The following is a 57,671-nucleotide window of genomic DNA, read 5'->3' on the forward strand; positions in this document are numbered from 1 at the left end:
TCTCAAATAGCTTATATGACTGGCTTCAGCGATCCGAAGTATTTCAGCAGATGCTTCAAAAAACACATGGGAGTTACTCCAAGTGAGTATAAAAACTCCATTAATAACAAGGAGGATAATCCGGATCAGTAAAAGATAAAGCTCTTTATAGCAAGTCCCTGGCTTTGTCCACGGAACAGGAAGTAAATTTGGGACTTATCTTTTACTGTTTCACTGACCTCAAAGGTTTGTTTCTCCCACTCTCCCGGGGTCTGGTTCTGATTTACCGGACAAACGGCTATCAGCTTTCCATCGATACTTCCCTCCCTTATCTCGATCACTGTTCCGGGAGTCTCCGCCTGAAGTTCGATAGTTACTTTTTGAGGGTTCCGCTTAAAGCACATATTATTGAATACGAGCCAGTTTCCATCTCGTACCCCGGAAATAAACTGCATAGGTCGTTTTGCTACCGGACGTACTAATTTCATACCTTCACGATCATCATACTGAGAAAAGTCTATCCCGGTAAATGCATCATAGTGATTTCCCCTGCGATTACTTTCTAATTCAAAATAGTCAAAATCGGCATAGCCGCCAATAGCTCCTTTATCCAGATTATAGCAGCATAAAGCATGACGGATACCTAGAAATCCCCAGAAATTGGAAACTCCTTCCGGACCCAAACGGTTATATTCAAGATTATCCAGACTATAATAAAACAGCAAAGATCCCTGCTTTGTCACTTCAGTGCGCAAGTATATCTTATCAGTTTTGACAGGAAGACTATCGACAACTACCTCTCCTTCTCTTCCTCCCTGCCTCATTTCAAGCCAAAGTCCATCCGCCTTCTTCCGTACTCCCAGTTGGTACATGACCCTCCCCATAATGCCATTTCCGGCAAAATCACCCTCACGGAGTCCGGACAGATCCAACGAAACAGTTCCCGAACTATAAGGTCCGGAGACTTTCTGTGTCAGAGAATTGCGTGCCCATTCAAATCCCTTTGCATACTGCGCATATATCCTAAAATAACCGGGACGATCCGTCAGGCTCCATTTATCTTTCCGGGGTACATGATTGAATTCCCAAGCATGAGCCAGTTCCGAAGAACTGAAATCATCCGAATGTTGGGGAAATGTAATCTCCTGCTCAGCCTTGACTGCCGGTTTTCTATAAGTTACCACTCCTTTTCCCGGTTTGCCTTCCGGACCTACCACCGGCCAGTCCTCTTCCCATTTCATCGGATACAGCATCACACACCTACCCATATAATCCCTGTCCTGGAAAGTATAGGCCCACGACTCGCCTTCAAGTGTCTCTACATATCCGCCCTGATGTACACCAGCACCGGCATAGTTGATATCATCATCAATCAGTACCTTAGTTTCATATGGACCGTAAAGATTACGGGAACGACTGATCATCTGTACCCCATTGTATCCCAATGCCGGATTGAATATATAATACCAGCCATTCCTTTTATAAGTGTGACATCCTTCAAAAAGATATTCATATCCTTTGGGAGCTGTCATAATCAAGGTATCCTCATCATCAGGATCCAATACCCCGGTTCCATCATCTTTCAAACGTGTCAGGTATATTTTCGTCTTTCCATGTGTGACATATTTCTTCCCATCATCATCAATGAAAAATCCCGGATCATACAAACGCCTGTCAAACTTATGCATTGAATACGGTCCTTCCGGTTTATTACTCTTAAACATTACAAAACCATCATCGGCAATATTAACTCCTATATAATAGGTACCGTCATGATATTTAATGGAAGGAGCCCAACACAAACGACTATACGCTGTCTGTTCATTCTCCATTCTATATTGAGGGCGGAAAGTGATGCTGTCGTAGGCATGCCCTATGATACGCCAATTTATAAGGTCCCTGGAATGGCAGATAGGAATACCCGGCATAGCAACGAATGATGAACTGACCATATAAAAGTCTTCACCTACCCGTATAATGTCAGGATCGGGATAATCGGCATTAATCACCGGATTGGTATAAGTACCGTCTCCATTGTCAGACGACAAAGAAGCTGTAGTTTGTACGGTAACAATGCATGACTGTACCATTAGTATGTAACAAAGCATTAACAATGCGGAAATGCCGTCCGCTATTTTTCCTGTAGTAATAGATAAGTTATACATCTTACACAAGTTAATATAAAGTGATGATGCAAATATATGCGGTACAGGACAGCCAGGAGGGGACAAACCGGTAATATACGTGTACTTTTTAGGCACATGGATATATAAAAAGCTCCCGATTAAAAGTTCTGGCTTTTAACCGGGAGTTTTTCATTTTCAGTAAATAGGTATATCTTTATTCTTCGTACATTCTATCTATCACCTCCTTGTAGTTCTTTGCAACCACAGGACGCTTCAACTTCAAGGTATTAGTCAGTTCACCACGTTCCATGCTGAACGGTTCCGGCAAAAGAGTAAAACGTTTCACTTGTTCGTAGTGTGCGAACTGTTGCTGCAAGGTGTCTATGCGGGCACGGAACAATCCCATAATCTTGGGATGTTGCAGAAGCTCGTTCATATCCTTATATCCGATGCCTTTTTCCTTGGCATAATCCTTCACAAAACCGTAGACCGGTACAATAAGGGCAGACACAAATTTACGCTGGTCGGCAATAATGGCAATCTGATCGATGTAACGGTCAATAGCCAGTTTCGTTTCTAAAGCTTGCGGGCTGATATACTTACCATTGGAAGTCTTGAATAAGTCCTTGATACGCTCAGTCAGATAAAGCTGGCCATCCTTCAGATAACCGGCATCACCGGTATGGAACCAACCGTCCTTATCAATGGCTGCAGCAGTAGCTTCAGCTTTCTTATAATATCCTTTCGTGATAGTCTTTCCACGCAGAAGTATTTCATTCTCGTCACCAATCTTCACTTCTACATCAGGCATCACGGTGCCCACGGAACCAATTTCGTAACCTTGGTTAAGGAAGCAAGAAACAGTAGCCGTCGATTCAGTCAGACCATAGCCAACCAACATATTGATACCTACCGAATGGACAAATTCACAGATTTCATCAGGCACGGCAGCTCCGGCGGTAGGGAAGAAGTTACCGTTTTCAATACCGATAGTTTTCTTCAGCAAAGCATAAACCGTCTTCTCGTAGAATTTATACTTCAGATGAAGCATCAACGGCGGAGTCTTGCCCTTACGGAGATAATCAATATTATGTATTTTGCCAACTTTAATGGCATCCAGCATCATAGCCTTCTTCAAGCCTGTTTCCTGGGCAATCTTCTCCTGCACACCGGCATACACTTTTTCCCAGAAACGGGGAACGCTGCACATCAATGTCGGACGAATTTCTTTAATAGTAGTCTGAATATCCACCGGACGCAGATTGATACAAATCTGCACACCTTTATGGATACAAAGATATGTCCATGCTTTCTCAAAGACATGCGTCAGAGGGAGGAAATTCATGGAAATATCCCGGTCGGTCATATCTACCAGACGGATATCATGGATACGGAAAGCTTCCATATAGTTAGAATGATGCAACATTACCCCCTTCGGTTCGCCAGTTGTACCGGATGTATAAAGAATGTTGGCAAGGTCATCATCCGATGCACGGGAAGTACGTTCTTCCACCATATCGTTGTTCGGCAAACCTTTTCCTGTTTCCAGGAACTCGTCGAAATAAATGGAAGTCATGTCACGAGGGTCGCGTACTACAGCACGGTCGAAAATGATCAATTGCTGCAACGATTGGCAAAAGCCAAAGACACTGAAAGCCGCATCATACTGGAATTGCTCGCCTACAAATATATAACGTATCTGAGCATCATTGATAATGTACTGCGCCTGTGCCGGTGAACTGGTAGCATACAGAGGTATGGTCACCGCACGGTTAGCAAATGCCCCGAAATCCACATAAAGGCATTCGGGCTTGTTCTGAGAAAAGATTCCTATGTTTTCTTCCTCCTGCACTCCTAACTCTACGAGTGCATTCGCAACTTGTCGGACTGTTTGTGAGAATTGATTCCAAGTGATGGGGATCCACTGCGACGTTTCGTAATCCCTGTATTTCAGAGCCACCTTGTCGCCATACTTCTCTGCCCGCCGATGTACGAGGACAGATAAATGATGATAAGTCATATTATTCATATATTGGTAAATTCGGCACAAAGGTAGTGGTTTCATTTGAAACTATTTCTATATTGAGAATTAAATATTTAGTATATACTTCCGCAATATTAGTACTATCCGGCTCTAGAAAAGAGTGGTTGCCCTACATTTCTGTTCGTTTTTCCAAAGAAATACAAATATATGTATATATTTGCACCCGATAGTTTTTTAAATATCAACGCAATTACTTAACTAACATGAAAAAGATTTTAGCATTAATCGCCATACTGGCGATAGGTTTTGGGAGTGTCAACGCACAAGAGAACCTCAGATGGGGTGTCACGGCAGGTATGAATGTAAGCAATATCAAAGTTAGCGGCTTTGATAGCCGGGTAGGTTTCCACGCCGGCGTTAAGGCAGAGCTTGGATTACCACAAGTAACAGAAGGAGCTTATATGGATTTCGGCGCATTACTTTCTTTAAAAGGAGCTAAAGTAGATGGCGGTGCTTTCGGCAGTATCAAACTGAACCCTTGTTATTTAGAGATTCCTGTCCATGTCGGTTACAAGTATGCTGTAAGTGATAATTTCACTTTATTTGCTAATGCAGGTCCTTATATTGGAATCGGATTATTCGGGAAGTTAAAAACAACAGGCGAAATTAAGAATGAACTTGAATCCAGTGTTGGTACTTCATCTGAAAATATTTTCGGTGATGACGGTTTCAAACGTTTTGACCTTGGTCTGGGGTTAAAAGCCGGTATGGAGTTCAGCCAAAAATACCAGATTTCCATTGGTTACGATTTCGGTTTAACAGAAACTTCAGATGCAGGAACTAAGAATCGAAACCTGATGATTTCTTTAGGATTTATGTTCTAAACAACATAGAATGATTGAGAAAGGGCACTTATGGTGCCCTTTTCTGTATATTTTTCAATGGGTTTACCACAGCATTACTCTTGAAGTTCCAGTAGCAGTTGATGCAACGACACTTCTTTCTTCACCACCCGCTTCTCTCCATCAAGTAAATACATCATCGGCATATCAGGTAATAAATAGCGTTCTTCCTGGCGTATACAACCCATATCGAAACCTGTAAACCACTGGGTGGACAGATCTTTCAAGGAACTTTTCCATAAGTCCCGATCTTCTCCTACGCAGATGGCAAGCACGGTAAGTTGCCCGCTATCTATCTGTTGTTGCAGGCGGGAAGCGGTGCGCAGAGCATTTATGGTTTCCCGGCAGTGCAAACAATCGGGATCGTAGAATAGTAGCAATAACCTACAGGTAACAGGGACGGTGTATAAGGTTTGCAGTTCACCGTTAGGTGTGAGATAAGTAAAGTCGGTTGCCATTGTGCCGGGACGGTTCTTCAAGGCAGCGGAAAGCAGAAAACGAAAACGCGACTTTTCTGTTTCGTCCAGTAGGGAGGTATCTACAATTTCTTCCAAAAAGGGAATGAAGTGTTCTTCGTTCTGCATGGGCGAACTGTTGGTATAGAGATATTTTTCCGCCAGTTCGGCCAGCAGCAGATAAAGGGTTTTATCAGATTCGGCACGTTGCATCAGGACTTTTACAGCTCCGGTGCGGGCTTCGGCCTGAGCATGGGGGAAGAGGGATAGAAAATTGACAAGGTTCTGCTCCATAAAGGCAGGATGCCGGCTGCGCAGGGTATCCGCAAAATCCATACTGTCCCAAAAGTGTGTCAAAAGGTAGGCGGCACGTTCGTGGGGAGTGCGCAAGGCAGACGGAATGGCAGGTAAGGGCAAATCTAAAGCAACTGTGTCGGTGACAATGCTTGCTACCATGGATGACTGCTGCTTCAACCAAGATAATCGCTGTGCGCTCATGCTGCCGCTGACAACGGCAAACATGAGGCATGGCAACAGAAATATCTTACTACTTATTTTCATCAAAAAAGAGAAATCAAGGCTCCTCTACACAACGGATGAAGCAGGCGTCACTGTGATTCTCCTTAGTCACAGCACCAGGTTCATCCGATTCACCTTCCTGTTTTTTAAATACATTTGCGGCAGGCATGTAATTAAAATCCAATGTAAAATAGTTAAAATCCCATGCTATAATATTTTCAGTACCGTCCCGAGTTGAATTTTCCTTTCTTTCAAGCCAATAAATTGCACCTGGACGCCGGTAAAGATCATAAAGCAAAGGTCTATTTCGGGCTTCATTATCATCCATTTTTTCCATTCGTCCTGCAGAGTATCTTAATACTGCAGATTGCCACTTACCAGGTAAATCCCGATGTTTACGATGTCCATAGCCAGTCACTCCTATAGGAAAAAATAGATTACGACCACCATATTCATCTTCTGATGCATTATACACAAAAGTTCCGCGCATACCATAACCAGCTCCTGTATCACTTGCAGATTTGTGATTATCATACCTATATCCATATACTTCATCGATTGCCGAAAGTGTCTCTTTGGCATCATTTCCATAAAGTACTCCATAACCTTGCTCTATATCCCCACTCTGCCACAAATCTTCATAATCTTTATAAGAGGCTACGTAAACCTGTTTTCCATTCACTGTAGTAGATGCAAAATTTCCCGAATACGTAGATGACGTTATATTCTCCCATTTCTTCGTAACCGAACTTCCCGCAATAAGAAAATCAGTCATTTTTTCGCTCTGAAAGTTTTTAAACACATTACTTTTCGCATCAAGCGGTTCGTTCCAATTACCGAATTTAAACATCGACCCTTCATCCAACGGACATTGTCCCTCTTCCGTTATAGTTCTCATATTACAAGCATGCCATTTTCTTCCGCCTTCAATTAAAGCCATAGGAGCTTTACCTTGGCGGATAAATATCAGATGAACACAACTGTAATTATGGTATTCCACCCGAACAATAGCGCAACGCGACTCTGTCTCCGGAATTGTACCTTGGAATCCAATTGTAAAATCAATAGGACTACCCGTATTTCCCCTTATTGTGTCACTACTTCCATTAAGAGTAACGAAATTCTCAGGTCCTCTCACCACATAAGCTTTCCACGCCCCTTCTGAAGTAAAGGTTTCAAAGGAGTTGCTGGATTCCTTAGGAAGACGTTTTAAGACAACATAAAAAGGCGTAGTTGAATTATGTTCGCGCCATACACCTTTAGGATTTACTACACGGCGCACCTGTATGACTGTGGATCTACCCACTACTGTTTCTGTTGTACCAGGATCATCCATTTTCTCCATTACTGCTGTAAATTTAATCACGGCCTTACGCTGGTAAGCCACATACGGATTATTCCCGGTATATCCGGTACTAGGTAGCATCTGCTTGGCACGTGTATATATGGGCAAATTGAAAATATACTCATTTTTATCCGGGTCATATTTCATTGTATATGTACCATCGCTGTCAATATTATCCTCTTTATTCAGCTCTCCATTATTATAATAAGTCCTGTTACCACGTTTATGTTCTTTATAATAAGTTTCATTAGTCCACGTTTTGCCATTCTCATCTTTCTCTTTTATCACAGTCGCTTTAGTCTTCCGTAAAGAAAGAAAGCCATTCCACTGATTCAAAGGAATACCAGGAGTCGCATCCGGATCCATTTGCTTAAAATACTCCAAACCCGGATCCGGTTTATAAGGCGCCCAGGCATTCGAGTCAATCTCCGCCTCAAATGATTTCAACCGGTACCCCTCCCGCACATTAACCTTTACAGGCATTGTTGCCGAATGATTATAAAGATATGAAATATAGTAAGGCACAGGCGCTTGAATACTAGGCACCTCTTCTTTGTACTCAATATGCCAATCAGCATCATTGGCAAAACGGTTGAACACCAACGTCAATTTGTAGTGATGATTTCGTTCGGCATTATAGTCGGTAGTGACATTTTTGCCAAGCATGAAACGATATTTGATTTTTCCACTTCCGGGTCTCTCCGGATGAATAGAGTGGTAGTAGCCTTCCACCTCGATATAGGTACCATAGGGCTTGCCATCTTTCAAACAATACTTTTCGTCGCCTTCAAAACCGGGAGCATCAAGCACTCCGTCCCCCTCCTTGTCCTGCTGTTTATCTTTCCCCTTACCTTGCATGTTTTCGTAAAAGAAAAGCGACGTTAAATCTTCAGCATGGGCGGCTTTTTTACCACCTTTTTCCCTGTACTCGTCTTCGGTCAAAGCAGCATCACAACCGGAATAATAATAGGGCCTGCCTTTGGTGATACGGGCCTTCCAGAGTTCATTATACTCTGTCACACCTTCTTCCGAATAATCAATAAACTCTCCTTCCCCCAAAAGATCTTCTTTTCTTTCTATCTTGTTTTCAGTTCCTAACAGACAGACTGATGGAATATCTCTAATCGTTACGGATTTAAGGTAGACGAATATCCCTTCCTCAAGTTTTGATCCATCGTACGCAATCGTTATCTTTGATGCCGCCCGCCGTATCCAAGCATGCAATGATGTTGTTCCTTTGTTGATGGTCAGTAAGGGTGCGTCGGCCTCCGTAGAAGCTTCGCTAAAGAATCCGAACATTTGGTTATTGGCAGCGATATCCCCTGCATTCCATGTAAGGGAAATATTTTTCAATCCCTCTTTTGTCTGTATAGCCTCCTCATGCCCGGAGAGGTCGTCCATGTTTGCCACCGCATAGACATAATAATACCCGAAAGGAACGGTCAGCTTGAATTCAGCATGGGGAGTCTCGGATTCGGCGGGGGGAAGATTCTTGTCTTCATCACCGATTGACTCGGTTTTGTGTTCTGTGCGATCTTCTTCCGAAAGCACGTATTCCCCCTCATTGGGAGTTCCGGTACTTGCCCGTTTTAACGGATATTTCTTCACCAACTTTCCTTCCACATCATACAACAGCACACAAAGGCTGTCAATACTCTTTATCGCATTTCCGGGTGTACGCGTGGTTCCGTTCAGCGCAGGCGTAAGAGGCTTGAACTTCACGGTTCCGCTGATGACGCTTTCCCCCTCACCTATGATTCCGCCGCCATACAGCAAGTCGTCCTTGCAGGAAGCGGCGCCCAAAAGCAATATGCATAAAAATATGTATGTCAAAAAGTTGCGTTTCATATCTTCTGTCTTTTTTCGAGTATGTTTCTATACTAAAGGAACGGTTGATTCTTCAGCATTTTCTTATTCCGCCGGATTAACCGGTTCGTTCGTGGAGGGCGTCTCGTCCAGTCCGAATACGGGATCCAGCTCCACTTCCCAATAAGGTTCCACATCCACTTCCCAGCCAAACGTGTAATCTTTGAAAACGATATTCACCTTCACGTGCGTGTTGCGAAAAAGGGAGGCAAGATGCTCCAGGCGGGCGGTATATTCTCTTTCCACCTTTCTCCACGTGGTGCCGTCTTCCGGCCATTCATCCCAGAAATTCTCTTCGGTATATACGGTCAGTTCATATTCCTGCAATTTCAAACCGGAGCCGACCGCACCGCTTCCCGCCGCGCCGCCCTCTTCGGTGCCGGTAGTTTTCAGCGTTCGGCTTTCGGGCAGATAAGCGGATTCCGACAGAACAGGTTTAGGTCCGGCATCCGATAGGGCACGAAGTATCACCGATTTTTTAAAATCTACCCTGACACGGGAGCTTTCTCCGGATCCTCCTTCCGAAGCGTCCGGTATATCATAGTCGGTCAGCCATTGATATTGGTCTATATTGTCGCCTTTTCCGGTTTTCTTCGCTTCCGCTGCCATCCAGCTTATCCAGTCCCATTCCGTCACCTTATGGCCCGCCGGTGCATCGGTTTCAGGCAAAGATATGACGCCATTACGTTCCGAATTCACTACCCAATACCTGCCGTCCTTATTCTTGTTTACATGCGGCATCAGGTACATCCGGTCACCAACGGCTTTGGTGAGGGAAAATCCGGTCACCGTGATCTCTCGCCTTGAAGAACGGTTGGTGAATTCGAAAGAAAACTTAGTGGCTGCGCGTATCACATAAAGAGAAGTCGGAAGAGAAAATTCATCCTTCCCGATGTCCTTTCTATCGGGTATCTCAATCTCGTACATGGCCGTCATGGGAATGCCCGAGACGGGATCGTATCGGTAGACATCGCCTACGCTGAACACAAAGTCATCTATCGGGGCTTTACCGGTTTCCTTGGCGGAAGTGCCAGAAGAAGTTTCCGGAATAAAAGAACTGTTGCTAAAGTTGATTTTTTCTCCCCGGCTGTCCTTCAGCTCGGCGCAATTTGCCAACAAGTAGATTCTTTTCCGGCAACCGGCCCGCACTTTGAAAGTATATTCGTCAGTCAACGGCAACCCGATGCTGGAAGCACCTTTTACCAAGCGGCTGTGCTCCACCACCCATCTCTTGCCTGCATCGTTGGTATTGCCGGCTTCCCCTTCCGAGGCATCTCCTCCTTCCGGAGTGTTTTCCTCTTCCGGGACATCATTTTCCGAGACAATCACCACAAGCAGTTGGTTGATACGGGCATCATCGGGTATTTCGTCCGCACGGGTAGAAACCCCTGCCACGGCAGTGTGGAAAGTGAGGTATATGCTGTTCTCTTCCTCCTCTTCATGGGGCAGGTCGAAAGATTCGTTGGCGCACGAAGCGAACCCCAGCAAAAAAACGCACAAGAGGCAAAGTCCGATGATATGTCGATGCTGCAATTTCATTTGAAACGCTTTTTTCCTGATTGAAAAACTTGTTTTTAGCTTCCGTTCTCTTACTCTTTGTTCTTATTCTCTTCTTTACATTTCGATGTCGTTGATCCTCACCACCCAGTCGTTCACTACGATACGCGTCTGCAACCAAATGCCCGCTTGCAGGAAGAAGTAGAGCGTCCAGCGGCTTTCACGGTCCAGATACTCCTGGTCGCCCATCTTGCTGTAACGGTCACTTCGCATCAGCAACAAGTAGTTGTTGAGCGGGAAGTCAATCACTGTTTCTCCGTCTTCGTGCCGCTTCACCAGCAGACGCGGAGAATTCTTGGTCATCAACCGCGAGGTGCTGAGCTCGGCATAAGCCACTTCGACAGGCTGGGGCACTACCTGGTCGGGACCTACGATGGAGACACCTGTCTGCGCTTGTCCTTTAGCCCAGGGAATGTAGGTGACGTCGCCGTTGGGCAATAGGTCGTTGTCATAGTTGAAGAGCGTGTTGTCATCGATGATTTCGAAGTCGAAGTCATCGGCTTTGACCGGTGTTCCGTCCACATGCTGCAACACGATGCGTATGCTGTTGGTATTCTTCATCATCTTCACTGTTCCTTCACTGTAGAGGTCGGCAGTGGCGAGGGTGAGTTGTCCCCAAAACATATCATGCAGGTTGCGGCGCTCGGGCACGGTGAGGCAGTCGGCATCCATGGCGGCGCGCAAGTCTGTCCGTTTGCTGCCCGCCGCAGGTGCTTGTAGCAGCGAGAAAGAGCTTTTGTCGCAGGCCAATCCGCCGTATGCCACGAAATGATAATTTCCCTTTTCAAGATCCAGTGTCATCCGGTAATCTTCGTCCTGCAATTCCGCCCCTGTCACTATCTTTGTATCTACGTAATTGTCCTTGTCATCGTAGATGTAAAGCGTCAGGCAGTCCACTTGCCTGGGGAACGCGTTGGCGAACTCCATGTTGTAGTCATAGACGAAACGCAACGATACACCGTGCGGACATGGATCGAGGTCTTCGAATATCCGCTCGCACGAGGACAAGGCAACAGTAGCCAGCATGGCGCCAAGCACCACGCTGACAAACTGTGAAATTATATTCCGCTTTCTGCTTTGCATGTCGGTCGGTTTTCTTAGAATTCGATATTGTTTACGCGTACGGTCCAGGGGAGCACTTCAACAGAAAGGGTAATGTAAATGTCACTACTTTCATCCGGATCATCGGGATCTTTGGGATCCGGATCATTTTCCGGTATGCGCGGGTGACCGAGTTGTTTGATATTCGTTACGGCTAATTTATAAACGTTGTTACGTACTACGGCAAATTCCATCGGTCCCATCACGCTAAGATCCTGGTTATCGTTATGACGGTTCCAGTAATAATAGTAGCAATAATAACCTGCATCCTCACCATCTATGCTGGATTGATAAAGGGTGAACAGAGCACCTGTCGCTTTTTTCTTAAAGGCTAAAAGAAGTGATTTAACTGTTTCAGGATTAGTTTCTTTTGTATTGTGCCATGCATTCCAAGCGTAATCAGGGCTATTTGTGTCATCGCTATAAACGGCCTCCACAGCAGGTGTATCACCTTTTGCCTCTTGCGCTGCAACAGGTGTTTTTGTAAAATTAGTGCCGAACACAGTTTCGTAGAAAACTTTATCAGCCTCTTTATTGGCAATAGCATACGCACGTACTTCAGTCCATGAAACAAACAAGTTGCTGCCATATGCGTATAAAATAGGATCTTTATCAGAATCACCTGTTGCATTCTTTATTGCATCAATCAATGTTTGATGTTTTTCTGATATTGTATTCTCCGGTACTACTATTTTACCTTTAAATACAATACCCGTAGAAACCCCATTCTTCTGATAAATCTGTCCATCACCAGCTGCAGGAATCGTATTTTCAGTTACATAACGCCAAATATGATATTTATTCTTTTCTGGATTTTCCCAGTCATCTTCATCACCTTCGACAACGTCTGACATCAAACTATTATACCAGCCGTTACGTGCATCAGCGCTAATAGTCCAATCCTTACCTACTCCGGAACCAAGACAGAAATTAAAATAGTCTCCAAATTGAAAATTATCCAAATTAGCAGCAGACTTTTCATTCGCATCAGTATCTACTACATAATTCTCATTTGTTTCTGTGCCACCAACAAATGAACCGTCATTCTTCCCATCATTGGATACACGACGCAAGTAATAGAAGTGTTTACTCATGTTGACCAATCCCATGCGTTTCAATTGAATCTGGATAATAGGCTTTTTACCACCTTCAGCTTCAGTTTCCTCTATCAAAGTATAAGTAAAATTACCCACAGGACTTCCATCTCTGAAGTCAAAACGAGCCACAGAACGTTCTACTTTAATCGACCCGGAATTGTTTATTTCGTTTTCAGTATTAGCATTGTTGGGACCTGACAAATTGAATGCTTTATCAGCAGATTGGTACACATCCCAATCTTTGATATTTCCAGGGATATCCTTTTCAGTCGCCCCTGCATTGGACATCAAGAAGCCATTCTTATGATCACTTCCCCCCCCAAATGGCGGCACCATCTGCTCCTGTGATGCCAGACTGATTTTGCTCATTATATGTTTCGTGTATCTCTGCAGTTGCATTTATCCATGTTCCGTCTACATCATCAGCAACTATTTTTTCCAGAGTTGTTGTAGGATTACAAAAAACATACACCTTCACCGTCCTTTCCGACAATGTTCCATTTGTGCCATTATCCTCATAATATTTGGCCAATACCGTTTTATTGATTTTATGAATTGATCCGATAATAGAAGATTCAGACTTACCATCTTCAATATTGTTGGCACCATAACAAACGATCTTATTATTATCCTTATTGGCCATTACCAACAAAACCCGTTTTACCTTGTTCTCATCTGGCTTTCCGACTTCAGTTCCATCAGAACTTCCGCCCTCCGGTTTAGTATTACTGCGTGTTCCTGCCCCTGCCACCGGCAACTGCACCTGCACGTTCATATACACAGCATCCTCCAAATCAGGATTCGGGGTATTTCCGCCCTCTTCCCATTCATCGCTGCTACATCCGGCAATGAGTCCCATTGCCAAGATTCCCATGAAAAAATTGCTCCAAAATTTCTTTTTCATAGCGTAATCAAATTAAATGTTTTATAATTAAGTTTATTCTATATCGATTGATTCTTCTGTTTTCTTACCTTATTCCAAACTCTTTCTTACCTCTTCCAAGCGTTTCAGCATCTCTTTGGCTTTCTCCTGTCCTTTCCGGTCGGCCTCTTTCAGCAATGTCTCGGCCGCCTCGTAATTGCCGGAAAGAGCGGCGTGGATTCCCCGGGCATAAACCGCCTCGGACGTATCACCGGCTTTTTCCAAATATTTTTCTGCCAAAGGCAAGTTGCCTAAGCGCATGGCGGTATTGGCAGCATTCAGGTTTGCAGTGGCATCTCCGGGGAACATGCGTACGGCTATCTCGAAAGTTTCGTTATACTCTTCGCTGCCCGGCTCCATGTCTTGTGCCACGAGGTACATTTCCTGCAAACTCAACTTCTGCGGTTGCGTCCGCAGCAGACGCTTTATTTCTTCCGGATCAGTGTAGGCACGCACTTCATAACGCACCATGTAGTCGGAGTGGCGCAATCCGGGATAGACTTCGCGCAGCAGATAGGCGTAATCGTTGCGATAAGTCACCTTAATCTTACGGTCTTTGGCATCCGGCTCCATGTCACTGTCTATCAGGCGCAGAATCTCGTCACGATAAGTCAGGCCCGAACCTTCCACAAAGCGCCTCAGGCCTTCCCAGTCTTCCGGTTCGTAGCTGGTAGTGAACAGCGAGTCGGGGAAGTGGTATTGTCCGCGCACGTATTCTTTCAGCGTTGCCGTACGCCCCTTGGCCAAGCGCACATTGTTGGTGTATGAGCCTTCGGGCGAAGCGTATCCCTTGATGCTGATACCGAGGATGCGGGTATCGGCATCTTCTCTCACGGCATCTATTGTGGCGAGTATCTTCTTCAGCTCTTGCGGGTTACGGCGGTATTCGGGATACAGTTCCGTGCGGTTTACAGGGAAATCTATATAGGCCGATCCTTCTATCTGGTTGATTTTCTGTTCAGCCTTCGGGCGTATGTAGACGTATTCGGGGAAGAAAGCCATCGCGTCCTTTTCTGGAAGTACGTTCTCCAACAGAGCAACATCGTTCAGGATGGGAGTACCGCAACATCCGTTGGTGGTATTGGAAACGTTCAGGGCAGCTTTAGTCATCCATCTCTCATAAGGCACTACCAAACGATATTCTATCACATCCTGTTCACCGCTACGGTAGAGTCTGTCGAGGCTCACGGCAGACTTATTGCGCAGATGATGATAGTAGCGATTCCTTCCCGCCACCATCACTGCCGGCAATTCTATCAAGTGCTCGCCTTTGCTGAGTGTGGGGGCAAACACCACTTCGCGGTTGGTGCCAACCTTGAGTGCCGAAACGTCAAGATCCAGAGAGACAAACAATTTATCTTCTTGTCTGGACACTGCCAGGTTTCGCACTTCCATCTGCCCGTCCATCAATGACTGGGCTTTCAGCACCGGTGCTACACACAAGGGCAGCAGGGCGCAAATCAGTATCTTAGCAATTCTGTATCTTGCATCCATAACCGTAAAATTTAAAATGTATATACCAGGTTGATTGCCGCCTTTGTGGGGCCTACATAGTTGTGTGATTTGTCTTCGGCTACTTTTGTCCCGCAATGGGCACAAGGATAGACATCGTAGCGGGTATAAACCCACCCGAAACCCAGCAAAGCCTCTAAATTCCAATGTTTATTAAGTATCCACGAATGGCCATATACCAATCCGAGCCCTCCGAACCAACCCTGATAGCGGTTGTCGGAGATTCCGGAGAAGTCGGTTCCGAGAAAAGAAAGGTTATTATCCAGATTTCCCACATTGTATTGTCCACCAAGGGCATGCGCACCCACAAAATGACCTGCCCACCGGTCGCAGAACCAGTAGCGTGCCTCGGGTTGCAGAAGCCAGTGTTTCCACTTCCGGTCGTGAGAGAAGGTCCAGCCATTATAATTGGCAGACACGTCCAACGTCCATCTGTCCGCAAGACCTACCTCCACCCCCGCGTTCAACGTGGCGAAAGCATCATATAGCAAATTACTTTTCAGAGCCACTTCCTGACATCTGGCTCCCATGCTGAAAAGACCTAAAAACAAAATCACATAAAGTTTTAAAGTCATCTTTCCCATATAATAAGATTTATTAATATCAAATATATATTTCTCCGGCACATTGTGGAGAAAGATTTATCAATCTACCAATAAAATCTCTTAAAAGAGATCAAACCAAATTACTGTATGTCCGGCCTATATACCGCCGGTAGTGAACAATGATAAGTACTCAGAATAAATATAGATATTACTGAAATCACTACTCATTGTTATTAATATAATCGCAATTCCCAATAGCGTTCAATCGTTCTACATTTTTAACAGCTAAACTCTTCAAACTGCCGTTTTAGGGTACATCTCTTCCTAAGAGATGGATTTGGGTTGCAAAGTTATGATTTGCAACAATAATATCCAAGCATTCACTTTATTTTTTCATCAATCCATATCATTGTATATTGATTTGTATATTGATTTGTATATTGAAATATAGCTTTGTCTATGCCTCTTTTCCTTATTTCTCCTAACCAATCATCCTACTATCCATCTCTTAGGAAGAGAGGAATCGCAATAAAAATCCATCTCTTAGGAAGAGACGGCTCAAAGAAACATCCCCTATATAGACTTTAAAATCAACCTATTAGCTCTATCCACTATTGCGGTATCAAGTGAAGTCAGGTAAATCAATGTTGTATTCTCAGAATCATGCCCCATTCCCTCACTAATGACAGAAAGAGGAATATTCTTACTTTTAGCTACGCTTGCCCATGAGTGGCGGGCAACATACATGGTCAAGGGAATGGATATCTCCAACATTTCCCCAATAAATTTCAACTTTCTATTAACAAGATGAAGCGCATTATTGTATTGTGTCCTCTCCTTTATCCCCGCCTGGCGGATTATAGGGAGCAGATACGGAGAGTCTTGTATTACAGGATACTTATCGAGTATATCCTGCATATTTTTCTCCCATCTTATCCAAAGACGCTGTCCCGTTTTTTTACGCAAATAAGTAAGAGCCCCATTCTTCAGGTCGCTCTTCTTTAAGTAAGCCATATCAATAAATGACATCCCACGGGTATAGAAACTAAAGAGAAACATGTCACGGGCATAATCCAATAGAGGAAATGCCGACAGTTCCATGTATTTAATGCTACGGATCACTTTTAAGGGAAGCCCCCGTCTGACAGTCTTCCCGATTCCCGTATACACATATTTAAAGGGATACCTTTGTGTAGTAAATCCTCTCTCTACCGCCCTGTTGTATACGGCACGCAAAATCCGGTTATAGAAGGAAATGGTGTTCATATCCACTCCGGTGGATTTAAGGTAAGCTTCATAAGAGATCAGCAAATCTGCATCAAACTCTTCCCAAAGGATGTCTCTGTCTTGACGAAAACGCATAAAACTATTAAGTGTACTGGTGTAAGTCTCTCCGGTACGTTCTTTGCCCAATACATACATACGATGGATGATCTCTTGCATGAACGGTTGTAAAAAAGCGCCCGGTGATACACTGCCTTTTACTCGCTTACTCTCTGTAGAAGAGGATCTGAATTTTGTTTTAGATGCCATGAATAATAATTTTAAATGGATAATAAAAAATATTCTAATCGTTAGATACGATCTTCATCAAGATACGGATTTATGTAACAACCTACACTAAAGAGCATTGTTTAATTAAACGTTTATTATTAATACAAATCAGAAGGGGAAACAGATTCATAACAGTGTAGAAAGGGAACTATGCTTCTCAATGCCAGCAGCATAGGGACATGACACTTGAAACTTATTACCTTGAGAGCCGGAACTCCCTTTGCTTTACTGCTCAAGATGCCATCTTGTACAGTACAACATGCCATCTTGAATAACGCAAGATGCCATCTTGAGCAGTAAAGGTAGTCATGCTTCAGTAGATATGCAAGCTTTTTACGGGGGAAAAGTAAAGAAGGTCTTTCCGACAAACCCATAACGGCGGAGCAAATAAAGGAAAACATGAGAAGAAAAGCCGGAAAGATTTGTGGAAACGCCGGAAAGCACTGTTTCCGACGTACAAGAAAAACTACGGCAAGTTGCAAACTTGCCAAACGTAAATTAAGCATATATCAGGATTTATCCATAAATTTGCATTTTGATAACTTATTTGAGAAAGATATGACTTACGATATACCTACAATGGTTTCCGAAGCAACCGGAGTCCTCAAGTCTCTGATTGCGATCCCTTCTCTTAGCCGCGATGAAGAAAAAGCGGCAGACTACCTGCAGAATTATATTGAGCTACAGGGCATGGCAACCGGCCGCAAGGGTAATAATGTCTGGTGCCTCAGTCCGATGTTCGACCTGAACAAGCCAACCCTACTGTTGAACTCACACATTGATACCGTAAAGGCTGTAAACGGCTGGCGAAAAGCCCCGTTCACCCCTACAATAGAAAGTAACGGCAAACTATACGGATTGGGCAGCAACGATGCAGGCGCAAGTGTAGTCAGCCTGTTGCAGGTATTTCTGCAACTCTGCCGTACGACGCAAAAGTATAATTTGATTTATCTGGCTTCCTGCGAAGAAGAAGTTTCCGGGAAAGGTGGTATCGAGTGTGTATTGCCTGAACTACCTCCTATCAGCTTTGCTATTGTCGGGGAACCGACCGAGATGCAGCCCGCTATTGCTGAAAAAGGATTAATGGTACTGGACGTGACCGCTTACGGTAAAGCCGGACATGCCGCACGAAATGAAGGAGACAATGCTATATATAAGGTATTGGAGGATATCGCCTGGTTCCGCGACTACAAATTTGAAAAAGTATCCCCGCTACTGGGTCCTGTAAAGATGAGTGTAACGCAGATCAATGCAGGCACGCAACACAATGTCATTCCCGACCGCTGCGCTTTTGTGGTAGATATCCGCAGTAACGAGTGTTATAGCAATCAGGAACTGTTTACTGAAATACAAAAACATATTTCTTGCGAAGCTAAAGCACGTTCTTTCCGTTTGAGTTCTTCTCACGTGGAAGAACAGCACCCGATAGTGCAACGTGCCGTTGTCATGGGACGTGTACCTTTCGGCTCCCCCACTCTTTCAGACCAGGCCCTGATGTCATTTCCTTCCCTCAAAATGGGACCGGGAAAGAGCAGCCGCTCCCATACGGCAGATGAATTCATTTTCATTCAGGAGATAGAAGAAGCGATCAGATTGTATATTGAGCTGCTGGACGGAGCAAGCATTGAACAAAACCATACCTGATATGCTACCTATTCAGCCACGGCTCCGGATTCAGTTTCTCCTTCTCCTTCCTCAACTGGAAGTGCAGCACTGTGCGCCCATTGTCCGCACCATCGGAGAATACTTGTCCGAGGGTCTGCCGGGTAGTTACAGTATCTCCCGTCTTCACTGAAGCGGAAGCCAGGTTACAATAAACGGAAATATAGTTTCCATGGCGGATAAGAATGTTGAAAAGTCCGTTCAGTTGGAAAACAGCAGCTACCTTTCCATCAAAGATAGCACGCGCCTGTGCACCGGGCTTACCTTGAATGTCTATCCCTTTATTATCCAGTTTCACATTACGAAGCCCCTCTACAGAATACTGACCGTAGCGGCTGGTAATGATATACGGCCCGGTAATAGGCATTGGCAACTTACCACGGTTGCCCACAAAACTACCGGATAATTCCCGGTCTGCCTTATCCATTGTATAGGTTTCGAGAGGTGCCGCTTTCTTGGCGGTGGCTGCTTCGGAAGAAGAAGTTGCAGCCGGTTTCGTTTCTTTTGCAGCAGCCTTCTTGCGGGCAGCAGCTTCCTTACGGGCCTCTTCTGCAGCACGTTTACGGGCTTTCTCTATTTCTTCGGCTATCAGACGATCGATACGGGCATTCAGTTGATTGGCTTCCTTGCGTTTCTTGTTCAGTTCATTTTGCAGACCACGCTGTTTCTTTTGCAGGTTGGCAACCAATGTTTTCTTCTCCTTTTCCTGAGTTTCCAACTTTTCCTTCTCTACTTCGCGCTCTTTCAGCAAATTGACTTTCGCTTTCTTCACCTGTTGGAGTTCCGTCTTCTTCTGGTTGACCTGTTCCTGCTTCTTCAGAATTTCTTCACCCTGAAGACGTTGATAATCGGCATACTCGCGCACATAGCGCAGACGACGATAAGTCTGCGAGAAGGTCTTGGCTGAAAGGATAAACAGAAGTTTGTCCTGAACGGAACGGTTCTTATACAGATACTGAACAGAAGACTCATATTTCTTCTTCTTATCTTTCAGGTCATTTTCGAGGCGGACTAACTGGCGTTCCAGTTTGGAGAGTTCGCGGTCGATAGTCTCCATATCATTATTGATGGCAAGAATATACCGTTTCCGTTCTTCGATTTGTCCGGTAAGGGCAGCAAGCCCGTTCAACTGGCTTCCCACATCTTTCTTTGTAGTGTTCAAGAGTGTTTCCGACTCGGCAATCTGCTTTTGCAAAGCACCCCGCTTACTCTCCAACTCCTTAATCATCTTGTTGGATTGGGCGCAAAGCGGCATAGCCAGACAGAAACAACCTATGAAGATACAAAGAAAATGTTTCATAACTTCGCCAGCATCTCTAAAAGTTCAGTCCATTCTACTTTCGCATAGCGGGAAGACACTTGAGTGGGCGTCAGCGATATCTCTTTGTTGGAAAAGTCCGAAAGAACGATTTTTCCTTTTTCTAAAGAAGGGATACCCAGTTCTTTACCTGTCAAAGAAGTTTTCCCTCCGGGTTTGGAGGCATCAAAAAGCATCTTCTCCAAGTGGGCAAAGTCCGCTTTCTTGGGCAGGATGTCTTTCAGTTCCTTGCGTGAGGCCTGCACGTAACGTTTCCCCATGCGGTCTATCACCAATACATCATCGGGAGTGATTTCCAGACGGGCTATTTCGCTACGGATAATCGGCATAAGAAAGGAAAGCTGCATCCGTTCACCACTGACGAGCTTCATAGTGCCGTTCACCGTAATAGAGCCACCCTTATTGGGAATGGTCAGCTGCACTTTAGAGGATAGATAACGGGGTTCTCCCAATGATGAAGTCGCTTTCCGGGAAGTCTTACAGCCGGAAAGCCCTACCACCAAACTCAGGAGAAGCAAGAGGGGCAGGATGCGCCCCGCTGCCTTGTATTTGCAGTATAATGATTTCATTCTGATATATATTTCTTTCTCTCAATCTTCTTCTTCAGCATCTTGGATTCGCTGCCCATCTCCTGGGCTTGCTTCCAATACTTCAAAGCGCCATCCACGTCGCCGGTCATGTAGTAGATGTCACCGCAATGCTCTACAATGGTATCGCTCTCATCACCTTTGTTCTTCATGGCATCGTCTATGTAGAGGCGAGCCTCGGCATAATTGCCTTTCTCAAACAATATCCAGGCATAAGTATCCAGATAAGTAGAGTTGTTCGGTTCGGCTTTCACCGTTCTATAGCTCATCTCTTCTGCCTTATCCAGATCACGACGCTCCAGAGAGAGGTAATAGGCGTAGTTATTCAATGCTCCGATATTGGCGGAATTGTAAACCAATGCAGAGTCGTATGCGGCATAGGCTTCGGTATTCATCTTCTTCGTATGATAGATGTCGCCCATGATGGCATAAAAATCCGAAACGACTTCTTTTTTACTGTTTTCCGTGATGTTCTCCAACGCTTTCTTGCAGACGGCAAGTGCATCGTCGGTACGTTCCGCCTGGTTGTAGCCTATCGCAAGATAGAAATAAAATTCCAGCATTTCGGGGTTTGACTCGACGCCTGCCTCGCACAAGCGGATAATCTCCTGATAATCTTCCTTGCTGACAGCTTCACCAAGAAGCATCATGCGGGCGGCGGTATTGGTAGGGTCGATATCCAAAACCTGTTTCAGCACTGGAAGTGATTCTTTATTCATCTTTTTGGAAAGAAGATATTGGACGTAAAGCATAGGCATCTGCGCGTCATCCTGGTCTTGCTCCAAAATGCGGTCGAACAAGGTAATAACACGGGTGCTGTCCCGGCCCGCCCTTTCATTCTCAACGACAAACTGGCGCATAACGTTCAGTTTCGTATCCGAAGGAACTTTCTTGTTCAGCAAGAGAGTGTCCAATTGTTGTTCGTAGAGTTCTTTCTGTCCGGTCTGTTCATAGTAGGAAGCCAGCGAATACATGGCCATCGCATTGTCCGGTTCGGCAGCAAGCACTTTCTTATACAGATTATAAGCCTCTTCCTTTTTCCCGTTCTGCATATAAACATCACCCAGCACCACTTGATAGCGCACATCCATCGGATATTCTTCTACCAGACTTTCTATTTCACGGAAAGCGCTCTGATTATCTTTCATCTGCAAATAGATACGGAATTTCTCCATACTGAGTTGCTCGTTCTTCCCCATCTTTTCTTCCAGACGGTCCAGAGTGGCAATCACTTTTCCGTAATCTTCCAGACCGTTATAAATCTCCAGCAAACTATACAGGGGATCCATCTTGTCCGAGAAACGGACAGACATACTTTCCAGCAAGTCAGTAGCTTTCTGCATTTCATTCTGCTGCTGATAAAGGCTTGCCAATCCCTGGCTATACCAATAATTATCCGGATCATTCTCCACCGCTTTCTCCAAAGCAGCCTGCCCTTGAGGAAGCTGTTTGAGGAACATATAATACTGTGAGATTTCATATAGAGCCGATGAAGCGTTCGGATTGATAGCCAGGCAGTGCTTCAGCAAGTCGAAAGCCGCACCATAATCCTTTTGCATCTTCAAGCGGGACGCTTCCAGAAAGAAGTAATCGTATTTACGCTGTTCTTCGGGCGCAAGCACAACCTGCGCCTTAGCTCCTTTCCGCTGTTTCTTCCCTCCCTGGCGGGAAGTGCCGCACGATATGAGCACCGCGCACAGTACGAAAAGCGATAATATCTTAAATTTTATCCTCATCATCTCAGTTATTAATTGTCACATTGTATTCCCCCTAATTGTCAATTGTTAATTGTCAATTGTTACACCCCTGTATGACCGAAACCACCGGCACCACGCACAGTTTCGTCCAGCGCTTCCACTTCCTGCCATACGGCCTGTTCATGGCGCGCTATCACCATTTGCGCTATGCGTTCCCCGTCTTCTATCACAAATGTATCCGATGAAAGGTTCACAAGAATGACACAAACTTCACCCCGGTAATCTGCATCGATGGTTCCCGGAGAGTTCAGCACCGTAATACCTTTCTTGATGGCCAGGCCACTGCGTGGGCGAACTTGCGCCTCGAAACCGGGAGGCAGGGCGATATATAGTCCCGTAGGTACCAGGCAGCGTTGCATCGGAGCTAACGAAATGGGTTCTGAAAGATTAGCACGGATGTCCATTCCTGCGGACAGTTCGGTGGCATAAGCCGGAAGCGGATGTTTCGATTTATTAATGATTTGTACGTTCATCATTTTATTTACGATTAGACAATTTACAATTTACGATTGAAGTTAGATTTTGTTCTTTACAACTCCTCTATTCATTTCGTATTTAATGGGGCGAAAATACGGATTTTAGGGCGGAATATCATACATTTGCAGTTAAATATTAGTAACTTCAATCGTAAATTGTAAATCGTCTAATCGTAAATTTCATAAAGATGAACTGGAATACCCTCATATCTGCCAAACGCTTCGGACTGGAAGAGTTTCACCAGGAGCGTCACGAAAACCGTTCGGAATTTCAGCGGGATTATGACCGTCTCGTCTTCTCCGCACCTTTCCGCCGCTTGCAGAACAAGACACAAGTTTTCCCCTTACCGGGTAGTATCTTCGTACACAACCGTCTGACGCATAGCCTGGAAGTTTCCTGCGTAGGCCGTTCGTTGGGAAATGATGTCGCTAAAGCCATTCTTACCCGTCAGCCCGAATTGAAAGATTCGTATTTACCCGAAATAGGTTCCATCGTATCGGCAGCCTGCCTGGCGCACGATCTGGGAAATCCACCTTTCGGCCACTCCGGAGAACGAGCCATCTCCACTTTCTTCTCCGAAGGAAAAGGCATGACTCTGAAAGGACAACTGCCCGCAGAGCAATGGGAGGACCTGACACACTTCGAAGGAAATGCCAATGCTTTCAGATTACTTACCCACCAGTTTGAAGGAAGACGCAAAGGAGGCTTCGTTTTAACCTATTCCACCCTGGCCAGCATCGTCAAATACCCCTTTTCATCGAGTTTAGCGGGTAAGAAATCGAAGTTCGGCTTCTTCACCACAGAGGAAGATAGTTTCCGCCGGATAGCCGAAGAACTGGGTATGAAAAAGCTGAATGACGCTCCGCTGAAATATGCCCGTCATCCATTGGTCTATCTGGTAGAGGCAGCGGACGACATCTGCTACCAGATGATGGATATTGAAGACGCACACAAACTGAAGATACTTACCACCCGGGAGACACAAGATTTACTTCTCTCCTATTTCCCCGAAGAGCGCAAAGCACACATGCTTAAAACGTTGGACTTTGTTAGTGATGTCAATGAGCAGATTGCCTATCTACGTTCCTGTGTCATCGGCCTGCTGATTCAGGAATGTACCCAAGCCTTCCTGAACCATGAAGAACAGATATTGGAGGGAGAGTTCGAAGGAAGCCTCATCAAGCACATCTCCGAATTGCCTGCCGGTGCCTATAAGCACAGTGCAGCCATCTCCCTGGAGAAGATTTACCGTTCACGGGATGTACTGGACATTGAACTTGCCGGTTTCCGCATCATCAGTACTTTGCTCGATCTGATGATTGATGCCGTCTGTTCACCGGAAAAGGCTTACTCGCAGTTGCTCATCAACCGGGTATCCAATCAATATAACATAAAAGCGCCCGTACTCTATGAAAGAATACAGGCGGTATTGGATTACATTTCCGGTATGACGGATGTCTTCGCACTCGATCTTTACAGGAAGATAAACGGGAACAGCCTTCCGGCAGTATAGAAAACATATCCAATAATGTCTATTTTGCGTTCAAAAATATCTAATATTGGCTTTTAGCGATTCCAGGTTACGAGCATCATTACCAACATGTTGAAAATTACTTTATATTTGTCAGAGTTTTCACTTTGTTAAATATAACGCGATCATGAATATTATGAAAAGATTCTATTTGTTTTTTGTAAGTGTACTCCTTTTCCCGCCTGCGGTGTCTGCCACGGAAACAGATTACACACAAGGACTTTCCATCTGGTTTGATACCCCTAACGGACTCGACGGGCAAACGGTATGGTCACATGGCTATGGCGATAGGGGAGCCAATAAGGACAGAGCTTGGGAAAGCCGTTCACTACCTGTCGGAAACGGCAGTCTGGGCGCCAATATCCTGGGTTCTGTTGCTGCTGAAAGAATTACACTCAATGAAAAAACACTCTGGAGAGGCGGACCGAACACATCCGGCGGGGCTGACTATTACTGGAATGTAAACAAACAATCTGCCCACCTCCTGAAAGATATCCGGCAAGCTTTTAGTGATGGAAACGGGGAAAAGGCAGCAGAACTGACCCGCAAAAACTTTAACGGGCTGGCAGCATACGAAGAAAAAGATGAGAACCCGTTCCGCTTCGGTTCATTTACCACAATGGGTGAACTATACATAGAAACCGGACTGAGCGAAGTGCGGATGAAAAACTATCGCCGCATATTATCACTGGACTCGGCAATGGCAGTAGTGCAGTTCGATAAGGAAGGTGTGCAATATCGCCGCAAATACTTTGTTTCCTATCCGGACAGCGTGATGGTCATGGAGTTCTCAGCCACTAAAGCCGGACAGCAAAATCTGGAATTAAGTTACAGCCCGAATCCGGAAGCCCAAAGCAATATGCGGAATGACGGAACTGACGGGCTGCTATATACCGGAACGCTGAACAACAATGGAATGAAGTTCGCTTTCCGGATTAAAGCGATTACAGAAGGCGGAACCGTAACGGCACAAAACGACCGCCTGATTGTGAAAGGCGCCGACAGGGTTATATTCCTGCTCACGGCAGATACCGACTATAAGATGAACTTCACCCCCGACTTTAAAGACCCTAAAACTTATGTAGGGAACGATCCGATACAAACCACACAGCACATGATGGAGCAAGCTGCGCAAAAAGGATACAACACTTTGTGCAACAATCACAAGGCGGACTACACCGCATTATTCAACCGGGTGACATTAAATCTGAATCCGGACAGCGAAAGCCCCAACCTACCCACTTATCAGCGGCTGGCAAATTACAGGAAAGAGCAACCGGACTATCGTCTGGAAGAATTATACTATCAGTTCGGACGCTATTTACTGATAGCCAGTTCACGACCGGGCAACTTGCCGGCCAATCTACAAGGGGTATGGCACAATAACGTAGATGGTCCCTGGCGGGTAGACTACCACAACAACATCAACATACAGATGAATTACTGGCCTGCATGTCCCACAAACCTGGGAGAATGTACCTGGCCGTTGATTGACTTTATCCGTGGCTTAGTGAAACCAGGCGAAAAGACCGCACAGGCCTACTTCGGCGCACGCGGATGGACAGCTTCCATTTCTGCCAATATCTTCGGATTCACCGCGCCGTTATCCAGTGAGGTAATGGCATGGAACTTCAATCCAATGGCTGGTCCCTGGTTGGCAACTCACATCTGGGAATACTACGATTACACACGCGACCGGAAATTCCTGAAAGAAATCGGATATGACCTGATTAAAAGTAGTGCACAGTTTACCGTAGACTACTTATGGCACAAACCGGACGGCACTTATACAGCCGCTCCTTCCACTTCCCCCGAGCATGGTCCGATTGATGAAGGCGCCACGTTCGTCCATGCCGTAGTCCGGGAAATTCTTCTGGATGCTATCGAGGCGAGCAAAGTGTTGGGTGTGGACAACAAAGAGCGTAAGCAGTGGCAGAAAGTTCTGAATAAACTTGTTCCATACCAAATCGGCCGCTACGGACAGTTAATGGAATGGTCCAAAGACATAGACGATCCGAATGACAATCATCGTCACGTAAACCATTTGTTCGGATTACATCCGGGACACACTCTGTCTCCCATAACCACTCCTGTATTAGCTGAAGCGGCAAAAGTTGTTTTGGTACACCGCGGAGACGGCGCCACCGGCTGGAGTATGGGATGGAAACTAAACCAATGGGCAAGACTTCAGGATGGAAATCATGCTTATAAATTATTCGGCAATCTATTAAAAAACGGTACACTGGATAATCTGTGGGATACACATGCACCCTTCCAGATTGACGGCAATTTCGGAGGAACGGCTGGCATCACAGAGATGCTATTGCAAAGTCACATGGGCTTTATCCAACTATTACCCGCCCTACCGGATGCTTGGAAAGAAGGCTCAATCAACGGAATATGTGCAAAAGGCAACTTTGAGGTTTCCATATCCTGGAAAAACAATCAGTTAGTTGAAGCGGTGCTCTTATCAAAAGCCGGAGCCCCCTGCACTCTCAGATATGGCGACAAGTCAATCTCATTTAAAACAGTGAAAGGAAAAACCTATAAAGTAAGAATCGATGGAGATAAGCTAAAGCAAACGCCAATTTTATAGTAAGGTCCTACAATAAATAATGCCATTGAAAACACTTGTTTCCAATGGCATTATCATATAAAAATTCCAGTTTTACCTACTCGGAAAGAAGACTTTATTTGCTCCTGAGGTCAGTTTGCAAGCCTCCGGTTCATTTTCTATGAACGACTGGATGTGGCGGATACGCTTTTCTGCCAAAATCTCGTCCACAGCAATCAAGATACCGGTTTCTTCTACATCACCGAAACCATAGTTAATAGCAGTACCGAACATACGCATGGTAGGGCTCAAGCTCATATAAGCGTTCACCAAAGGAGGAATGTTATAACCTAACTTACGTATTTCGCAATTCAGTATCTTATAGTCTTCCTTAAAGGTATTCTTACAGAACAAAGCAGCCAAATCAGCCTCCTTAGCTTCCATTTCGAGCGGTTTCATCGGAGTAATCAAGCAATCCTTATCTTCAAAATGCTTCTTCAGGAAATAAAGAATCATGTCGCGCCCCTGACGATGATAGCTCGGATACATCGTTACCTTACCGAAGAAATACTTCACATTGGGCATCACTACCGTCAACGCACCTAAACCATCCCACAGGTTATCCAAAGCAAACAGACCTTTGCTTCCGGCACGGGTGGACTGATACTCAACGGTTACAAACGAGCGTCCTAACTCTATAGTGGTAGGAAGATACTCTTTCAAAAACTTCTCAGAGAAATTGAACATATGAGCCGTAGCCAAAATGGGAGCACCATCCTCGTCAAACTGAACATCCGTACCAAGAAGATATCGGTAACCGCCTAATATTTCCTCTGCTTCCGGATTCCAGACAATCAGCTGTTTATAAGGATTCTCCATGATATCATATTCATCGATATCCAGCGGTTTACCTGTACCTCCGCCTGCCGCACGAAAAGCAATCTCACGCAAACGTCCGATTTCCTTCATGGTGTTCGGAGAATCCTGAGCCGTAATAATATAAATCTGATTATGGCTCTTATTTGTCATACGCAGACGCTTTTCCTCGGTAAGTTCCGCTTTTAACAGTTCCTTACTTATAGGTTCAATAATCTCTTCCATATTTTTCTGTTAGTAGTTCTTTAAATTCACTTTATTACCTTACCATCACTCTATAACTTATACACAATATCCTTCACATAAGCCGCCCACTCGGCAGGAGTCTTCGACTTATCAAAAGTTTGCCAAGGTATGGGCTTTCCTATCGTGACGGTAAATGTTTTATGACGGTTCTTCAGCATCTCATCCGCAAGGTAGAGCATGGCTATGTTAATTTTGATGCCCAAAAATTTGCAGACGTTAGCCAAATTATAAAAGAAGTTCGAATTCCGGCCTTCAAAATGAATGGGGACAACGTCGCGTTGTGCCTGCACACTCTTTACGATAAAGGTCTTCTTCCAATCCAGGTCACGGATCACTCCATTCTGACGCCGGGAGCATAATCCGGCAGGGAACATAATCAACTGATCATTCGATGCAAAACCCGCTTCTACCATTCTCGGAAAATCTTTTGCCTGTTTTCCGGTCTTATTAATAGGTATACAAAGGGGAGCTAATCCTTGCAGGTTCATCAGCAGGTCATTCACCATATACTTCACCTTACCTTTATAGAAACTGCCCAGCACATATCCCAAAGCCACACCGTCCTGGCCTCCCAACGGATGATTGGAAACAAAGGTGTACAGTCCTTCGGTCGGCAGATTCTCTTCTCCCTTCACCACAATATCGGCATCCAGAAATTCCAGACAAGCTTTTAAGAAGTCCACACCTACCTTATCCTTCGACTCGCGCAGGAAAACATTCAGTTCTTCCTGATGAACGATTCTTTTCAGATAAGAGACAACGAATTTGGGGATATACTTATAGTGCTTCGGAGCCTTTTCCCGGAGCACTTTATCAATATCAATCAAAAATAAAGAGTCGTCAGCCATTCTTTTTAAGATGAAATGATTGCGCAAAATTAACTCATCTTTTTAATTATACGCAATAAATTTGGTGAAAACTGCACCCAAAAACAAACAAAAGGCACCCAAAAACTATCAATTGTTAGTTTTTGCCCTAAAGATTGCCTAAAATACGTCCGTCGGAGTAAGCTAACTTTCGTAAAATTGCAGCATCAAAAGTAAAACGAATGAATAACTATAATAAAAAGGAGAGAACGATATGAACAGTATTACATTTCAAAAAGATTTGCTCGGAGTACAAAACGACTTATTACGCTTTGCATACAAATTAACCTCCGACCGTGAAGAAGCAAACGACTTGCTCCAGGAAACCTCTTTAAAGGCATTGGATAACGAAGATAAATACATGCCCGATACTAATTTTAAAGGATGGATGTACACCATCATGCGTAATATATTCATCAACAACTACCGTAAAGTGGTACGCGACCAGACTTTCGTTGACCAGACAGATAATCTCTATCATCTGAACCTCCCGCAGGATTCAGGCTTTGAAAGTACTGAAAGCGCCTACGACCTGAAAGAGATGCACCGCGTAGTGAATGCACTGCCCCGCGAATATAAGATTCCATTCTCCATGCACGTCTCCGGTTTCAAGTACCGCGAAATTGCAGAGAAGCTGGGATTGCCACTGGGAACAGTAAAGAGCCGCATCTTCTTCACACGCCAGAAGTTGCAGCAGGAACTGAAAGACTTTAGATAACGAGAAAACCTATTCCTTAACTATATAAATGATGTCCCTCAATTAAGACTCCAAATGACCAGTAACCAGAGTGGGGGCGGAAAGCTTGAAGAAAGTTTTCCGCCCCATCATTTTTTGGTAAAAAGGATATTGCGGACCACCTGAAAACTATCAAAATACCACCCGAAAACTATCAATTGATAGTTTCCCCCCTATTTTTTAACTGAAATCCGCCTGCTGAAGTAATGCAACTTTCGTAAAATTGCAATGCCAAAACAATACGAACGAATAATTAAGAAAAGGAGATTGATATGAACAACAGCATTACATTCCAGAAAGATTTAATCGGAGTACAAGACGATTTATTACGCTTTGCATACAAATTGACCTCCGACCGTGAAGAAGCAAATGACTTACTCCAGGAAACATCGTTAAAGATATTGGATAACGAAGATAAATATGCTCCCGATACCAACTTCAAAGGATGGACATACACCATCATGCGTAATATCTTTATTAATAACTATCGTAAGGTGATACGTGACCAGACATTCGTAGATCAGACGGATAATCTTTATCATCTGAACCTGCCGCAGGAATCCGGCTTCGAATGCACGGAAAGTGCTTATGACCTGAAAGAGATGCACCGCATTGTGAATGCGTTGCCCCGCGAATACAAAATCCCGTTTTCCATGCACGTTTCCGGTTTCAAATACCGCGAAATCGCCGAGAAGTTAGGATTGCCGCTGGGAACAGTGAAAAGCCGCATCTTCTTCACCCGTCAAAAGCTACAACAAGAGTTGAAGGATTTTGTTTAAAAGAAAAGTAAATAATCTACGATTTATATAGATTTAGTACAGATTTTAGTTGTGTCAGAGAAGAAATGGGCAGACTGGAGTAAGTTCCAATCTGCCCAAATCTGTTTTATAAAGCGGACTTTGGCAAATCAATAGTATTTCGTTGCCGGAGCTTTCGCCCCTCTATATTCATTATTTACGTAGACACGTATCCAATCAATAGACATGGTAGGCATCGCGTCTTTCTTCCATTCGGAAGGGATAATGGCACCGGGCCAGGCATCCGGATTCGTAGAGATGCCTGTGCTGAAAATAAGGAAGAAACCCAGCGGATCACTCCAGGGCCAGTCCGTATTACCATCGTCACCTTTGCGATGTTCAAAATAAGCCTGCCCGTTGACACCACCCACAATACGGTCGGAATACCATTCCAACCAATAGATGTTCCACCGGGACATATCGGCAAGGTCAATCGTGGAAGTTACACTGCCCGAACCGCCTACCACACCTGCATAATAATTCTCGGAATGCAGTGTGAAATGAGCGCGGTCGTTCAGCGTCTTCTTCGGATTCTCCAAAAGGTCGATTTCACCGTTCTTCGGCCAGGGACGGTTATTATTGCCCATAAACCAGAGGGCATCATTAAAGCCTACGTAAGGAGTACGCTTGAAGCGGATTTCAATGCGCATATTCTCGGTAAAATTACACCAGAATTCCTTGCTTCCCGGCAAAGAAGTGCGGTAACAACCGTGAGAGTACTTCACTTTCTTACCGAAACGGTTGTCTATCGAGTCTTTCTCTTCCACACTCCAGATACGCAAAACTCCCTCATCTACCTTTGAGCATTTCCGGTTATCAACCTTTGCCGTACGGGACATGTGCAGGCCTCTATGCTCGATAAAGCCAAGCGGTAGTCCTTTTTTCGTATCCTTATCATTAAACTCATGGGCAGTATAAAAAGACCATCCTTTCATTTTAGGATGCATATCTCCCTTCCTTAGGTGCAACGCATCCCCCGGATTGTCATACACCAATGTTTCATCATCTTTCGGTAATTTCTTCTCCGCTTGTCCGCCATCAGGATAAGAATTAAACTTTCCAAAAAACAATGCCGCAACAACTATAGATACAATAGAATATTTCATAATACTACTTTGTCAAAACACCTACTTCACCGACAGTTACGGCATCTTTATTATTAATCTCCGACAAGGGTTCCAGTTTGAAGTAACGAGCAGGATACGTCTTTCCAAACCGTACAAAGTAAGGTACGGGATTGTGCATGATGTTACTGAACTCACCGCCTGCCTCACATTTAGTCCACGACTGACCGTCGAGACTAATGTAGAAAGCATATTTATAGATAGTTCCCGTTAAATCTTCTTCCAGAGAGGGAGCGTAACAGAAACCTTTCACACTCACTTCATGCCCCATATCGACTACCAGTGGTGTAAGAACAGAGGCACGCCAGACAGTTTTCCGGTCTCCGTCAATAGCCAGGCGGGAATCCGCATTGCCACCAACCACTTTCCATTCAGCCACAGCAACATCACTAAGCTGTACTTCTGCACTTTTATCAGCAAGAGGTTCGGCATAGAACAGACCTACGGCAGAAACGTTAGCTATGCCACGTGCAGAGCGAATCGTAACACGGATCCGTTCCGGACGAGTGTCGGAGAAGCGGACAAGACGCTTATACCCTACTGTAGTACCCTCGGTAAGATGAATCCAAGCACCGTCTTTATAGGCTTCGACAAGGAAACTTGCGATACGTTGCCCCTTGGAAATATCTTCCTGAATCATAAAAGCATTCACCAGTGCATCTTTCTGCACATCATATTCGCGTGCTGTACCGGAAGTCCCATACCAGGCTTCATCTCCTTTCAGCACATAATTACGGGCAAAAGTCTTCTTCAAATAACCGGAGAACTCCTTCAACCGTTGCACATCGCTCTCATTAATCCGCCCACGAAGGTCGGGTGGGATATTCAGCAAAAGAACAGAATTATAACCTACGGATTGAAAATAGATATCCGCCAGATGGCTCAAAGACTTCACCTGATTGTCTTGGTCGGCATGATAGAACCAGCCCGGACGGATAGAAACATCCACTTCCGAAGGATACCAGAAAAGTTCGGTAGCACGAGCCACGATGTCACGTCCGCCCAGATCCTTAGCCTTTCCATAAATACCCAGTTTCTTGTTCTGTTCACCAGAACGGGGATAGATACCCGGAGTCAGCGCCGTAGCACTCCACTCAGTTTCACGGCCGATACCTCTTTCATTGCCTACCCAACGGACATCATCTCCCATAATAGCAGTAACAGCTTTGGGTTGCAGGCGGCGAATGGTTTTCAGAATGCCATCCCAGTCGTAGATTTGCTTCTTTCCATTAGGACCTTCACCGTTAGCACCGTCAAACCAGACTTCGTGCACTTCACCGTAGTTGGTAAGCAATTCGGTGAGTTGTTCAATAAAGAACTGGTTGTAGGCGGGGGAATCACCGTAACAAGAAGCATTGCGATCCCAGGGGGAAAGGTAGACACCGAACTTGACACCGTACTTCTTGCAGGCATCACGTAGTTCGCGAACGACATCGCCTTTTCCGTTTTTCCAAGAGGAAGAAGCTACGGAGTGGCGGGTGGTCTTTGTAGGCCAGAGGCAGAAGCCGTCGTGATGCTTGGCGGTGATGAGGGCCATCTTGAAACCGGCATCCTTGAGGGTACGCACCCATTGTTCGCAATCCAGGGCCGTGGGGTTGAAGATATTCGGGTCTTCTGTTCCGTCGCCCCACTCACGACCGGTGAAGGTATTCACACCGAAGTGCAGGAAAGCAGTCAGTTCCATTTGCTGCCACTCCAGTTGCTGGGGAGTGGGAACCAGACGAGAGGCCATGTCGAGTTTCTCTTCGGCAGTGGCATTAGCGGGAAAAGCAACGTGCTTTTCATAATAAGTCTCCTGCGCCCGCAGTCCAGTGAGGGAGGCGAGGGAGAGGATGAGGGTTAGAATCTGTTGTTTCATTGTCTATGTATATAATAAGTTTGCTATAAACAAAACTATCTGTCATCCTAAGCGTAGCCGAAGGATCTACTCTTTTGTAACGGGAGAGGAGATGCTTCGACTACGCTCAGCATGACAGAATGAGAGAATATCAAGCTCCCCTTACTTCAATGGGCGGATTGTGAACCGGAACATGTATTCCTGCACCGGCACACGGTATTGCGGCAATACGCCGGGACCGCAAGTTGCCGTACCCACACCCGCCTGCGCAGCATCCAGATGTACAGTCACAACTCCTTCGCGTCGCAACTGATTAATATGTGTCGCCGCATCCAGACATTCATCCGTGAAAGGAATGACACTGAACTGGAACGGAACGTCGGAACGGAAAGCCAACCCCTCGCCCGCTTCATCAGCAAGTTGCATCCAACGGACATCCGTACGATTCCCCGTAGCTTGCGGACGGACATAATAGTGGAACATTCGTTCTGCATCCGTATGATAAATGCCGATACGGCCGGACTCATTACGGTCAATATACGTTTCATGTTCCCCGCGTCCCAAGTAAGTAACCTGACTATAAGCATCGGGCATTTCAAAAGCAAGCCCTACACGTGCCAACGAGGTGACAACAGCCGTATCGGGAACAAAGTGCGTCTGCACATCCAGCGTTCCACCCTTCTTCAACGTATAGATGAAGGTGGCAGTGCCGAGACGCTCATTACGGGCATTCAGCAATTCCACTTCACTGCGTCCGCCACGGGCAGAAGTCTTGACCGAAAGGGCGCGTTGCGTCAGTTTATCCAGTCCGGCTTTCTTCCAGGCTTTGGCACCACCCACTTTTTCACGATTGTCATTATCGGTAGCAGGGCGGTAGAGGCTCAACATCACGGGAGAAGCCAGCATTTCTTCACCTTTATATATATAGGAACGTAACGCTCCCGTTTCCGGGTCAATATCCATCTCCACTTTACCGGAGAGTTTTGCCTCAGCAGCACGGTAGTTCCGGTTTCCGGTAAGGGGGAACTGGTCGTAGGCCACTTCATGGCCGGAACCGAGAAGAGAGGAGACGAGGGCGTCGGCGGAGGAAGGGACAGACTCAACAGGTGTCCAGCGCAGATTGAGCCAAGCTTCGCGGACATCAGAAGGCAGGCGCACGGCACCCAATGTCACTTCCACCGTAGCATGTGGAGCAGCCTCTACCTGACGTGTACCGTCGGCAATCACCCGGCCATTATCGCCAACTACCTGCCAGTGCAGTGTGTAAGCGTTGAGATTGGTGAAGTCGTACCAGTTCTTGATACTCAGGGTTAGTTTCTTACTATCTACCAGTTTCGCTTTGATATATTGATAAGCCTTCTTCACTTCAAGCAAATGCGGATGTGGTTCACGAACAGCATTCACCAAGCCATTGCAGCAGAAGTTACCGAAGCTGGGGATGTTTTTGGGGCCGTAGTCGCCGCCGTAAGTCCAGTACCAGCGTCCATCGGCATCTATTTCGCGGAACGACTGGTCCACCCAGTCCCAGATGCAACCACCCTGAACGATAGGTTCCGTTTCGAATACATTCATATATTCACGCAGTCCGCCACAGCTATTACCCATAGCGTGCAGATATTCAGTCATGATAAAGGGACGGTAGACTTTCGGTTCTGTCTGGCGGGCATAAGCAAGAAGTTCGTCCACGCTGCGGTACATGCGGCAGTAGATGTCAGTGTTGTAGTTCTGCTCGGCACGCTCGTACTGGATGGGGCGGGTGGTTTCGATGGATTTCATATAATCATACGTCCGTTCGAAGTTGACGCCGTTGCCCGCTTCGTTGCCGAGGGACCAGATGACGATGGTGGGATGATTCTTGCTGCGCTCGTACATGCGCTGAGTGCGATCCATGTGGGCAGACAGCCAGGTACTATCTTTAGCCAGCGATGCAGCACCATATCCCATACCGTGCGATTCGATGTTTGCTTCATCTATCACATAAAGTCCGTAGCGGTCGCAAAGCTGATACCAATACGGATGGGTCGGATAATGCGAATTGCGCACTGTATTCAGGTTATGTTGTTTCATCAGACGGATGTCTTCTTCCATCAATTCTTTACTGACCGTACGTCCCAACTGGGAATGTTCGTGACGGTTGGCGCCTTTCACCAACACGGGCACCCCGTTGATACAGAAACGTCCATCCTTAATTTCAGAAGTGCGGAAACCGACGTTGCACCCTGTCAGGTGTGTCACTTGTCCGGCGTCATTCTTTAAGGCCAGTGTCAGCGAGTAAAGGTTGGGATGTTCCGCGCTCCAACACTTCACGCCCGGCAGAGCCTGTTCGTCAAAAGTAATAAAATTACTCAAGCCACGGCTCTTTACCGGCATTTCTTTTTTCAATATTGTTTTTCCGGAAGGGTCTTCCAGCGTATATTCCAAGACAGACACACCGTTCGACGCCCCTTCAACAGTGGCTTCGAGAGCGAAAAGCCCTTCCTTGTACGTCTGTTTATCCAAGGAAGAAGTCACTTTATAATCGGAGATAAACTGGCGGGGAGTGCTGTAAAGATAGACATCGCGCTCAATACCACTCAGACGCCACATGTCCTGACATTCCAGATAGGCACCGGCGCTCCAACGATACACTTCGAGCGCCACGGTGTTCTCACCTTCTTTGACATAGTCGGTGATATCCCATTCAGCAGGGGTCTTTGAACCCTGATTGTAGCCCAACTGATGGCCGTTCACCCAGATATAATAAAAAGAAATTACACCTTCGCAGCAAATCACGATGCGGCGGTCTTTCCAACAGGCAGGCAGGGTGAAGGTGCGGCGGTAGGAGCCTACTTCGTTCTCTTCGTAAGGAACCAGCGGCGGGTTCTTGCGGAAGTTGAAGAGGGGGGCGTCGAATTCGTAGGTTTCGTTCACGTAGATAGCCGTGCCGTATCCCTGGCGTTCCCAATTGCCGGGGACGTTGATGTCCGCCCAGCCGCCGGTGTAGAAAGAAGGTTTATAGAAATCCTTCGGGCGGAGGTCGGGGTTCTTCACCCAATGGAATTTCCATGTACCGTTCAGGCTCATATAGTAAGGTGACTGTTCGTAGTTGCCGCTGCGCAGGGCATCTGTCGTTTCGTAGGGCCACACATAGGCGTGTGGTGCCAATTTATTCTTTCCGATGGCATACTGGCTCTGCCACTCCGGCTGCGCCATCATGGCAACAGAAAAGGAACACATGGCTATCAAACTCAAAAGTATATTCTTTATCATATCTGCTTTTCTATTAAGATACTACTGCTTTATTAGACTCGTTTCTATTAGTAATGCGCCAACGGTCTTTATTCCACTATGACTTCGTCGAAATAGATGCGGGCTGCCTGTCCCGGACGTACATGGGTGAAAGGACAATCACCTGCCCCGTATGCCACGACGCGGACGTAGCGTGCCTTCTCTCCTATCTCAAACGGAATATCCTCCCGGAAAATGCCTTCGCGGAAGATTTCAGTCTTCGTATAGGTTTGTTCCCCTACTTTGCGGTAGTCTTTATTATCTGCCGAAATCAGCACTTCTATCTTTGCTGGTTTATGCGCCGCCATGCCGTAATTGGTGATGGAGCCCAATATCAACCGGTTCACGGTTTCAGGCTTCTTCAGGTCGAGAGTGAAGGAAACGGTATCGTTCTTCATCCATGAGCACCATTCGGAGTCGGTATATTTCAGACTTCCACGCACACCGTTCACCAGTAGGCCGATATTGTCGGCACCAGTACTCTTTATCACTTTTGCCGTTGCCGGATTCCACACAACAGGCAGTTCCAACGTTTGTCCCATCTGCTTGCCTGCGGAGAAAGTGGCGGCTTTTATAGTTTTCGTACCCGTGAGTATCAATGGCCGGGTATAGAGGGCGGACTGTGCCGTAGGCAGACTGCCATCCATCGTGTAGCGTACCTCTACATCCGGACGGATGCAATCCAGTTGCACTTGCAAGCGGTCATCTTTTGGCGTCACCGTATGCTGTATGTTATACATAGAACGGGCATAAACAATTCCTTTCGCTGTAAGGTGTTCATTGAAATGATCCAAAGCTTTCAGATAGGATTTCCAGTTCTTACGTTCCGGTTTTGCCCAAGCTACCTCGGCCAATGCAGACAAACGGGGAAACAACAAATAATCCACATCGGCAGGAGTATTGCAAAACTCCGTCCACATACAAGCCTGCACTCCCATTAATAAAGATGCGGTTTGCCTTGTCCAGTCTTTTTGTATCGGTTCGTAGTCGTACACATCCTTCAACGTATTGTTCCCAAAGTACGTCACCGGTTCAAACCATTGCGGCCCCTGATAACGGATGAGATACATAATCCGGGCGGGCGTCATGATAAAGCGATGTCCCAGTTCGGCAGCTTTCATCGCAGCCTGTCCGTAACCCTGCCATCCCTGAATGATAAAACCTTCCGGGATAGTAGCATTCGTCAGTTCATCCCAGCCTATCACCTCACGGCCTTTGCTCTGTACATAGCGAGCCATACGCCCCATAAAGTAACCTTGCAGTTCTTCTTCATTCTCCAGTTTCTCCTGTTTCATCCGCGCCTGGCACAAAGGGCATGCTTCCCAATGCGTCTTCCGAGCCTCATCTCCACCCAGGTGGATATACTTTGAAGGGAAAAGTTCGAGAACTTCGTCCAGCACATCTTGCAGGAAAGTGAACACACTGTCGTTTCCGGCACAGTAGATGACATCGGCATTCTCTCCCCCCAAACCGGGCAACACACCGATATATTTATTCACCACCGGACACGCCAATAGCGGATAGGCAGCCAGTGCAGCATTACTGTGCGCCGGCATTTCTATTTCAGGAATTACTTCGATATGGCGTTCCCCGGCATAAGCCACTATCTCGCGGATATCATCCTGTGTATAATATCCCTTTTCTACCGTAGGTTCACCCTGGCGGGGATTGCGGCGTTCCGAGAAATTCTTGCCCGGACGGTCTACGCGGCGGGAACCTATCTCCGTAAGCAACGGGTATTTCTTGATTTCGATGCGCCAGCCATTATCATCCGTCAGATGGAAATGCAGTGTATTCAGTTTCAGCATCGCCATGCAGTCGATGATACGCAGCAGGTTCTCCTTAGGGGAGAAGAACCGTGCCACGTCCACCAACAACCCGCGATAGCCGAAACGGGGCTGGTCGGTGATAGTAACAGCCGGAACAGTCCAGTCGATGCCTGTCACTACTTGTCCGCCTTCGATGGCGGCAGGCAGCAGTTGGCGGATACTCTGCAAAGCATAGAAGAAGCCTTGTACATCGGCAGCATGAATGTTTATTCTTTTAGCTGTAATTTCCAGTTTATAGGCTTCTTCCTTCAAACCGGCATCCGTCGTCAGACAGACATCTCCTTTCTTGTTTCCCACCTTTATGCGAGGAGTAAATCCTGCCGCACGGGTGAGAAGTGCGGTAAAGCGGCGTACTTCTATAGCTTGTTCCTCGTTCTCCACAGCAAAGGTTGTTTTTTCAGAGAAATGAAAGTTACCCGTGCCCGGCACTATACTGACCGGGCAGGGAACTAAGGAAACGGGTTGTGTCAAGTTATCAGCCTGTATGTTCGCCGCCATCAAAAGCAGGAAGCATACCAGTGTGTGAATAGATCTCATAAGGTCTTTTATTATTAGATATGTGAATCAGGGGTTAAAATCACTCTTTGTCTCTCTCGGGCGAAAAGCGTACAGGGTCGTTGTATTGTTCCTGCAATGCGGTTAGTTGCGCTTTCAGGTCTTTGATGATTTCTTCCGTTCCCGGTTGTCCGTAAATGTTACGCATCTCCATGGGATCGGCCTGCAGGTCGTACAGTTCCCATTCATCAATATCATTATAGAAATGGATCAGCTTGTAACGGTCGGTGCGTACTCCGTAATGACGTTTCACCATGTGCTCGGCAGGATATTCATAGAAATGATAGTACAAAGCTTTCCGCCAGTCAGACGGTTTCTCGCCTTTCAGCAACGGTACCAAGGAAATGCCTTGGATATCTTCCGGCACTTCCACTCCGGCAAGTTCAAGGAAGGTAGGTGCGTAGTCAATGTTCTGCACCATTTCATTGATATCCCCTTTAGCCCGGAAGTCTTTCGGCAGACGCATAATCAACGGGGTACGCATGGACTCTTCGTACATGAAGCGCTTGTCGAACCAGCCGTGCTCGCCCATATAGAAGCCTTGATCAGAAGTATAAACCACAAGCGTATTATCATCCAGTCCTTTTTCTTTCAGATAATCCAGCACACGCCCCACATTGTCATCCAGAGACTTCACGGTTTTCATATAGTCGCGTATGTAACGTTGGAACTTCCAGTTGGCGAGTTCCTTGCCTTGCGGATTCTTCTTATAAAAATCATCAATGATAGGCCCGTAGAATTTGTCCCATGCGGCACGTTGTCCTTCATCCATGCGACCGATGTATTTCTCATAAAGAGATTTCAACCGGGTTTCTTTGTCCGGGCGCAGCATCTTGAGGTCGTAAATCATATCCATATCTTTCGCAATGCTCATCTCCTGTGCCGCAGCGGCGGGACGCCCTTCATAATCATCAAAGAAGTTATCCGGCAGGGGAAAAGTCTTGTCTTCATACAGAGCCAGATTACAGGTATCTGCCAGCCAGTTACGGTGAATGGCCTTGTGGTGAATCAGGATACAGAACGGTTTGTCCTTATCCCGTTGGTTCTCCATCCAGTCGATGGCGTCATCGGTAATGAGGTTCGTCACATAGCCGTGTTTCTGTATCGTATCATTATTCTGGGTGATAAAGTCCGGGTTATAGTAATCACCTTGTCCGGGCACAATCTCCCAATAGTTGAAACCGGTAGGCAAACTTTCGAGATGCCATTTGCCGATGAGGGCTGTTTCATAACCGGCTTGTTGCAATAGTTTAGGGAAGGTCTGTTGTGAAGCGTCGAATACGCAAGTGGTGTTGTCATAGAATTTATTGGCACAACTGTGCTTGCCGGTAATCATGCAGGCACGGCTGGGTCCGCTCAGCGAGTTGGCAACAAAACTGTTGGTGAAGCGCACTCCATCGGCAGCAATCCTGTCGAGGTTCGGGGTTTTCATATAACGGTGGTCATAGCAGCTCATCATCTGGGCTGTGTGGTCATCCGTCATGATGTATACTATGTTATATTGCTTCTGCTCTTCAGCTTTCTTTTGAGAAGAACATGAGGTTAAGGATGCCACGGCAGCAGCACCGGTGAGGGAATAGAGCAATCCTGATTGTAGGTTTTTCATGGTCGGAAATCTTAAGTAGTTTATTTACCCGATTAAAAACAGAAAGACAAAGCCGGAAGCAGAACAGACAAAAATGTGCTGTCTGCTTCCGGAATATCAGCTTATATCAGCCTATTGAAAGTTAGTATCAAATACGGCTATTAATAACCGAAGTTATTGTCAGTAGGTTTTATAGCAGAATTCGTATTCAACTCTTTCTGGCAAATAGGTAACAATAGATTCTTCTTCAGGAAACTTTCTGTCAGAACACCATTATCGCCGAAACGACGCTCTGAAAAATTCACTTTACCTTCACCAAGTTCATATACTTTTTGAGTAATGCTATGATTATTGTTCACCTCAAGCAGATGTTTAAACAGGTCATAGCGAGTTCCCCAAATACGTGCACGCTGGTATTGTCCCGGTTCACCGCACGTCTCAAACAAACGTTCAAAATAAATCTTCTCACGAAGCGCATCTTTACTTAATCCACTTTTCCAGTCAGCCGGTTGTGTTGCACCTGTAACAGACTGACGCGCACGTTTCAAAACTTCATTTGCCAATGAAATAGCCTTGTCTGTATTTCCCAATTCATTATACACATCGGCCATATCCAGCAACATCTCGGCATAACGATAGACTATTATATTTTTATGGGCATTCTGTCCCACCTGGGCTTGATCAAAGTACTTTTTAATAATAGGCCAATGAGTCTGGTAAGCATTCAGCTTCGATTTATTAGCAAAGTTATCAAGAACGCGCTTTCCATTAGGGATATCCCCGGAACTTAATTCATCATAACTTGGATTTGTCGGGTCTGAAACTTCATCATAAGGAATGCAGTCTTCCATCTGGACAGCCTGTTTTTTTCCTGTACCGTTATTCAACTCCAACTGCTCACCTGAAGCATACACAAAATATGGATAACAATAAGAACTGTCGTTCGCAGTCAATCTTTCTTTGAACATTTGCGCTTTAGGCGCTCCGTTCTGGTATTTGCGCCACTTGCTAAAGAAGGTCCCGTCTATACGGGGATCGCCCGGATATGTTCCACGAAACTTGTCATAGAATGACTTAGTAATAGTAGTACGCGCCCACGCTACTCCCACACCGCAATCTCTGGCAGAGAAAACCCAATGTAAACGACTCTTGTTATAGTCGGAAGTAGTTGTGTAGTTCAACTGGAATATAGATTCCTTGCTGTTATTCACATTATCGACAAACAGGTTTTGGAATTTACTTTCAAGAGCGAATTTACCATACACAGCATCAAAACATTCTTTGGCTTTCTGCCAAGCCGTTTCATCTCCCTGGCAAGCCATTGTGTGATAAAGTTTACCCAAAAATGCTTTGGCAGCCCACTTAGAACCATATCCATCAGTCACTGTTTCCGGCAATGTATTGAAAGCATCTGTCCAGTCCGACTCACACTGTGCAAAAATCTGTGCCTTAGGTGTACGCGGCAGTTCAACCGCTCCAATAGCTGATGCTGCTATTTTATAAGGAACATCTCCCCAGATAGTAGCTAGATTATAATATGCTAATGCACGCAAGAACTTCGCCTGTCCGGTCATTATAACCTTCACACTATTATCCAATGGGCTATCTGCCACATTTGCTATAAAAGTATTCGTTTCATTCACTACTTTATAAAGCCCTTCCCAAACTCCCTGATTCAAGTCGTCCGAAAGACGCGCTCTTAAAGACACATAATCATCCTGATAACTGCCATTTGTCGTGAACCATGCGAAACCGGACGCTCCGATTGTAAGTTCCGTATAGAAATGACCATACACACTATGAGTAGTCATATAACCATAGCATCCATCTAATGCCATTTTCGCATTAGATTCATTGCTAAACTGTACACCATTGTCCATTGAGTATTTTGGTTCTTCATCCAAGCAAGAAGAAAACAAAGAGATTCCCAGGACTAAAGTTATATATTTTAATGTTTTCATAATCATCGACTTTACCTTTTAGAAATTAACATTGATACCAAAAATAAACGAACGCATGTTCGGGAACGAACTCATGTCAATACCCGGGCGCAAACCATCAAAAGCAAAACTATTCACCTCCGGATCGTAGCCGCTATAATCTGTTATCACAAAGGCATTCTTTACTGATGCAAATATGCTGGTAGTACGGAAACCTATCTTTTTCATCCATTTATTAGGCAAAACATAATTCAATGTTATATCGGAACAACGCAAGTAGCTTGCATCTTCAATATAACGATCCATTACGACATCAGGCATTTTGTAAGTAGAACGCGGATAAAGATTAGTAGGATTCTCAGCAGTCCACATTCCATTATAAACCTTCTGATATAAATTACTTGTTTGCCGGCTTGGGGTCTGCTCATATCTAACATTCGTATTCAGTACATCATAACCGGATACACCTGTAAAAGCTGCGGACAGAGATAAACCCTTATAGGTCAATTTTGTCTGGAAACCGTAAGTCATCGGGCGATTAGGATCACCGAGAATCATCTTATCTGCTTCGTTGATTTCTCCATCTCCATTCTGGTCTATAAATTTAATATCACCGGCTTGAGGAACTCCGCCATTGATGTCCTTGGTTATCTTATAAGAGCCATCCGTCAAATCTGATTCCTGTACAATTCCATCTGTCTGATAACCATAGAAAAGTCCCGGAGCTTTACCTTCAAGGAAGATATTAGCCACACCAAAATGGCTACCCAATGTATTACCTAAATATCCACGTCCTTTAACATTATCGCTGAAGACACTTTCAGGGAGTCCCAATTCTGTAATCTTAGTCTTATTATAACCGATATTTCCTCCCAAACTCCATTGGAACTCCTTATTATCAATAATCGTAGCATCCAAAGAGAATTCAACACCTTCATTGGTCAATGATCCCTGATTCATCGTCACCGAAGTAAATCCGCTTGACAATGGCAAATCACGATTAATCAATAAGTCGGAAGTTTTCTTTTTATAATATTCGAACGATCCAGTGATGCGTTGCTTCAATACCCCAAAGTCAAAACCGGCATTCCATGAAGAAGTGCGTTCCCATTTCAATCCGTCATTCTGCAATTTTGAAACTACGGCTGCCAACTCTTTTTCACCGTTAGCAGTGGCATAATCCATTACACGTGCATAGTCTGAGAATGTAGAATAAGGAGCAATACTCTGGCTACCCGTTTCACCATAGCTGACGCGCAGTTTAAGCTGGCTTAACCAGTTAATGTCTTTCATGAACTCTTCTTGTTCCATACGCCATGCAATGGATGCAGACGGGAAGTAAGCAAAGCGCTTTCCTTTTTGGAATTTACTTGAGCCGTCAACACGTAATGATGCAGTTACCAGATATTTATCATAAAAGCTCAAATTCACGCGTCCCAAATAAGAAAGTAATTGATAGTCTTTTTGTATAGGCTGCTTATAATCTTTTTGTCCCGCCATGTGAAGGCCATCCACTCCAAAATCGAAGTTTGTGAAATTCGTAGCATAAATATTCTTGGTCAAATCTTTATAAACATCATAAGTAATACCAAGAGTAGCATCTAATTTAGCGATTTTGCCTAAATTAGTATTCAGATTAAATACGTTTTCAACGTTATAGTTGCTTCTGTTCCAATCCGTCAAAGCTAAAACACCTTGCTCATTTCGACCTTTAAATAGAGCCAGGCCATACCAACGACCACGGTCATTTATCATAATATTACCGCCCGTACGTAAATTATATCTCAAGAACTTAGTAATCTTCCAACCTAAATCAAGAGATCCTCTGAAAGTTTTGTCATGAGCCAAGTCGGTATAATCTGTCACCCAGCTATCAACATCCGTATTTTCAGCATCTTGCAATGTCGGGTCATCAGACGGTTTGCGGAAAGGCTGAGTATCAATAGCCGTACGAGCAGCCGAACCGGTAGGACCACCTTTGGTATCACCGCCACCCATCATATTGTTTTCCTTCAAAGAACCACTCAAGTTAACTGCTAAAGTAACAGTCTTAGATAAATCGACATTGATATTACCACGGAAGTCCCCTTGCTTAATACCTGTATTGCGAGCAATACCTTCTATATTCTTAAAACCTGCCGAGAAGTAATAACGCATTCCATTGGCACCTCCGCTTACAGACGCTGAATAGTTCTGTGAAAAAGCGGAACAGTAAAGTTCCTTTTGCCAATTCACGTAGTCCGGCAAAGAATATGTGGTAGGATCATTGGGATCATAACCGGCTACTTTGTCATTCGTAACATAACGTATTTCATCGCCAACAAAATAGAATAAACGGGAAGCTTCTTCCACTTGAGAATTCTTATACATACCATAAGAACGCAAGTCCATCATCTTATGAAGATTAGCAGCATCAGCAATAGTAAAGTTAGCACTGACATTTATTCTGGCTTTACCTTCTTTACCTTTCTTAGTCGTAATAAGAATAACCCCATTTGCACCACGGGAACCATAAATAGCAGTTGCCGAAGCATCTTTCAATACAGTGATATCCTCAATATCGGACGGATTCAATGAGCTCAACGGATCCTGAGCTATCTGGAAGTCACCACCTCCCATAGCAGATTGCGCAAATTCACCGGTAGATGCTTGAGGTACATTATCAATAACGTACAACGGCTGATTATCTCCGCGCAATGAGTTAGCACCGCGAATGGTAATAGAATTGGCAGCACCCGGAGTAGATGACGAAACACTCATACTAAGGCCAGCGACTTTACCTTGCAGCAAGTTATCAATAGAAATAGCTTTTGAAGCTTCATTTTCATCCGGACGCACGGAAGTAATGGCACCGGTCAGATCACCTTTACGTGATGTACCGTAAGCTACTACAACCACCTCATCCAGCAATTGCGTATCATCCTTCATCGTCACATTGATTACCGTCTTGTTTCCCACAGGAATTTCCTGTTTCGCATAGCCAATAAAAGAAAAGACCAATACGGATTTAGAGTTAGGAACATCAATCTTATAGTTACCATCAATATCTGTGATAGTACCTAAAGATCCTCCTTTTACAGACACATTGACACCGGGTACACCTTCATTGGTGCTGTCAATTACTTTACCTGTTACTTTAATTGCTTGCTGTGCAAAAGCAACGGCAGGTACCGTCAAGCAGAACAGGCATACAAGAAATACATTAAATAGTTTCTGTCTCATAGAATTAAATTTAAATTAAAGACATTTGTTAACAGTGATTTCGATGCAAATGTAAAGCGAGCGGGGAAAGCATCGGTGCAATAATCACTATTTCCAAGTCCAATTTTAGCCATAGACCCATTCCCGGAAAGCCTATAGGCAATTTTGGAGCTAAAATAGATAAAAATGGAGTTTAACACCATGAAATACATGTTTTTTGTTTTGTCAGGTTCGCACTAAAAGACTACTTTTGTTCCAATCTTTGTATAGCACCATGAAGAAAAACATGTTAACCGCATTCATATTGTGCCTGCTGTTATTCCTACCGGGTAAAGTTACAGGTAATAAACAATATGCTTTCCAGCAGATTAGTACCCAGGACGGTCTGTCCTCTTCTGTTCGTTGCCTGGTAGTAAGCCACGACAAAGGATATGTATGGATCGGAACCAAGTCCGGTATAGGGCGTTTTGACGGTTACGAGCTAAGAAAATACTTATTGGGAAATATCACCCATATCATTGAAGACGAAGAACATACCATCTGGGCCATCACGCCGAAAGGACTCTTCCACTACAACTATCAGGAAGACACTTTCCTGCAGGCGCGCGATGAAGACCAAAATCCGGTAGTGGTGTCTTCCATTTGTCCCTGGACGGACGGAGTAATATTCGGAGGCAATGGAAGGCTATATAAATATGATTATGCCAATCACAAAATCAGATTCATGTGTCCGCTGACTCCCAACAGTCATTATAACATCACCAATCTGCAAAAATGGGACGACCGGACTCTGCTGTGCACCAGCCGTTGGAGCCATGCACTGCTCGCCGATATACCTACGGGACGGACTCACCCTGTTCCTTTTGAAAGTAATGAAATCATAACCAGCCTGATAGACAAAGACGGACATATATGGCTCGCCCCCTATCATCAGGGAGTGAAATGTTATGACCGCCAAGGTAAACTTTTGCATTCCTATCACACCGGGAACTCCCTCCTGCAAACCAATGTAGTGCTTTCCCTGGCTGAGAACAACGGACAGATATGGATTGGAACAGATGGTTCAGGCATTTATATCCTGAATCCGGAGAATGATGAGATATCCACCATAGCCCACGCACCCGGTAATCCTTATTCCCTGCCGGTCAACTCCATCCTCTGCTTATATTCCGACTCAAACAACAACATGTGGGCAGGCAGTGTACGCGGCGGACTGATAAATATCAGGGAAGTGGGAATGAAGATATATTCTGATGCGCTGCCCGGCACAGAATACGGACTGAGCGAAAAAGCAGTGTTAAGCATCTATCAGGGCGAAGAAAAGGATATATGGATAGGAACAGACGGCGGCGGGATCAACCGTTTCTACCCCGACGACAATAGATTCTACCATACAAAGTCTACCTGGGGAGACAAAATCTCTTCCATTACGGAAGTGGACAAAAGGCACCTGCTGGTCTCTTTGTTCAGTAAAGGATTATTCTTCTTTGATAAACAAACCGAAGAGTACCGGCCATTGATTATCGTGAACGACAGCATCAACGCCCTCTTGTGCCAACGCGGAAAGGCTGTAAATGTCTTCCGGAACTCTCAGGAAACAGTGCTGCTACTCTCTGAAATACCTTATAGCTATCACATAGAAAAGAAAGAATTCACCCCTATCTCCTTAGATAAACATACTCCGGCAATCATTGGTACTGTCTTACCAATATTCCAGAATGGTCCCATCTCCTATTTGCACGACATCAAATGCATCTATCAGATAGACTCCCGGACCAACCGATTAGAGACGCTGTATCATTGCACAGGAGACACGATATTCAATACTGTTTCAGTTGATGAAAACGGCATTTTCTGGATAGGAAGCAATTATGGACTCAGCCGGTATTCCGCAGAAAAGCACGAACATGTCAACATCCCCAATAAGCTGATTAATGAAATCAACTCACTGATTTGTGACAGACGGGGACGTGTATGGATAGGGACGGACGGAAAACTGTTTGCCCACCTCATCCATGAAGGAGAGTTTATCCTATACGGAGAATCGGACGGCGTTATCCAAAACGAGTATCTGGAGAAACCACGGCTACTATCCGCAGAAGGGGACATTTATATGGGAGGGGTCAACGGCTTGCTTTGCATTGACAAACAACTGCCGGACGAAGATACAGTTCCTCCTGTTCTTGAGTTGGCCGACGTGGCTGTGGGCGGAGAACGAATGAATGCCTTTATAAAAAATGGACGCAGCCTAACCGTACAGGAACACAGCAAACCTATCTCTATCAAAATCATTGCCCATGACAGAGATATTTTCCGCAAGCCCATGTACCGGTACACCTTGCGCGGCATGGATGGGCAAATCATGTACTCTTATCAACCGGAACTGACGTTCAACGGGCTACCGGCAAAGACCTATCAGGTGTTAGCCTCGTGCAGTACCCGTAGCGGCGGGTGGACGGAAGACTATCGGATACTGGAATTAGTGGTACTTCCACCGTGGTACAAGTCCGTCTGGTTCACTATTTGCTGTATTGTAGTAGCCTGCATAGGTATTATACTGGCTTTCTTCTCCCTGCTGCGCCGCAAAGAGAACAAGCTGAAATGGGCAATGAAAGAACATGAGCAGCAGGTATATGAAGAAAAGGTACGTTTTCTCATCAATATCAACCACGAACTTCGCACCCCGCTGACCCTGATACATGCTCCACTGAAACAGTTGTTGGGAACATTGTCGCCTGAAGATGAAAAGTATCCGGTAATACAAAGTATCAGCAGGCAATCGGGGCGCATGAAGAAACTATTGGACATGGTGCTGAATGTACGGAAAATGGAAGTGGGACAAAGTTCGTTGAATATCGAAAGCGTAGAATTAAATTCGTGGATTGAGCAACTCATAGCCGACTTCAGGCCGGAAGCCAACATGAAAGGTATTTCCATATCCTATACCCCGGATAAAGATGTGAATACCCTTTGTTTCGACAAAGAAAAATGCAGCACCATCTTAACCAACTTACTAATCAACGCATTGAAATACAGTGATGAAAACAGTCTGATTGAGGTATCTGCAAGTTTATCGGAAGACCAAACCCGTGTCCGCATTTCCATCTCAGACCAAGGTCCGGGCTTAAAGGATGTAGACATAAACAATCTGTTTATCCGGTTCTATCAGGGCAACAACAGTCGCCCCGGAACGGGTATCGGACTCTCCTACTCCAAAATCCTCGCAGAACAGCATGGTGGAAGTATCGGTGCCTACGATCATGGAGACTCTCCCGGGTCCACCTTCTGGTTCGAACTGCCGCGGGATACGCAACCGGGCAAAGTTACGCTACAACCCCAGCCTTATCTGAATGAGTTATTAGCTTCTACCGAAGAGCTGGAAAGCATCCCGGACGGAACAAGCGGAAAGGAAGAAACCCAGGGTAACACATTACTTATTGTAGATGACAACAAAGATTTGACCGATTATCTGTCGGAGGCTCTCAGGAATAAGTTCAAACAGATATGGGTGGCCTATGATGGTGAGGAGGCTCTGCACATCTGCCGTGAGTCGCATCCGGATATTGTTGTCAGCGACATTCAGATGCCTCGCATGAACGGCTACGAATTATGCAAACAGATCAAGGAAGATTTGGAAATCAGCCATATTCCCGTTATTCTGCTCACAGCCCGCAATGATGAAGAGAGCAAGACATTCGGCTACAAGAATGGGGCGGATGCTTATCAGACCAAACCTTTTGAAGTCGATATTCTCTATACAATTATTCAAAGCCAGCTAAAAAACCGTGAACGAATGCGGATGCGCTACTCCGGCACAGGTTTGCTTCCCCAACCACAGGAAAGTACATTCAGTTCGGCCGACGAGAAATTCCTCAATCGGATGAATAAAGCTATTTCCGATAATCTGGAGAACCCGCAAATGGGAGTACCGTTACTCTGCACAGAGCTGGGCATCAGCCGCGCTTCCCTCTACAACAAGTTGAAGGCACTAACCGGAATGGGGGCAAATGATTATATTACTAAGATCCGGATGGAAAAGGCTGTATGGCTGCTTACGCATAGCACCCTCAGTATAAATGAGATAGCGGATCAGACAGGGTTCTCTACATCACGCTATTTCAGTACGGTATTCAAACAGTATATGGGATGTTCGCCGACGCAGTATAAGGAAGAACATTCCTGAAAGGCTTTGGGGTAATTTTTATATCACTATATCCTCATGCTTGCCATCGAAGTGGCAAGGTTTTGCCATAGGTATGGCAAGACTTTGCCATAAGCTTGGCAAAACTTTGCCATAGGCTTGGCAAAAGTTTGCCAATACGGTGGCAAAATGTTGGCAAAGCAACAACGATAATTACGCCATTCATCAATCACATTTTCAGATAGTTATAACGATTCCACAATCTCCGGATCAATATGAGGCATATTTCGGCAATGTAACCGGAAACATATCGTTGGGTCTGTGCTCCTGCCGGATAACTTCAAGCATCCGTTTTACAATATCCGGATGTTGCGCCGCTATATCGTTATCTTCGTGGATATCCTTTGCAAGGTCGTACAGATGAGGGTTCCCTTTCTTGACTACCAGTTTCCAGTCTCCCATACGAACAGCCATCTGGTCAGTTTCATGGAATTCCCAATAGAGGAAATCATGCTTCTGCTGTTTGTCGGCATTGCCTAACAAGGTCGGGGCAAAAGAGAGACCGTCGAAACAGTCACCTTCTAACTTCTTATTGACATACTTCTTCGGGAAGCCTTTGTCATCTATTAATTCGCAGAAAGTAGGCATGATGTCGTAAAATGCCAACTGATGGTCGTTTACCGAACCGGCAGAGATGCGTTCCGGCCAGCGCACAATGAAAGGAATCCGGATGCCACCTTCATAACATTGGCGTTTCAGACCACGCAGTTTCCCATCCCGTCCGAAGAACTCTGGGTCCGCTCCGCCCTCTTCGTGAGGTCCGTTGTCGCTGCTGAAAATGACGATGGTGTTCTTGTCCAGTCCTTTTTCTTTCAGTTTCTCCAAGACTTCACCCACGTAATAGTCCAGACGGGTAATCATACCGGCAAACTGTGCGTGGGTATGCTCGGTAGCATTATAGCGACCACCTTCAACCCCTCCCCAGGTTTTATCTCTAAAGAACTTTTTCTTATAATCTTTCAAGATGGAATCATTCGGTTGTACAAGTTCCGCATGTGGCAGGGTGTAGGTGAAAAAACCATAGAAAGGCTGCTCTCCGTCCTGTTGGTCCAGCCATTCCAGCGCTTTATGGTGAATCAGGTCGGCCGAATATTGGGTACGTTTCTTATAATCATCACCAAACATCGGATAGTTGATATTATCTTCCATCAGGATGCGTACAACTCCTGTGTCTCCTTCCTGTGTGCTGTATCTGTTCAGAAAGTTAGGGTAGTATAAATGAGCTTGGAACTGGCATATATAACCATAGAATTCATCAATACCCCGCTTATCCGGTGTGGAACAAGAACCTTCATAACCTCCTGCCCACTTGCCGAAGACTCCTGTAGTATAACCGTTCTTCTTCATGATTTCAGGAAGAATGATGTGGTTCTCATCGTACGGTTCCTGACCGACAACGGTGAACTCATCATTAATCCCATACTTTACGGTTGGAACTCCCTGCCAATACTCCTTGTTTCCACGCACATGGGTGTGTCCCGTATGTTGCCCCGTCATCAGCGAAGCACGGGAAGGGGCGCTCACCGGACTACCGGCATAGGCTTGAGTAAACAGCATGCCTTCGGCTGCCATACGGTCTATGTTAGGCGTTTCAATGTATTTCTGGCCGTAGCACCCTAAATCCCCGTATCCCATGTCATCGCAGAGGATAAAGATAATGTTAGGTTTGGTATTCTTGTTTGCCGCATTGGCACACAAAGCAACAGTAGCCAACAAGCCTGTTCCTAAAGTTATACCTATATGTTTCATGTTTAATATGTTTTTCTTATTTGCTCGTCACTTACTTACTCACTTATTCTTCTCACCGAAATCCTCTTGTTGCTGCTCCACTTCTTTCAGTCTTTGAGCATTCTGCTCTTTCAGAATCCTCTCCTGCTCCAACTCCACAGCCGACTTTGCGGACGTTCCGGCAGACTGCAAAGAAGATGAATCGGTAATCAGCGCCGCATCTTTCTCCAAATAGATCAATGGATGGGCCGCAGAATAGCTTTCCAATTCTAATACAGCACTTACAGGCATCTGCGAACCTTCAAAGAGTACACTTGCCGTCACCTTTATCTTCCCCGGCTTCAAAGTGGATTGTATCAGCACCGGAGCCGTCCCCCACTTCACCGGAGCGGGATTTGCCAATATTCCGGCATCACCCAGAATACGCCCCTCACCTTCCACATGGAACTTCACATAATAGTTGTTCAGACGTTTGATATTCCCGTTCTTATCGGCTATGGCAGCTACTACAGTGACAAAATCGGAACCATCGGCTTCCAGGTCCACATTCTCATTGTCAACCCAAAGCAATACTTTCTCCGGACGACGGGCAGGGTGAACTTCGTGCGTAGCAACCACCTTGCCGTCTATCAAACCTTCCGCCCGCAGCAATACTTCATCCTGCTTTTTCTTACGTGACATTGCTTTATCAACCATGAAATCGTAGACATCGGGGAAAGTGATAACAGGCGAAGGCATACCTTCTTTAACTACCGGTTTATTATAAGTATAAGTCTTTCCATCTTTCAAGAAGGTAAGACGCACTTCATCGCAATTGGAATACACAGTCACATCCTTGCCAGAGAACGGTGTCATTTCATGAGCAATATACACCATCGGACCGGTTTCAAAAAGCCGTTCTTCCGTCCGGGGCGAACGCTGTGCCTTGAACATATAGTAGGAATACTTGGGCTGGCGGAATACATCCATCAATCCGCCATAGAACGGGTCGGGATGATAGCCGCGCTGATGGTCGAACGAGTGCCACAGGCAGCCGCCCACATGTTGGCGGGGAGTGCGGTAAAGGGCATCGTAACAGGTATATGTATAAGTGGGGTTGGCATAATGTTGCGCTTGGATAAGCATAGGCTGTTCTCCCCAGTTGCGGGCTACACGGCTGGGAGAGTTATGCGAACTCCAATCGTCCACATTGTCACCCCATTCACGGGTAAAGTAGGTTATTTTAGGATTGGCATTCTTGTCGCCCCACGATTTGCCATCGTAGGAAGGATGGGTGAAAAGTATCGGGAAATGTTCTTTGCCGCGTGCTCCGCTGTCGCAACCGGAATAACAATATGGGTAAGGATATTCCTGGTCTACAATATCACGGGTGTTCTTGGCGAAGTTTTCCGGATACCAGGTTTCATTGAGGATAGGTTCCCACATCCATACACAAGCATGGTTGCGGTCGCGTCGCACAAGGTTGCGGATATCACTGTATACACGTTGCGCAAACTCAGGAGCATCATTCCAGAACTGCCAGCCGGGGGTATTGACAATGACAAACAGCCCAAGCTCGTCGCATGCATCCATGAATGCCGGGTCTTGCGGACAATGGGCGTTACGGATTACTTTCATTCCGGCATCACGCAGCTTCTTTGCATCACGCCAATGAATACTGTTAGCAACGGCATTGCCTACCACCGCAAAGTCCTGATGACGGTTAGCGCCAATCAACGGACTTTCATAAGGTTTGCCATTCAGCCAGAAACCGTCCTTGCCCTTAAACTCTACGCTACGGATGCCGATACGGCGGCGATAACCGTCCACCACATTGCCTTCACGGTCACGGATGCGTACAATTAGGTTATATAAGGTGGGAGTTTCCGGACTCCACAGCATCGGGTTCTTCACCGTGATTTTATCTTTCGAGGTAAACGCTTTTCCCGGACGTACCTGTATCTTATCATTCAGAAACGCAACCTGCACGCCGTCCGGTTGCTGCAACTCATATTCCACAACACCCGTAAAGGCTTTGCGGCTGTCATTGCGCACGTGTGCTGTCAACAACACTTCGGCTGAGGCATCCGACACCTTATCATAAGCCACAAACAGACCTCCACCTGCTACTTCGTTCTCAAAGTTCGGGTCAGTGATAAAGACCGGATTATGGGCTATCAGCCAGCAATCACGATAGATACCGCCGAAATAGGTAAAGTCGAGCACATCCTGCGCCTTTCCGGGAGGATAGCTCGTATCATCGCTGTTATCCGCCCACACGGCTATCACATTATCCTCTCCCCAATTCAGTGCATCAGATACATCGACTACTATAGGCAGATAACCGCCAAAATGTTCGGTCAGCAACTTCCCGTTGACGAATACCTTACTCTTTCCCATGATGGCTTCGAAGTGCAGGAACAGTTTCTTCCCTTTCAAAGCATCCGCGGGGGTGAAGTGCTTGCGATACCAGACTTCTCCCTGATAATTGATGCAGCCGCTGGCTTCCGTCGGCAAATATTCAATGCCATTGGGAAGGGAGACTACCATCCATTCCACATCATTGAAGTTCACAGCTTCAGCACTCGCAACGGCTCCTTTGTAAAAGCGCCAGGCAGGATTCATAGAAAACACTTCACGACCGGAATTCGGTAGTTGGAAGAAACCGGCAGTAGAAAACTCGGGTTGATGAGATGCCCGCACAGCACAGCAGGGAATTAGGAACAAAGCGATCAGGATGAAATGAATGATTCTCTTCATAAGGATAGTATTATTTTTAGGTATACATGACTCGATGCAATGACAACAGCCCTTGACATCCGATGCAAAAATAGGGCAAAACAGAAAAACACGATTACAATAATCGCTATTTTTAATCCAATTTTATCCAGTCTGCGCACAAGACACAGAAGAAACGTATCTACATTACGTTAAACTGGGATAAGTATCATAGATTTTGAGACGATATTTATAGTTGTTTATATCCACCCGCCCTATCTTTGAAACCAAAAAACAGGACTATGATAAAACCTCATTTAAAGAAATGGCTGGCGATCTCTTTACTCGCCGCATCTTTCTCTACCCTGCAAGGGCAAAGTGTTCCTCAAGATTACATTGTTATGGATATGGTGCATCACAATCCAGGAGAACCCATGACCGAAACGTCTTTCCGTGAACCTGCCAAACTCGCTGCATACGGCTACAATGGAATGGTAATTAATGAGTTCAAGTTTCCGCAATGCGCCCTCACCTTCGACAAGTTCGATAAGCGTATATTTCCTAAAGGCAGCGAGGAACGCGAATGGGCTTTATCCCTGCAAAAAGAGATCCGGCAACAAATCAGAGATTGCCACAAACAAGGATTGAAGTGCTACTACTTCACAGACATTATCGTACTGCCCAAGCGATTGGTGGAGTTATACAAGTCCGAGATTTGCGATGAAAGCGGCAAAATTTCCTTCCGGAAAGAGAAAACCTGGGAAATCCATCGTCTCATGCTCCGCGAACTCTTCAATACTTTTCCGGAGATGGACGGACTGGTGATACGCACCGGAGAAACTTACACGCATAACATTCCTTACCACATGGGCAATGGACCGGTAGACTATAAAAAAGCATATGATGAAAGTATACAGACACATATCCGCCTGATGAACCTCCTGCGCGAGGAAGTCTGTGTACGCCGCAATAAACAAATCATCTACCGTACATGGGACTTCGGTTTCTTCCACATTCGCCCGGATTATTATATGGCCGTGACAGAGCAGGTTCCCGTCCATCCCAATCTGTACATCGCCATCAAGCACACCAATGGTGATTACTTTCGCACCTATCCTTTCAACAAGACTCTCACACTGGGCAAACACAAGCAAATTGTAGAAGTGCAATGCCAGCGTGAATATGAAGGAAAAGGAGCCTATCCCAATTACATCGCTGCCGGTGTGATTGACGGATTCGAAGAATATAAAGGTAAGCCGACACCGCGCTGCCTAAATGACATCAAAACAGACTCCCTGTTCAGGGGTGTCTGGACTTGGTCGCGCGGTGGAGGGTGGAGTGGTCCCTTCCTGAAGAATGAATTATGGTGTGACCTGAATGCTTATGTTATGAGTAAATGGGCACAGAACCCGTCACGTCCGGAAGCTGAAATCTTCGATGAATACGCAGATAAAATAGGTATCACTCCCGAAACCCGCCCTTATTTCCGGCGTCTGTCTTTGCTCTCTGCCGACGCCATTATCCGTGGACGCGGTTCATTGATACACAAGCTTGCAGCCACCTGGACACGTGATGAAATCATCGGCGGAGTTCCCCGGCAACGCAGTATGTTCGACGATATTTATCAGAAGAACCTCGTGGAAGAGGCACTGTATGAAAAGAAACTGGCTACTGCCCTGTGGCAGGAAATTGAAGATCTTGCACAACGTGTCCGTTGCTCCGATACAGCTACCGAACATTATATCCGAACCTCTGCCCGCTATGGTTATTTATTGTATGCCATCATGGAGCAGGGTTGGATCATCAATCTGCGAGGATATCTTTATGAAACGAAACAATATCCGGTAGACCAGAGTGCGATCCGGCTGGCTATCGAGAAATACGATGCCCTCTGGAAAGAATTCCGCAAGTTCAAAGACCGGAACACGGATTGCGCAACTCTGTATTTTGACCATTTAGGAGAGTACACGTATGGATACAATGCACAAACTGGCGCCAATGGTATGGGAGATTCTGTAGATCATTACCGGAAAGTGTTCGGAATGGAGTGAGAATATGGGCGTACGCTTCTATTCTTAAGTGTACGCCCAAAACAACCCAGTTTATTTTAGTCTGCATACTTTTCTCTTTTTTCTTAGGGCTTCTTATACTCTTCATCATTCCAATCCATTTTTAAGTTAAATCTATCTACTCCTCTTGTTACGATTTCTTCAACAGCATTCGAATTCATTTGGCCTATTGTAGAATTAAGCATTTGAATTCCAACCTGTTTAACTCGAGTTTTTTTGTGCATCAAAAGTGTGTGTATAGCCTATTCCTAAATTATCCGTTCCCGAGTCTCGTTCTTCTGCACATACACTTTTCAGCCTTTCTCGTAGTGTTGCAACTGGTGTTACATCTGTATGCTCAAAAGAATAAATCAGATGTCCCAATCCATCATATTTGTACGCAGTCCAGCGCTTTTTACCTTTTTGAACGCCATTTTGTTCAAGCACTAAACGATCTGCACGATCATAAACCAAAGAAATGGATTCACAGTCGAGAAACTTCTTCCCAATGCAGTGACAACCCCTGCCACATAAAATGCATGAAACAGGGGTTGTTTAATTAAGGCGGATTTAATTCCCGCTATTTTTTACTCTTATATTCTCCACGTGCATACACCCCAATCCATTTATCATGATCTGCAAATCTCCAAATAAGGAAAGCAAAAAGAAAGCCAATGAATCCCAATCCCATTTTCAGAGTACATTCATGCAATTTTGAGCTCTTCCCTTTGATATTTTTTATTTCACTAATCATAGGAAACGTTTCATTATATAAAATAGCTACTTCT

General features: G+C 45.4%; 36 protein-coding genes (2 of these 36 running past the window's edge). 9 read left to right on the forward strand and 27 right to left on the reverse strand.

The window, feature by feature from the left end; all coding sequences use genetic code 11:
* Positions 1-132: the 3' portion of a hybrid sensor histidine kinase/response regulator transcription factor gene (locus BUC01_RS08620; protein ID WP_073313376.1), read on the forward strand. 4,227 nt of this gene lie to the left of the window's left edge; the window shows 132 of its 4,359 coding nt (coding positions 4,228-4,359); the start codon falls outside the window, past its left edge; it ends in the stop codon at positions 130-132.
* Here the strand turns inward: BUC01_RS08620 and BUC01_RS08625 are convergent.
* Together BUC01_RS08625 and BUC01_RS08630 are read right to left on the reverse strand one after the other, a co-directional pair.
* A complete protein-coding gene (locus BUC01_RS08625; protein WP_025830919.1) occupies positions 126-2,144 on the reverse strand; it encodes a family 43 glycosylhydrolase in 2,019 nt (672 codons plus the stop codon). The genes BUC01_RS08620 and BUC01_RS08625 overlap by 7 nt on opposite strands.
* Positions 2,145-2,319: 175 nt before the next feature.
* The gene (locus BUC01_RS08630; RefSeq protein WP_025830920.1) at positions 2,320-4,125 is read right to left on the reverse strand and encodes an AMP-dependent synthetase/ligase; all 1,806 of its coding nucleotides are present in this window, start codon (positions 4,123-4,125) and stop codon (positions 2,320-2,322) included.
* A gap of 227 nt (positions 4,126-4,352) precedes the next feature.
* Between BUC01_RS08630 and BUC01_RS08635 the strand changes: the two genes are divergently transcribed.
* A complete protein-coding gene (locus BUC01_RS08635; RefSeq protein ID WP_025830921.1) occupies positions 4,353-4,973 on the forward strand; it encodes a porin family protein in 621 nt (206 codons plus the stop codon).
* A gap of 74 nt (positions 4,974-5,047) precedes the next feature.
* On the opposite strand, the gene BUC01_RS08640 is transcribed toward BUC01_RS08635, so the two are convergent.
* From BUC01_RS08640 to BUC01_RS08675, 9 genes are all read right to left on the reverse strand, one after another.
* Positions 5,048-6,007, reverse strand: a complete 960-nt coding sequence (locus BUC01_RS08640) for a DUF5106 domain-containing protein (RefSeq protein ID WP_034524050.1) — start codon at positions 6,005-6,007, stop codon at positions 5,048-5,050.
* 13 nt (positions 6,008-6,020) lie between these two features.
* Entirely contained in the window at positions 6,021-9,158 is a 3,138-nt protein-coding gene (locus BUC01_RS08645; protein ID WP_073313379.1) for a DUF4906 domain-containing protein, read from the reverse strand.
* Between the two features lie 63 nt (positions 9,159-9,221).
* A complete protein-coding gene (locus BUC01_RS08650; RefSeq protein ID WP_073313383.1) occupies positions 9,222-10,715 on the reverse strand; it encodes a hypothetical protein in 1,494 nt (497 codons plus the stop codon).
* 75 nt (positions 10,716-10,790) lie between these two features.
* Positions 10,791-11,816 (reverse strand): FimB/Mfa2 family fimbrial subunit, encoded by a 1,026-nt coding sequence (locus tag BUC01_RS08655; RefSeq protein WP_025830926.1) that lies wholly within the window; start codon positions 11,814-11,816, stop codon positions 10,791-10,793.
* 14 nt (positions 11,817-11,830) lie between these two features.
* Positions 11,831-13,300 (reverse strand): Mfa1 family fimbria major subunit, encoded by a 1,470-nt coding sequence (locus BUC01_RS08660; RefSeq protein ID WP_244895741.1) that lies wholly within the window; start codon positions 13,298-13,300, stop codon positions 11,831-11,833.
* The gene (locus BUC01_RS25105) at positions 13,239-13,835 is read right to left on the reverse strand and encodes a hypothetical protein (RefSeq protein WP_139261834.1); all 597 of its coding nucleotides are present in this window, start codon (positions 13,833-13,835) and stop codon (positions 13,239-13,241) included. Before BUC01_RS25105 ends, BUC01_RS08660 begins: the two co-directional genes overlap by 62 nt.
* A 69-nt stretch (positions 13,836-13,904) precedes the next feature.
* Positions 13,905-15,347, reverse strand: a complete 1,443-nt coding sequence (locus tag BUC01_RS08665) for a DUF3868 domain-containing protein (protein ID WP_081795752.1) — start codon at positions 15,345-15,347, stop codon at positions 13,905-13,907.
* Between the two features lie 11 nt (positions 15,348-15,358).
* Positions 15,359-15,940: a DUF3575 domain-containing protein gene (locus BUC01_RS08670; RefSeq protein ID WP_025830929.1), complete on the reverse strand. Its 582-nt coding sequence runs from the start codon at positions 15,938-15,940 to the stop codon at positions 15,359-15,361.
* A gap of 543 nt (positions 15,941-16,483) precedes the next feature.
* On the reverse strand, positions 16,484-17,443 hold the full coding sequence (locus BUC01_RS08675) for a tyrosine-type recombinase/integrase (RefSeq protein ID WP_025830930.1): 960 nt from the start codon (positions 17,441-17,443) through the stop codon (positions 16,484-16,486).
* Between the two features lie 579 nt (positions 17,444-18,022).
* On the opposite strand from BUC01_RS08675, the gene BUC01_RS08680 reads away from it, so the two are divergent.
* A complete protein-coding gene (locus BUC01_RS08680) occupies positions 18,023-19,108 on the forward strand; it encodes a M20 family metallo-hydrolase (protein WP_025830931.1) in 1,086 nt (361 codons plus the stop codon).
* Between the two features lie 4 nt (positions 19,109-19,112).
* Here the strand turns inward: BUC01_RS08680 and BUC01_RS08685 are convergent, their stop codons facing one another.
* From BUC01_RS08685 to dut, 4 genes are all read right to left on the reverse strand, one after another.
* Positions 19,113-20,426: a murein hydrolase activator EnvC family protein gene (locus BUC01_RS08685; protein ID WP_025830932.1), complete on the reverse strand. Its 1,314-nt coding sequence runs from the start codon at positions 20,424-20,426 to the stop codon at positions 19,113-19,115.
* Positions 20,423-21,013: a lipoprotein insertase outer membrane protein LolB1 gene (locus BUC01_RS08690; RefSeq protein ID WP_073313386.1), complete on the reverse strand. Its 591-nt coding sequence runs from the start codon at positions 21,011-21,013 to the stop codon at positions 20,423-20,425. The genes BUC01_RS08685 and BUC01_RS08690 overlap by 4 nt, the downstream gene beginning before the upstream one ends.
* Positions 21,010-22,767, reverse strand: a complete 1,758-nt coding sequence (locus tag BUC01_RS08695) for a tetratricopeptide repeat protein (RefSeq protein ID WP_139261838.1) — start codon at positions 22,765-22,767, stop codon at positions 21,010-21,012. The genes BUC01_RS08690 and BUC01_RS08695 overlap by 4 nt, the downstream gene beginning before the upstream one ends.
* Before the next feature lie 62 nt (positions 22,768-22,829).
* On the reverse strand, positions 22,830-23,261 hold the full coding sequence (dut, locus tag BUC01_RS08700) for a dUTP diphosphatase (protein ID WP_025830934.1): 432 nt from the start codon (positions 23,259-23,261) through the stop codon (positions 22,830-22,832).
* A gap of 191 nt (positions 23,262-23,452) precedes the next feature.
* On the opposite strand from dut, the gene BUC01_RS08705 reads away from it, so the two are divergent.
* Complete coding sequence (locus BUC01_RS08705; protein WP_025830935.1) at positions 23,453-24,778, forward strand: deoxyguanosinetriphosphate triphosphohydrolase; 1,326 nt, start codon at positions 23,453-23,455, stop codon at positions 24,776-24,778.
* A 154-nt stretch (positions 24,779-24,932) separates the two neighbouring features.
* Positions 24,933-27,392 (forward strand): glycoside hydrolase family 95 protein, encoded by a 2,460-nt coding sequence (locus tag BUC01_RS08710; protein ID WP_073313426.1) that lies wholly within the window; start codon positions 24,933-24,935, stop codon positions 27,390-27,392.
* 72 nt (positions 27,393-27,464) lie between these two features.
* On the opposite strand, the gene BUC01_RS08715 is transcribed toward BUC01_RS08710, so the two are convergent.
* Both BUC01_RS08715 and BUC01_RS08720 read right to left on the reverse strand, forming a co-directional pair.
* Positions 27,465-28,451: a glycine N(alpha)-acyltransferase GlsB gene (locus BUC01_RS08715; protein ID WP_025830936.1), complete on the reverse strand. Its 987-nt coding sequence runs from the start codon at positions 28,449-28,451 to the stop codon at positions 27,465-27,467.
* Positions 28,452-28,501: 50 nt separating this feature from the next.
* The gene (locus tag BUC01_RS08720) at positions 28,502-29,320 is read right to left on the reverse strand and encodes a lyso-glycine lipid O-acyltransferase GlsA (protein WP_073313389.1); all 819 of its coding nucleotides are present in this window, start codon (positions 29,318-29,320) and stop codon (positions 28,502-28,504) included.
* Between the two features lie 232 nt (positions 29,321-29,552).
* On the opposite strand from BUC01_RS08720, the gene BUC01_RS08725 reads away from it, so the two are divergent.
* Together BUC01_RS08725 and BUC01_RS08730 are read left to right on the forward strand one after the other, a co-directional pair.
* Entirely contained in the window at positions 29,553-30,056 is a 504-nt protein-coding gene (locus tag BUC01_RS08725) for an RNA polymerase sigma factor (protein WP_025830937.1), read from the forward strand.
* Between the two features lie 290 nt (positions 30,057-30,346).
* A complete protein-coding gene (locus BUC01_RS08730) occupies positions 30,347-30,853 on the forward strand; it encodes an RNA polymerase sigma factor (protein ID WP_025830938.1) in 507 nt (168 codons plus the stop codon).
* 128 nt (positions 30,854-30,981) lie between these two features.
* On the opposite strand, the gene BUC01_RS08735 is transcribed toward BUC01_RS08730, so the two are convergent.
* The 7 genes from BUC01_RS08735 to BUC01_RS08765 form a co-directional block, all read right to left on the reverse strand.
* Complete coding sequence (locus tag BUC01_RS08735) at positions 30,982-31,977, reverse strand: LamG domain-containing protein (protein ID WP_243462333.1); 996 nt, start codon at positions 31,975-31,977, stop codon at positions 30,982-30,984.
* A gap of 4 nt (positions 31,978-31,981) precedes the next feature.
* Positions 31,982-33,853 (reverse strand): alpha-L-fucosidase, encoded by a 1,872-nt coding sequence (locus tag BUC01_RS08740; protein ID WP_025830939.1) that lies wholly within the window; start codon positions 33,851-33,853, stop codon positions 31,982-31,984.
* A gap of 141 nt (positions 33,854-33,994) precedes the next feature.
* Complete coding sequence (locus BUC01_RS08745) at positions 33,995-37,081, reverse strand: glycoside hydrolase family 2 TIM barrel-domain containing protein (RefSeq protein WP_025830940.1); 3,087 nt, start codon at positions 37,079-37,081, stop codon at positions 33,995-33,997.
* Positions 37,082-37,149: 68 nt separating this feature from the next.
* Entirely contained in the window at positions 37,150-39,465 is a 2,316-nt protein-coding gene (locus BUC01_RS08750) for a glycoside hydrolase family 20 protein (RefSeq protein WP_073313391.1), read from the reverse strand.
* Between the two features lie 40 nt (positions 39,466-39,505).
* The gene (locus BUC01_RS08755; RefSeq protein WP_025830941.1) at positions 39,506-41,089 is read right to left on the reverse strand and encodes a sulfatase family protein; all 1,584 of its coding nucleotides are present in this window, start codon (positions 41,087-41,089) and stop codon (positions 39,506-39,508) included.
* 140 nt (positions 41,090-41,229) lie between these two features.
* Positions 41,230-43,029, reverse strand: a complete 1,800-nt coding sequence (locus BUC01_RS08760) for a RagB/SusD family nutrient uptake outer membrane protein (RefSeq protein WP_073313430.1) — start codon at positions 43,027-43,029, stop codon at positions 41,230-41,232.
* Positions 43,030-43,047: 18 nt separating this feature from the next.
* Entirely contained in the window at positions 43,048-46,230 is a 3,183-nt protein-coding gene (locus BUC01_RS08765) for a SusC/RagA family TonB-linked outer membrane protein (RefSeq protein ID WP_025830942.1), read from the reverse strand.
* 253 nt (positions 46,231-46,483) lie between these two features.
* Here BUC01_RS08765 and BUC01_RS08770 point away from each other — a divergent pair, with 253 nt between their 5' ends.
* A complete protein-coding gene (locus tag BUC01_RS08770) occupies positions 46,484-50,392 on the forward strand; it encodes a hybrid sensor histidine kinase/response regulator transcription factor (protein WP_025830943.1) in 3,909 nt (1,302 codons plus the stop codon).
* A 228-nt stretch (positions 50,393-50,620) separates the two neighbouring features.
* On the opposite strand, the gene BUC01_RS08775 is transcribed toward BUC01_RS08770, so the two are convergent.
* Both BUC01_RS08775 and BUC01_RS08780 read right to left on the reverse strand, forming a co-directional pair.
* Complete coding sequence (locus BUC01_RS08775) at positions 50,621-52,159, reverse strand: arylsulfatase (RefSeq protein WP_025830944.1); 1,539 nt, start codon at positions 52,157-52,159, stop codon at positions 50,621-50,623.
* A gap of 39 nt (positions 52,160-52,198) precedes the next feature.
* Positions 52,199-54,877 (reverse strand): glycoside hydrolase family 2 protein, encoded by a 2,679-nt coding sequence (locus tag BUC01_RS08780; RefSeq protein ID WP_025830945.1) that lies wholly within the window; start codon positions 54,875-54,877, stop codon positions 52,199-52,201.
* 260 nt (positions 54,878-55,137) lie between these two features.
* On the opposite strand from BUC01_RS08780, the gene BUC01_RS08785 reads away from it, so the two are divergent.
* Positions 55,138-56,886 carry a hypothetical protein gene (locus BUC01_RS08785; protein WP_073313394.1) on the forward strand — a complete coding sequence of 583 codons (1,749 nt, stop codon included), beginning with the start codon at positions 55,138-55,140 and terminating at the stop codon, positions 56,884-56,886.
* 577 nt (positions 56,887-57,463) lie between these two features.
* Here BUC01_RS08785 and BUC01_RS08790 read toward each other — a convergent pair.
* Positions 57,464-57,671, reverse strand: partial view of a hypothetical protein gene (locus BUC01_RS08790; protein ID WP_073313397.1) — the 3' portion only. It continues 269 nt past the right edge of the window; 208 of the gene's 477 nt are visible here — the last part of the coding sequence; its start codon lies off the right edge, out of view — the gene reads right to left on this strand; it ends in the stop codon at positions 57,464-57,466.

It is taken from the genome of Bacteroides stercorirosoris, from assembly GCF_900142015.1.
Taxonomy (GTDB): Bacteria; Bacteroidota; Bacteroidia; order Bacteroidales; family Bacteroidaceae; genus Bacteroides; species Bacteroides stercorirosoris.

Excerpts from the sequence above, each read along its gene's own strand:
- BUC01_RS08680 (WP_025830931.1), top strand. The coding sequence starts at position 18,023 with ATGACTTACGATATACCTACAATGGTTTCCGAAGCAACCGGAGTCCTC.
- BUC01_RS08675 (WP_025830930.1), bottom strand. The coding sequence starts at position 17,443 with ATGGCATCTAAAACAAAATTCAGATCCTCTTCTACAGAGAGTAAGCGA.
- BUC01_RS08760 (WP_073313430.1), bottom strand. The coding sequence starts at position 43,029 with ATGAAAACATTAAAATATATAACTTTAGTCCTGGGAATCTCTTTGTTT.
- BUC01_RS08630 (WP_025830920.1), bottom strand. The coding sequence starts at position 4,125 with ATGACTTATCATCATTTATCTGTCCTCGTACATCGGCGGGCAGAGAAG.
- BUC01_RS08750 (WP_073313391.1), bottom strand. The coding sequence starts at position 39,465 with ATGAGATCTATTCACACACTGGTATGCTTCCTGCTTTTGATGGCGGCG.
- BUC01_RS08720 (WP_073313389.1), bottom strand. The coding sequence starts at position 29,320 with ATGGCTGACGACTCTTTATTTTTGATTGATATTGATAAAGTGCTCCGG.
- BUC01_RS25105 (WP_139261834.1), bottom strand. The coding sequence starts at position 13,835 with ATGAAAAAGAAATTTTGGAGCAATTTTTTCATGGGAATCTTGGCAATG.
- BUC01_RS08775 (WP_025830944.1), bottom strand. The coding sequence starts at position 52,159 with ATGAAACATATAGGTATAACTTTAGGAACAGGCTTGTTGGCTACTGTT.
- BUC01_RS08645 (WP_073313379.1), bottom strand. The coding sequence starts at position 9,158 with ATGAAACGCAACTTTTTGACATACATATTTTTATGCATATTGCTTTTG.
- BUC01_RS08745 (WP_025830940.1), bottom strand. The coding sequence starts at position 37,081 with ATGATAAAGAATATACTTTTGAGTTTGATAGCCATGTGTTCCTTTTCT.
- BUC01_RS08650 (WP_073313383.1), bottom strand. The coding sequence starts at position 10,715 with ATGAAATTGCAGCATCGACATATCATCGGACTTTGCCTCTTGTGCGTT.
- BUC01_RS08765 (WP_025830942.1), bottom strand. The coding sequence starts at position 46,230 with ATGAGACAGAAACTATTTAATGTATTTCTTGTATGCCTGTTCTGCTTG.
- BUC01_RS08690 (WP_073313386.1), bottom strand. The coding sequence starts at position 21,013 with ATGAAATCATTATACTGCAAATACAAGGCAGCGGGGCGCATCCTGCCC.
- BUC01_RS08725 (WP_025830937.1), top strand. The coding sequence starts at position 29,553 with ATGAACAGTATTACATTTCAAAAAGATTTGCTCGGAGTACAAAACGAC.
- BUC01_RS08695 (WP_139261838.1), bottom strand. The coding sequence starts at position 22,767 with ATGAGGATAAAATTTAAGATATTATCGCTTTTCGTACTGTGCGCGGTG.
- BUC01_RS08670 (WP_025830929.1), bottom strand. The coding sequence starts at position 15,940 with ATGACTTTAAAACTTTATGTGATTTTGTTTTTAGGTCTTTTCAGCATG.
- dut (WP_025830934.1), bottom strand. The coding sequence starts at position 23,261 with ATGAACGTACAAATCATTAATAAATCGAAACATCCGCTTCCGGCTTAT.
- BUC01_RS08770 (WP_025830943.1), top strand. The coding sequence starts at position 46,484 with ATGAAGAAAAACATGTTAACCGCATTCATATTGTGCCTGCTGTTATTC.
- BUC01_RS08625 (WP_025830919.1), bottom strand. The coding sequence starts at position 2,144 with ATGTATAACTTATCTATTACTACAGGAAAAATAGCGGACGGCATTTCC.
- BUC01_RS08755 (WP_025830941.1), bottom strand. The coding sequence starts at position 41,089 with ATGAAAAACCTACAATCAGGATTGCTCTATTCCCTCACCGGTGCTGCT.
- BUC01_RS08665 (WP_081795752.1), bottom strand. The coding sequence starts at position 15,347 with ATGGATGCAAGATACAGAATTGCTAAGATACTGATTTGCGCCCTGCTG.
- BUC01_RS08660 (WP_244895741.1), bottom strand. The coding sequence starts at position 13,300 with ATGAGCAAAATCAGTCTGGCATCACAGGAGCAGATGGTGCCGCCATTT.
- BUC01_RS08635 (WP_025830921.1), top strand. The coding sequence starts at position 4,353 with ATGAAAAAGATTTTAGCATTAATCGCCATACTGGCGATAGGTTTTGGG.
- BUC01_RS08685 (WP_025830932.1), bottom strand. The coding sequence starts at position 20,426 with ATGAAACATTTTCTTTGTATCTTCATAGGTTGTTTCTGTCTGGCTATG.
- BUC01_RS08705 (WP_025830935.1), top strand. The coding sequence starts at position 23,453 with ATGAACTGGAATACCCTCATATCTGCCAAACGCTTCGGACTGGAAGAG.
- BUC01_RS08710 (WP_073313426.1), top strand. The coding sequence starts at position 24,933 with ATGAAAAGATTCTATTTGTTTTTTGTAAGTGTACTCCTTTTCCCGCCT.
- BUC01_RS08785 (WP_073313394.1), top strand. The coding sequence starts at position 55,138 with ATGATAAAACCTCATTTAAAGAAATGGCTGGCGATCTCTTTACTCGCC.
- BUC01_RS08780 (WP_025830945.1), bottom strand. The coding sequence starts at position 54,877 with ATGAAGAGAATCATTCATTTCATCCTGATCGCTTTGTTCCTAATTCCC.
- BUC01_RS08730 (WP_025830938.1), top strand. The coding sequence starts at position 30,347 with ATGAACAACAGCATTACATTCCAGAAAGATTTAATCGGAGTACAAGAC.
- BUC01_RS08735 (WP_243462333.1), bottom strand. The coding sequence starts at position 31,977 with ATGAAATATTCTATTGTATCTATAGTTGTTGCGGCATTGTTTTTTGGA.
- BUC01_RS08640 (WP_034524050.1), bottom strand. The coding sequence starts at position 6,007 with ATGAAAATAAGTAGTAAGATATTTCTGTTGCCATGCCTCATGTTTGCC.
- BUC01_RS08740 (WP_025830939.1), bottom strand. The coding sequence starts at position 33,853 with ATGAAACAACAGATTCTAACCCTCATCCTCTCCCTCGCCTCCCTCACT.
- BUC01_RS08655 (WP_025830926.1), bottom strand. The coding sequence starts at position 11,816 with ATGCAAAGCAGAAAGCGGAATATAATTTCACAGTTTGTCAGCGTGGTG.
- BUC01_RS08715 (WP_025830936.1), bottom strand. The coding sequence starts at position 28,451 with ATGGAAGAGATTATTGAACCTATAAGTAAGGAACTGTTAAAAGCGGAA.